The sequence below is a fragment of the Streptomyces sp. NPDC052107 genome (genome assembly GCF_040680215.1).
Taxonomy (GTDB): Bacteria; Actinomycetota; Actinomycetes; order Streptomycetales; family Streptomycetaceae; genus Streptomyces.
In genome coordinates this window covers 1-57671 of the sequence record NZ_JBFAWG010000028.1, presented here as the reverse complement: position 1 = coordinate 57671, position 57671 = coordinate 1, and the positions used below count along the sequence as shown (strand labels likewise).

Sequence of the window (57671 nt, the reverse complement as noted above, 5' to 3'; positions counted from 1 at the left end):
CCGGAAGCTGCGCGGCGCCCTCCACGTCGTACGCGCCAAGGGTTCCCGGCTCACCGTCCAGCTGGACTCGGGCCGCCGCCTCGACCTCGTCGACGGGCTGTGCGGTGCGGGTCTCGGCGTGGCCGGGCACAACCCCGTCGACGCACTCACCGATGTCGTCCGCACACACGACACAGAGCGCGACTACGTCGCCGAACTCCAGCGCGTCCTCGCCCGGGACACCGGGCTGCCCCACACCTTTCCCGCCGTCAGCGGCGCCTCCGCGGTGGAGAGTGCGCTCATCCTGGCCCGGCTGGCCCGCCCCGAGCGGCGTCGGATGGTGGTCTTCAAGCACAACTACGGCGGTAAGACCCTGGTGTCCCTGCTGGCTACCGCGGCCGAGCGCACCCGGGCCCCGTTCGGGCCGCTGTACGAGGACGTCCGCTACATCGACCCCTACACCCCGCACGCCGCCGAGGAGTTCCGGAAGGAGGCGGCGACCGGAGAGGTCGGCCTGGTCTGGATCGAACTCGTCCACGGCAGCTCCGACTCCTACGGGGCCATCCCCTCCCCGCTGCTCGACGCCGTCTCCGAGGGCCGCGAGCGGCACGGGTACCTGGTCGGCGTCGACGAGGTCCTCACCTCCTACTACCGCTGCGGTACCCGGTTCGCGCACCAGGGCAGGCTGCCCGAGATCGACCTGATGAGCCTGTCGAAGGCGCTCAGCTACGGCTGCTTCCCCACCGGAGCCGCCCTGGTGTCCGACGCCGTCCACGAGGCCGCCCGCCGCACGGGCCCGCAACTCGTCGAGGAGCTACGCACCCAGCACGCCCACCAGCTCGGCGCCCATTTCTCGCTGCAGGCCGTCGCCCAGGTCGACGCGCTGCAGCTGGACCGGCGGGTGGCGGCCCTGACCGCCGTGGTGGACGAGGGGATCGCCGCGATGGACACCGTCCCCGCCGGCGTCGTCGGGCGCCGCTTCGCCGAGGGCCTGCTGGGCCGCTTCGAACCCCGTGTGCCCGGACCGCTGCGCCGCATCGTCGAGCCCGAGGGCGAGTGGATGACCTTCGCCCTGATCATCTGGTGGATCACCCGGGCCAGGGCCTTCGTCGTCTACGACGTCTTCCTGCTGCCGCTCGTCGCCACCGAGGACGAGATCCGCCAGGTGATGCGCGCGGCCCGGGAACTCTCGCGCACCTCCCCGTACCGCCTCCTCGCCCAGGTGGGCCGCTTCCACCTCGCAGAGCGGGCACGCGCCTTCGCGCGCACCCTGACCACCGCAAGGAGCACCGCATGAGCCAGCAGAACGTCGACGTCGTCCGCCGTTTCTTCCAGCTCTTCGACGAGGGACGGCTGGCGGACATCGAGGCCCTCCTCACCGACGACTTCGAGTGGGTCTACCACGGCCCGAAGTCCCTGCCCTGGGCGGGCACCTACCGGGGCGTCGAGGGATTCCGGCAGTTCTTCGCCGTCGTCCGCGATCTCATCCAGGTGCAGGAGTGCGTGCCCTACGACTACTTGGACGCGGGCGACCGGGTCGTCGTCCTGGGGGTCAGCCGCACCCGCGTACTGGCCAACGACCGCCGCTACGAAGCCCAGTGGATGAACGTCTTCACCGTTCGCGACGGTCTGCTCTCCCGCTACCTGGACCTGTACGACACCGCCAGCGTGGTCGAGGCCCTCGGCCGGGAGAGCTGAACCAAAGTACATGAACGCACCCATGGCCCACACCCTCGGCGACGCCTTCGCCGACGTCGTACGCACCCGCCCTGAGCACACCGCGCTCGTCCACGGCGACCTGCACCTGACCTACCGCCGGCTGGCCGGCTGGGCCGCGTCCGTCGCGGCCCGGCTCGGGCGTGCCGGAGCGGCCGGCGAACCGGTCGGTATCCGCGCCCCGCGGTCCGCGGGGACTGTCGCCACGGTTCTCGGCGCGGTCCTCGCCGGATGCGCCTACGTGCCCCTCGACCCGGAGGCTCCCGATGCCCGGCTGTGCGCCCTGGTGGAGGACTTCGGCCTGCGCACCCTGTGCGTGGCGCGCAACGAGACCGAGCGGCTGCGCACACTGCTGCCGGGGGTGCGGATCCTCACCGTCGACGAGGAGATGCCGGACCTCGAACCGCTCGCCGTCGCGCCGGGCGGCCCGGACACGCTCGCCTATGTCATCGCCACCTCGGGCACCACGGGGCGACCCAAGGGCGTGCAGGTGGAACACCGTTCCGTCCTCACGCTCGCCCGGGCCCCGGAGGCGGGATTCCGGCCCGACGACGCGGTGCTCCAGCTCGCCCCCCTCCATGTGGATCCGTCCGTCTTCGAGATCTGGGGCGCCCTGCTGAGCGGGGCCACACTCGTCCTGCCCGAAGCCGCCCGGCCCGGCGTCCACGACATCGGCCGGGAGGTGCGTCGGCACCGGGTGAGCGTCCTGCGGCTCGCCGCGCCGCTGTTCGGCCTCGTCATGGAGCACATCACCGACGCGCTGCGCGGACTGCGGCTGTGCGTGTCGGGCGGTGACCGGGCCTCGGCCGAGGCCGTGCGCACGGCACTGCGCGAGCTGCCCGGCTGCCGGATCGTCAACGGCTACGGCCCCACGGAGACCACCGTCTACGCCTGCTGGCTGGTACTCGACGCGGAGCACTCCTACGCCGACGACTGGCCGGACGTGCCGATCGGCCGTCCCTTCGCCGACGCCACCGTCCACGTGGTCGGCCCCGACCGGCGCCCCGTCGCCCCCGGCGAGGAGGGCGAACTCTGCGTCGGCGGGCCGGGTGTGGCCCGCGGCTACCTGGGCCGGCCCGACCTCACCGCCGACCGCTTCATCCCCGAGCCCGGCCGTCCCGGCCGCACGGCCTACCTCACCGGCGACCGGGTCCGGCTGCTGCCGGACGGCAACCTCGCTTTCCTCGGCCGCACCGACGACCAGGCGAAGATCCGGGGCCACCGGGTCGAACCGGTCGAGACGGAACGGGCCCTGCTCCTCCACCCCGCGGTCCGGGAGGCCGCCGTGGTGGCCCACGGCACCGGGGAACGGCGCAGGCTCGCCGCGTTCGTCGTCCTCCGGGAACCCGCCGCCGAGCCGGACCTCGTCGCCCACCTGGCGACGCTCCTGCCATCGCCGCAGGTCCCGGCTACCGTGACGCCGCTCGCGCAGCTGCCGGTCACCCCGAACGGCAAGACCGACCGCCCCGCCCTATCGCGACGCGCCGGGCAGGCGGACGGCACGGCCGGGCGCAGCCTCCCGGACACCCCCGCCGAGCGTCTCGTGGCGGACCTGTGGCAGGACGCGCTCGGCGCCCCCGTCGGCACCGACACCGACTTCCTCGCCGCGGGCGGCGACTCGCTCACCGCCATGGTCGTACTGGCCCGGCTGGAGAGCATGACCGGCGTGACGCTGTCGGTGGGGGACGTGTTCCGGGCGGCCACGGTGCGCGGGCTCGCCGCACTCCTCGATGCCGCCGCTCCGGCCGGGACCGGCACGTCACCCGCCGCGGAGCGGCAGCCCGACGGCACCCGCACGGCACCGGCCGCCGAGCGGCAGCCGGACACCCCCGCCCGTGTTCCGCTGCTGCCCGGGCAGGAGGGAATCTGGTTCGAGCAGCAGGCCGCGCCCGGGAAGCGGTACGTCATCTCCCGCACCTTCCTGGTGCGGGGGCAGGTCGACGTACCCCGGCTGCGCCGCGCGCTCACCCGGCTCGGGCAGCGCCAGACGGCCCTGCGCACCGTCGTCCGGCAGGACGCCGACGGCTGGTGGCAGACACCGGACGCGGATCCCGGCGCCGCCGTGGACCACCACGACATGACCCGGATGCCGCCGGCGGAGCAGCAACACCGGATCCGCGCGCTCGTCGCCGCCGGAGCGGCCGCCGAAGAGGCGTCCCCGCTCGCCCGCACCCTGGTGGTCACCCTCGGTGTGTCCGCCGTCGTCGTCCACTTCGACATTCACCACGTCATCGCCGACGACTGGTCCCTCGACCTCTTCTTCACCGAACTGTCGGCTCTCTACGACGACCCGGACGCGCACCTTCCGCCGCTGCGGCTGACGTTCGCCGACCATGTGCGCGAGACCCTGGACCGGCTCCCGGAACGCGAACACGCCGCCCTGGAGTTCTGGCAGGGCGCCCTGGAGGGCGGCGCGGCCGCCCTCGATCTGGTCACCGACCATCCCCGGCCGGCCGTACTCAGCGGGGCCGGTGACCGGGTCCGGCTGCGGATCAACGCCGCCGAGAGCGCCCGGTACGCCGAGGCCGCCCGCCGTCACGGCGTCAGCCGCTTCATGTTCTGCCTGGCCGGGGTGTACATCGTCCTCGCCGCGCACGCAGAACGCGACACCCTGTGCCTCGGTAGCCTGGCGACAGGCCGCGGGCGGGCCGGCACCGAGGACCTCGTCGGCTACTTCGTCAACCTGCTGCCGATCCGGGTCGAGGCCACCGCGGACACACCGGTCGCCACGCTGTTCCGGCGGGTCCGGGAGGGCTGCACTGCCGCGTACGCCCACCACAACGTGCCCTTCCAGACGGTGTGCCGGGAACTCGGCGCCGCGGGGGTCTCCCGCGGGTCCAGCCCCTTCCGCGCTGTCGTCAACCACCAGCAGCACCCACCTCGCCCGCTCCGGCTGGGCCCCGCTCCGGCCGAGCCCTGGCCTCCGGCTGAGAACGGCACCGCCAAGTTCGAGCTGACCTTCACCTTCCAGGAGTCGCCGCAGGGACTCGGCCTGGAGGCGGAGTTCAGCACCGACCTCTACCGCCGGGACACCGTCGAACGACTCGCGGGCCAGCTCGTCGCCGTGCTGAGCCGGCTCGCCGACGCCGGTTCCGACACCGTCCTGCGCGACATCGAGCTGCTCGAACCCGGCGAGCGGGAACGGCTGCTGGCCGCACCGGACGCCGAGCGACCGCCGGCCCACCCGGATGCCACTCTCACCTCGCTGTTCGCCCGCACGGCGGCCGCCCACCCCGGCAAGACCGCCGTGGTGGGGGACGACACCGCCCTCACCTACCGCGAACTCGACCGGCTGTCCGACGACGTGGCCACCCGGCTCCTCGCCCAGGGGGCGCGCCCCGGTGAGCGTGTCGCCCTCTGTCTGGAGCGCACCCCCCTGCTGATCGTGGCCGCTCTCGGCGTGCTGAAGACCGGCGCGGCCTACGTCCCGCTCGATCCGGCGTATCCGGCCGAACGGCTGCGGTACGTTCTCGCGGACGCCCGGGCCCGGACGCTGGTGACCGCCAAGGACATCTCCGACCGGCTGTTCCTCCCCGGCATGGAAACCGACGGCCTGCCGCCCGTCCTGGACATCGACCGGCTCGTCCGCCCCTCGGACGAGACCGCACCCGTGCGACAGGCGGCCCGTGCCACCGACCCCGCCTACATCATCTACACGTCCGGCAGCACCGGCCGGCCGCGCGGCGTCGTCGTCTCTCATCGCTCGGTCGTCAACACCCTGCACGCCAGTCTGGCCCGCCACCCGTTCACGCCGGACGACGTCTGGCTGCAGCTCACCTCGCCCGGCTTCGACGTGGCGGCCTACGAACAGTTCATGCCCCTCGTCTCCGGAGGCACCCTGGTGTACTGCGGGGACGCCACCCGTGGTGACGCCGCCGCACTCGCCCGGGCCCTGCGCGAGAACGGGGTGACCGTGATGGTCATCGTCCCCTCGCTGCTGCGTGCGCTGGGCCGCCCGGACCTGGCCTCGGTACGGGTTCTGGTCGTGGCCGGCGAATCCGCCGACCCGCACGACACCCGCCACTACGCCCGGGGCCGCATCGTCATCAACGGCTACGGCCCCACCGAGGCGGCGATCCTCGCCACGACCCACGAGGCCGGTCCGGACGAGGAACGCGGCAGGATCCCGATCGGCCGGGCGCTGCCGGGAACCACCGCGCATGTGATCGACCGGCACGGCCGGCCGGCCGCCACGGGAGTACCGGGGGAACTCTGGCTCGGCGGCGCGGGAGTGGCCGTCGGCTACTGGAACAATCCCGAACGCACCCGCGATCTGTTCACCACGGTCCCCGTCCTCGGCGACGGGCGTCTGTACCGCACCGGGGACCGGGTACGCCGGCTGCCCGACGGGACCCTGGACTACCTGGGCCGGCTCGACGGGCAGATCAAGCTGCGCGGCTTCAGGATCGAACTCGGTGAGATCGAGGCCACGCTGACCGGCCATGAGCGGATCGGTGAGGCCATCGCGGTGCTGGTCGGCGAGGGAGCCGACGCCGACCTCGGCGTCGCCTACGTCGGTACCGCCGACGAGCAGGAGGCGCGCGCCCATCTCGTCCGCCGTCTGCCCGGCCACATGGTGCCCCGGTACGTCGTGCCGGTCGCACGGATCCCCACCAGCAGCCACGGCAAGGCCGACCGCACCGCGCTTGCCGCCCGCCTCGCCGCCCACGCGCGGGACCACGGCCCCGCCGAGGGGACCGGCCCCGCCCCGAGCCCGCTGGAGCAGGGGCTGCTGGCCCTGTGGCGGCAGGTCCTCGGCAGCGGACCGTCCATCGGGCCGTCGGACGATTTCTTCGCGCGCGGCGGGCACTCGCTGCGGCTCATCCGACTGCTCGGCGAGATCGAACGGCAGTACGGCACACGGATACCGGTCCGGGACTTCCTCGCCGAGCCGACAGTCAGGGCCACCGCACGCGCGCTCGCCCGCCCCGACGCCGGCACGAAGACGGCGACGGTACTCCCCGAGGATGTCGTGCTCGACCCCGGCATCACCTTCGCCGGCCCCGTCGCCGCCCCGCGCCGCACGGACTCCGTCCTGCTCACCGGCGCCACCGGGTTCGTCGGCATCCACGTCCTGCGCGAACTGCTGGACCGTACCGAGGGACCGGTGTTGTGCCTCGTCCGCGCCGCGACGCCCGAAGCGGCCCGCGCCCGGCTGGCGAAGGCAGCCCGCCGGCACGCGCTCGCCCTGGACGCCGCCGATTCCCGGATCGTGCCGATCCCCGGCGACCTCACCCTGCCCGGCCTCGGACTGACCGGAACCCCCGGGCAGGACGCGGCCCGTGCGGCGGCCACCGTCCTGCACCTGGGCGCGGAGGTCCACCACCTCTCCGGCTACCAGCACCTCGCCGCGGCGAACGTCGGCGGGACCCAGGAGCTGCTGAGGATCGCCGCCGAGGGCCAAGCCGCCCGCTTCCACCACGTCTCCACGCTCGCCGTGCTGCACGAGCACACCCCGGACGGCCGCCCGCGCACTCTGAGCGAGTCGACGCCGGCCGAGCACGAACGGCACCCCCGCGGACGCGGCTACGCCGCGGCGAAGTGGGCGGCCGAAGAGCTGGTCCGCCAGGCCGTCGCCCGGGGAGCCGACGCCCGGACGTACCGGCTGGGCCGCGCCGGCGGCAGCGTGACGACCGGTGCGCTCAGCCGTGACGACATGCTCACCCGGCTCCTGGTGAGTTCGGCCGCCCTCGGCTGCTACCCGGCCCACCCGGGCCTCGCCTCCGACGCCCTGCCCGTCGACGTCATGGCCCGCGCCCTGGTGGCGCTGGCCCTCGCCGACGCCCCGCCGGGAACCGTCCACCATCTGCACCACCCTCGCCGTACCGGGCTCGGCGTCTTCCTCGCCGGCCACGACCGGCGCACCGGCTCCCGCACCCGCCCCGTCGGCCTGCGCACCTGGCTCGGGCGGCTGGACGACGCGGTGGCCCAGGGAACCGAACTTCCCGCTCTGGCCTACCGGGAGCACCTGCGCGAGCTGTGCGACACACCCGGACCGGTGCAACCGGCCCACTACCGCAACGAAACCACTCTCGCCGCCCTGCGTACCCACGGCATCACCCCGCCCGACTGGGACGACGCCGTGATCGACCGCTGGTGGCAGTACCTCGCACCGACCGGAGAGACAAGCGAATGACGGAAGTGCTCTATCCGATGGCCCGCCAGTGCCCGTTCGCCCCGCCCGAGGAGGTCACCCGGCTGCGCGACGAGCCGGAGGTGCCCCGCGTCCCGATCTGGAACGAGGTGCGCCCCTGGCTGTTCACCCGCTACGAGGACGCCCGGGTGGTGCTGGGCGACCCCCGGTTCAGCGCCGACAAGAGCCGCCCCGGCTATCCGCTCTCCAGCGCCGTCGCCGCCGCCGAGACGGCCGTCGAACCGACGCTGCTCATCATGGACAACCCCGAGCACGACGCCCTGCGCCGCCTGGTGCTCGGTGAGTTCACCGTCCGGCGGGCCGAGTCCTGGCGCCCGGCGGTGCGCGCCGTCGTCGCGCGCTGCCTCGACCGCATGCTGGACGGGCCGCCCAGCGCCGACCTCGTGGCCGATCTCGCGCTGCCCGTCGCGCTCTCGGTGATCTGCGAGTTCCTCGGCGTGCCCCTGGAGGACCGGGAGCTGTTCCGCTCGCTCACCCACACCATGAACGCCGTCGCGGGCACCACCGACACCGCCGCCGCGGCCCGTCAGGAACTCCAGGACTACCTCGAATCCCTCGTGGCCGTACGGGAGCAGGACCCGGGGGACGACTTCATCGGACGCATGGTGGTCCGGCAGGTACGCACCGGGGCGATGAGCCGCCGCACCCTGAGCGCGATGGCCCTGCTGCTGCTCACGGCGGGGCACGACACCACGGCCAACATGATCTCCCTCGGCATCCTCACCCTGCTGCGCCACCCCGCCCACTTCGCCGCCCTGCGCACCCACGAGGACCCCCGGCAGCTCAGGGACACCGTGGAGGAGCTGCTGCGCCACCTCACCATCGTCCAGCGCGGCATCCGCCGGATCGCCACCGAGGACGTCGACGTCAACGGCCACCTCGTGAAGGCGGGAGAGGGCGTGATCGCGGCAATCAACGTGGCCAACCGGGACCCCTCGCGCTTCCCCTCCGGCGAGGACTTCCACCCCGGCGTACGCGCCCACGGCCACCTCGCCTTCGGCTACGGCCCCCACCAGTGCCTGGGCCAGTCCCTGGCGAAGGTCGAACTCCAGGAGACCTACCACGCCGTTGCCCGCCGCCTGCCGGAGTTGCGGGTCGCCGTGCCCGTCGAGGAGATCCGCTTCAAGTCGGACATGGCCGTCTACGGCATCCATGAACTGCCTGTGACGTGGTGAATCCCCCGCCCCGGGTCACCCGTCCGCCCTCTTGACAAGGAGCCAACCACCGTGAAGATCACCCTCGAACCAGAGCGATGCGTCGGAGCCGGGCACTGTGTCCTGTCGGCACCCGACGTCTTCGACCAGGACGAGACCGACGGCATCGTCGTGCTGATCGACACCGAGCCGGGCGCCGCGCTCGCCGACGCCGTCCACGAGGCGGCGGACCTCTGCCCGGCCCGCGCGATCCTCGTCGATGCCGAGGACGGCACCGCGTGAGTCTCATCGACCGACTGCGGGACGCAGTGGGCAGCGCTGCCGTGCTCACCGACCCGGACGCGACCGAGGGCTACGCCCGCGACATGATGCCTCTGGCCCCGGCGGGCCGCCCCCGCGCCGTGGTGCTGCCCGCCGGCACTGCCGAGGTGCAGGCCTGCGTCCGCGCCTGCGCCGAGGCCGGCGTGCCCGTCGTCCCGCGCGGTGCGGGCAGCGGTCTGACCGGCGGCGCCAACGCGGTGGACGGCTGCGTCGTCCTGGTCACCACCCGGATGGACCGGATCCTCCAGCTCGACGCGGACAACCGGCTGGCCGTCGTCCAACCCGGAGTGATCAACCGGATGCTCCGGGACGCCGCCGCCGAACACGGCCTCTTCTACCCGCCCGACCCCTCCAGCCTCGAATGGTGCACGCTCGGCGGCAACCTCGCCACGGACGCCGGCGGCCTGTGCTGCGGAAAGTACGGCGTGACCAGCGACGCCGTCCTGGGCCTCGAAGTCGTCCTGGCCGACGGCTCGTTGCTCACCACGGGCCGCAGGACCGTCAAGGGTGTGGCCGGTTACGACCTGACCCGGCTGTTCGTCGGCAGCGAGGGCACGCTCGGGATCATCACCGGGGCGACGCTGAAGCTGCGTCCGCTGCCCGCCGCGCCGGGCACGATCGTCGCCGCCTTCGACTCCGTGGAGCGGGCCGGGGACGCCGTCAACCGCGTGGTCCGGGCCGGCCTGGTGCCCTCCCTGATGGAGATCATGGACGCCACCTCCCTGCGGGCCTCCGCCGACTACCTGCGAGCGGACCTCGGCGCGGGCGACGGCAGCGCCCTGCTGCTGTGCCAGTCGGATGCGGGCGGCGAGTCGGCCGCCGCCGAACTGGACGCCATGGACCGGGTCTTCAAGGAGACGGGCGCGGAGTGGACGCATGCCACCGGAGACCCGGCCGAGGGCGGTCTGCTGCTCAGGGCCCGCCGGGTGTCCCTCCCCGCCCTGGAGGCGCGGGGAGCCTGCATGACCGAGGACGTGGCGGTGCCCCGCACCCGGATCGCCGAACTCATGGCCGGCTGCGAGAAGATCGGGGCGGAGGCGGAGCTGACCGTGGCCGTCGTCGGCCACGCGGGTGACGGCAATATGCACCCCACCGTCCTGTACGACGGGGCGTCGGCGGCACAGTACGCCCGTGCCCGTCACGCCTTCGACGCCATCCTCGCCCTCACCCTGTCCCTCGGCGGCACCGTCACCGGCGAGCACGGCATCGGCAAGCTCAAGACGGAGTGGCTGGAGAGGGAACTGGGCCCCGTCTCGATGCGGGTCCACCGGCAGCTGAAGGACGCCCTCGACCCCGCGGGCCTGTTCAATCCGGGTGCGTTGTTCGCCCGGCGCCCGGCGGGCGGGCGCGCCCCGTGATCACCCGTACCGTCCGCACCGTCGCGGGGCTCCCCGCGCCGCTGCGCACTCTGTTCTGCACCACCCTGATCTTCCGTACGGGCACCATGGCCTACCCGTTCCTCGCCGCCCACCTGCTGGTGCACGAGGGGCTCGGCAAGGGCATGGCCGGCACCGTCCTCGCCTGCTTCGGCGTGGGGGCCCTCGCCGCCGACCTGGCGGCGAGCGTCCTGCTCGGCAGGGTCACCGCCCGTGCGCTGATGCTGGGCGGTCTGAGTCTCAACGCCGTGGTCCTGGCCGTGTTCCCCTTCCTGCACGGCGTGGTGCCGCTGGTCGCCTCCGTCCTGGTGTGGGGGTTCGCATACGAGATCGTCACGCCGGCCGCGTACTCGGCGACCGTCGCCTGCGCGGGCCCCGAGGAACGGAAAGTCGCGTTCTCCTGCTACCGGCTCGCCATCAACCTCGGCATGGCCGCAGGACCCGTCGCCGGCGGGCTGCTCTTCGCCGTCGACGCACGGCTGGTGTTCTGGGCGAACGCCGGCTGCGCCCTGGCTGCGGCCGGACACCTCGCGGCACGCTCCCGCGGGGCGCCGGCGGCGGACCGGCCGCCGCGGACCGCCCCGAGGACTGGCGCCGTCCGCCGGACCCCCTACGAAGGAACCCGGTTCTGGACGATCTTCGGCCTCTCGCTGCCCGTCCAGCTCGCCTACTCGCTGCCGTCCGTCTTCGTCTCCACCTACGTCATCGTCGGACTGGGGCTGCCCGGGTACTGGGCGGGTGTCGTCTTCGCCGTCAACGCGGCGGGCATCGTCCTGTTCGAGGTCCCCCTCAACGTGCTGATGGCCAGGACGGGACACCTGCTCACCCTGCTCCTCGGCTACGGCCTCGCGGGCACTGGCTTCCTGCTGATGGCGCTGTCGGGATCGGGCCCGTCGCTCGTCCTGTCCACACTCGTGTGGACCGCCGGGGAGATCGTCGTGTTCCCGGGGCTCCTCGGCTACGTCAGCGAGTTGTCCACCGAGGCCTCCGCGGACCGCAACCTCAGCCTCTACTCCACCGGCGTCAACATCGCCTGCATCCTGGCGCCCCACCTCGCCCTGCTGCTCGCCCGGCCGTCCGCCCCCGGCATTCCCTGGGCCGTCGCAGGCGGCGCCCTGTGCACCGCCTGGCTCCTGCTGACGGTGGTCCGCAGCAGTCCCTACACCTGGCACAAGGAGGAACCCTCATGCACCGACGCGATCTGACCCCGTTCATCGGCGTCGAGTACACCGGAGTCACCCACGAGGACCTGCGGAACGAGGAGCTGTACGCGGACGTCGCCGACTCCGTCCACCAGCGGGACCTGGTGGTGCTGCGCGGCATCCGGCTGACTCCCGGGCAGCACATCGGGCTCGCCGCCCGCCTCGGCACCCCCGTTCCCTTCCTGCTGAGCGACTGGCGCCACCCGGAGTTCGCCGAGATCCTCGTCTCCTCCAACGAGCGCCGGAAGAACAAGCCCGTCGGCGTCCCCCGGGTCGGGAACTTCTGGCACCAGGACTCGTCGTACAACGCGCGTCCGGCCGAATACACGGTGCTGCACGGAGTGAACGTGCCCGAGGAGCACGGCCACACCCTCTTCGCCTCCGCCGCCGACGTCTACGACCGGCTGCCCGAGGAGTGGAAGACCCGGCTGGAGGGCCTCACCGGACTGCACACCCTGACCAGGCAGCAGCGCATCGAGCCCCGCCACGTGGGCCTGTCCATCGCCGAAATGCGGGCCCTGGTCGCCCACGAGTACCCGGCGGTCGAGCACCCCGTCGTCCGCCGCGACCCCTTCACCGGTCGGCGCTTCCTGTACGCCGCCCGCGAGTACATGGACTCGGTCGCCGGTCTCGACGCCAACGGCAACGAGGAGTTCTTCGACCTGGTCGACTCCCTGGTGCAGGACCCCGCCCACGTCTACGAGCACCGCTGGACGCCCGACGACCTCCTGATCTGGAAGACCGCCACCACCTACCACCGCGCGACCGACCTTCCCGAGGGCGTCGGCCGGACCGTGCACCGCATCAGCGTCGCCGCCTGACCGGCAGCGCACGGAAGGACCAGACCTCCCATGAGCCACCTCGCCCCGAGCCGTCCGGTCGGCGTCATCGTCGACGGGTACTCGATCGGCAAGTTCCTGCCCGCTGCCTTCAAGAGGCTCGGCGCCGACGTCGTCCACCTGCAGTCCACCCCGGAGTTCCTCGCCTCCGTCCCACCCCCGGACCTCGGGCCCTACGTCGCCAACGTGGTGCACAGCACCGGCGACTGGGACCGGACCGCCAGAGAACTCGCCGCCTACGCCCCCGTCGGCGTCCTGCCCGGGCAGGAGACCGGCGTCCCCCCGGCCGACGCCGTCGCCGAGCGGCTGGGCCTGCCCGGCAACCCGGCCGCGACCTCCGCCGTGCGCCGCGACAAGTACCGGATGATCGAGGCGCTGCGGGCCGCCGGGCTCCGCTGCGCCCGGCAGGTGAAGTCCGCGGACGCCGCCGAGATCGTCGCCTGGGCCGAGCGCGAGGCCGGCTACCCCGTGGTGGTCAAGCCGCTCAGCTCGGCCTCCACTGACGGCGTCTCCATCTGCCGCGGTGCCGAGGAGATCCGCAGCGCCGTGGCCGCCGTCCTCGGCACGTACGACATCTTCGAGCGCCGGAACAGCGAGGTCCTCGCGCAGTCCTTCCTGCTGGGCCCCGAGTACATCGTGGACGTCGTCCGGGGCCCCGGCGGCGGGCGCCACGTGTGCGGGGTGTGGCGGTACGAGAAGACCGAGACCGGCACCAAGCGCATCTACGACAAGGACATCCTGCTCGATCCGGACAGCCTCGAGGTACCCGTCCTCGTCGACTACGTGGACCGCGTCCTCGACGCCCTCGGCATCCGCTTCGGCGCCGCCCACGCCGAGGTCGTGCTGACCCCAGAGGGGCCCGCACTGGTCGAGGTCGGGGCCCGGCTCAACGGAGACATGGTGCCCGCCGTCCACGACACCTGCATGGACGGCAACCAGGCGGACCTGCTTGCCCTTGCCTGCGTACGGCCCGAGGAGTTCCGGCACCGGTACGCGGGGCGCACGATGTACCGCAAGCACCGGGAAGCCCTCGTCGTGCACGGGCGGACCACCCGGGAGGGGATCGTCGAGGAGATCGACGAGGACGTCCTCGCCCGGATCGCCGCCCTGCGCACGGTCCGGCTGGTCGTGCCCCGGCTCCGCCCCGGCGACCGGATGCGCCCGACCACCGATCTGCTCTCCAGCCCGCTGCGGGTCTCCCTGGTCGGGGACCGCTACGAGGACCTGCTCGCCGACCACCGGCGGATACAGGGCCTGCAGGACGGAGTCTTCCGGCTCGCCGCGCCGGGCCGGGCGACGCGCTGAACCGGCCTATCGCTGCACTCCCCACGGACGAAAGGAAGCTGCCCCCATGGGTGTGCCCACCCGAGCCGATCTGGCCGGCATCCCCGACTACATCATTCCCGGCCGGCTGCCGGGCGCGATCCTGCTCAACTCCAACGAGGGCTCCCTGCCACCGCTGCCCTCGGTCGTCGAGGCGGTCGCCCGGGCCGCCGCCGAAGGAAACCGGTACCCGCAGTGGTTCTCCGAGGACCTGGTGGCACGACTGGCCGCCGAACTTCGCGTCCCGGAGTCCTCGCTCGCGATCGGCTGCGGTTCGGTGAGTCTGTGCCAGCAACTCGTCCAGGCCTACTGCGCGCCGGGCGATGAAGTGCTGTGCGCCTGGCGTTCGTTCGAGGCATACCCCGTTTTCGCGCGGGTCGCCGGGGTCCACGCCCGTACTGTCCCGTTGGACGCCGAACACCGTCATGACCTCGCCGCGATGGGGGACGCCCTCTCGCCGGCGACCCGCGTGGTCTTCGTCTGCAACCCCAACAACCCGACCGGCACCGCAGTAAGCGCCACAGAGTTGCGCGGTTTCGTGGAACGGGTCCCCGACAATGTGCTCGTGGTCCTGGATGAGGCGTACCGGGAATTCGTGACTGACCCGGACGTACTCGACGGTGTCCTACTCACCCGTGAGCACGAGAACGTGGTCGTTCTGCGTACCTTCTCCAAGGCCTATGGGCTGGCCGGCCTCCGGGTCGGGTACTGCGTCGGGTCGCCCGCCGTCGTATCGGCGGTGAACAAGGTGGCGGTGCCCTTCGCGGTCAGTCGGCCGGCGCAGGCGGCGGCGGTGGCCGCGCTGGCGCACACCGCCGAGGTGGGCGACCGCTGCCGGACCGTGACGGCGGAGCGGGAACGAGTGCGGGACAGGCTGCTGAGGGCGGGCTTGCGTGTCCCGGCGTCCCAGGCGAACTTTCTCTGGCTTCCCCTGGGCGACAGATCGAAGGACTTCGCTGAGTTCTGCGCTCGACGCGACGTGGTGGTTCGGCTCTTCAGGCGCGAGGGGGTACGGGTGACGGTCGGGCTGCGGCAGGAGAACGAGGTCTTCGTACAGGCGGCGGAGGAGTTCGCGGCGATCGTACTGGGCGGCTGAGTTGACTCGTTGGTCATGCCTGTACCGACTCATCCTCGCCGGAACTGGGGGCCACACTCAGGCGCGAGAGGCGTAGCCGGTCGGCTCCACTCTGGATCGGTCAGAACATATCGAGTCATCGTGACTGGAAAGTGACCACAATCGGGCACTATCATGACACCCCTAGTTTGTTACGCGTGTCAGAACGGGACCCATCGGTCACTACGGCCACTCGATCTCTTCTGTCACACTGCCCGTGGATGTCGCCTCACCCTCGACGTCATCACCGGGCAGGCGGCTGTGACGTCCAGAGCGCCGATTCGATGAACGGATGGTTGTGAGAGGTGCAGTCACTGTCGCTCCTTGATGGAAGGTAGAATCTGCAACGATGCAACCTAGGCAGCCAGAATTCGGTCGGCGCCTCAAGCAGTTGCGTCTTGCGGCGGGCTTGAAACAGATCGATCTGACCAGTGCGTCCGTGTCCCCGAGTTACATCTCCAAGCTGGAGAGTGGTGCACGGCTCCCCTCCCCCGACGTGGTCGGATACTTGGCCGCAAGATTGAACATTCCCGTGGAGCACCTCCTGCAGGAGGAACCGCCGGGACGGGCGGACGCCCATGAGATTGTTCAAGCCGAGGCGGCGATCGCACTGAAGGCCGGGGACTTCGAGCGGGTTGCCGAGCTACTCCAGCCGATGGAAGAGGCCGCCACGACAATGGCCGACTGGCAACTTCTCTGGATGTTGTCGATCGCATATGAGTCGTTGGGGCGCTTGGAGGAGCAGGCGGACTGCCTCCGTCGACTCGCGGATGTTGCCGACACCGCGGCGGCGGATCACGTACGGGCCAGCGCGCTCACCGAACTGGCTGGGGTCCAACGAGTGTTGGGAAACCTCACGGAATCGCTGGCAACAGCTCAACAGGCCGTCGCACTCGTTCGGCAGTCACCTGCGAGCCTGCCTCAGCTCAAGTTGCGTTCGGTGATGGCTTTGATGGCTTCCGAAACCGAGGCGGGATTGGTTTCGCAGGCGGGCGGACGCGTTCCGGGTCTGCTGGCCCAAGTCGGCGATGTTTCCGGCCAACTGCAGGCGAAGGCCCTCTGGGCCTCAGCAAGCGTTCGTGTCCGGCAGGGCATGGCCGCTGAAGGCATGCAGCTCATGCGCCACGCGCTGGCCACACTGAACAGCCGCGACGACTTGCTCTCCTGGGCCCGGCTTCGCGTGGCCGCAGCTTCGCTCCAGCTCCGCGTCACGGGCAGCCCGACCGAAGAAGTACGCGGGTGGCTTGACGAGGCGGCACCTGCGCTGTGTCTCGTGGGCCACGACATACACGCTGCGGAACTCAGAGCGGTCTGGGCTCGCATCCACTTCCTCGACGAGGACTTCGCGGAGGCGGTGGAGCAGGCCGAAGAAGCACTCAAACGCGACGCGTTGGCGTACCAGGACCGCGCGCGAACGCGGTTGCTGTTGGCTGCCGCCATGGTCGGTCTGGGCGACAGGGGCCCGGGTCTCGAATTGATGGAGCGGGTCGCGCGTGAGGCGGAGTCCGCTGGATTCCTGGACGTGGCCGCTGAAGCGTGGAAGGCGCTCGCGACATCCAGCCGCAACCACCCCCGGGACTGAACGCAGCACGTTCCTTGGGCTCGTCGCACGACAACCCCGAGTCCGAGCAACACTCCTGGCCCACCTCGCGACATTCTCGATTCCCCCGTCTGTCACCTGCTGGTCACCGAGCTGGAATCTATCGCGACATCCAGACGGGTGGCGAGTGACAACACGGCTTGTTCGCAGTGTCGAACATCACAAATGTTCAGGTGAACGAGATCGGTGATTGTTACGCCTAACAGAAGGCGTTGATCGTGTGTGTGTCGGCTGGGCTGGTCTGCTCGCGGTGATCGAGTCCTCTTATGCCCAACATGCTGTTCGCGGACCCAGCTACGACCACAGGAGGTGCCGGCGGCTGTTGGGGAAGCCAACTCCTGGCTCCGAGGCGTCCATCGTTTACGCATCAGCCGGGAACGACGAGATGAGATCCACGAAGGTTCAAAGCCGCGTCGAACGCACGGCCAGCGTCGATAGCATGGTGCTCCCCTCATGCACCCGCATGGCGACGGTGTTGCTGGCGGCGAGGGCATCCTCTAGTCGGGGTCGGTACAACGGGTGCAGTATGCACAAGGCGTCAGGCACGTAGCTCCAGCGAGCTTCGCGGGTTTCCTGGGTGGGTTGAGGGGCTGCTCCCTCGATTGCCGTCGCGATGAACACGGCGGCAAGGATTCGTCGACTGGGATGCTGATACAAGCCCACCAGGCCGCAGACATTCACACGGACCGTGGTTTCTTCGAACGTCTCGCGAGCAGCGGCATCGCTCAAGCTTTCCCCGGGGTCGACCAGCCCCCCTGGCAGTTCCCAACGGTCCGGGCTTTGTCGTCGAGCGATGAGGACCTGTCCTGACGTGTTGAAAGCCACGCACGTCGCACCGAGCTTGTAAGAGTCGGGCAGGGCGTTGTGCTCCAATGCGGTTGGTCTCCCCTTCACCGGAGGTGTAACCGAGCCGCCCTCACTTCGGTGGCCGAACACCTACAGGGTTTCGGCTCCGTCTTCGGCGGCGAACGTCAACATCCTGATGGTGCATCCCCGAACCCGATTCGCGCCGTTCTTACCTGGACTAGCTAGGGGTTGCAGTGTGAAAAGAGTACCCGACGCTGCCGTAAGTGGCACGGACCGGGCAGCCACACCAAACGCCTTCATGAACGGTGTGCACCCCGCCGTGTGCACGCCGCCGTGTGCACGCCGCCGTTCTCGTCACCGCTGTTCTGTGCCTCGTGGGTGCCCTCCTCGCCGCCGTGGGCTTGTGCCGCGACACCGGCTCCCCCGCAACCGACGGCTGACGGCGGGTCGGGCGGAGAGGTGGGCCGAGGCCGTGCGCACGACCCCGCCTGCCGCGCCCCGGTGTGCGGCAGACGGGGCCGTGCGCGTCGATCGTCCCGGTGACGTCCTGAAGTCGCTGAAGCTCAGGGGCGAAGGACGCTGGGGGCGGATTCCGCTCGGGCGTCGCTTCCGGGAGCCGGCGGTGCGGACACCTCGTCCTCGGGAGAGTGGCGGTGGACTCCGATCATGCCGAAGGCAGTCAGAGCCGCAACGACGGCGGCCGCCACGCCGCACACCAGGAACTCGGTGCTGAAGCCGCTGCCCAGGGCGTCAAGGGCCAGGCCGTGCGCCGCTGATCCCGGGGCGCCGGGCGGCAGGCTGTTCACGGCGATGGGCCCTCCGGCCCCGGCGATCTCCCGTGCCGCCGCCGCCTGACCGGCCGCAGGTCCGCGCCGGCCAGGTGCGTCGCGAACGCCGACCCCGCGTCGCCGAGGGCGACCGCGCCGACGACGGGACCCAGGACGAAGCCGAGGTCGCGCAGCATGTTGGTGGTGGCGCTGGCCATGCCTCGGGTCGTCCCGGAGTACCTCCAGTGCCACCGGCAAGACATAGGTAAAGCCCACGTCCTGCCTGCCCAGCAGGCGCAGGTCCTCGACGGTCAGCTCGCCGATCGGCTTACGCCGAAGCGTGTGCACGGTCGCGATAAGACGGGTCACATCGCCCGACGCGGCCGGCCAACGATCGCGCTCAAGCTCCTCAAGGCAGCGGCCACGGTTTACGAGTCGGGTCACCGAGGGATCGTCCCATGCCAGAGATCTCGAACGCGGTCTGAATGCCCGCTGGCATTGTCCAGTCGGTACACGCGCTGCGCGTTGCCGCCGAAGATCTGAGCGATCTCGTCAGGGCTCGTTGGCATCAGCGTGGCGGTCAAGGCCGCGATGACCTCCTCGTAGGTGCCGGCAAGCAGGCAGACCGGCCAGTCCGAGCCGAACATGAGGCGGTCCGGTCCGAACCAATTCACGACGCGGTCGACAAACGGGCGCAGATCGTCAGGGGTCCAGGAGGCCCAGTTTGCCTCGGTGACCATGCCGGACAGTTTGACCGACACGTTCGGCTGTGCCGCGAGCGCTGGCATGCGCTGCATCCATGGATCGTCCTGGCCGTCGTCAATGCGTGGTTTCGCGATGTGATCGAGTACGAACTGCAGCTCGGGGAATCGTCGGACCGTTTCGGTTGCCGCTGGGAGCTCTCGGGCCCGAACCAAGAGGTCGAAGGCGAGGCCGCGTCGCTGCACCGCAGCGAGGCCGCGCTGCACGTCGTTGCGACCGAGCCAGCCCGGGTCCGGTTAGGCGTCCCGGCGCTCCGCCCGGGACGCCGGCCCTCACTGCACGTGATGTCTCCTTTCTCACTGCTCAACCTTCACGAGGAGTTTCTGTCATGTCCCTCGCCCGTAACAGCCGTAAGATGAGAATCGTCGCAGCCATTCCGCTGGTTGCCGCACTCATCAGCGCCAAAAACGCCATGGCATCCTCTGATTCCGACTCCAAGGCGTCAGCCGATCAGAAGCATTCTTCTGTGGTGCTGGAGCAGGGTGCGCAGGTGTTCGCTGACGCGGCTGCCAAGCAGCCGCCCATCTACACCCTCTCCTACCAGGACGCCCGTAAGGCACTGGACAGCGCTCAGGCGGTTCCGGTGGACAAGCTGCCGGCTGTCATTTCGCACCGCACGCTCCCCGTCGGCCCCACCGGCAGGGTAACCATCAGGATCGTCCGCCCCGCGGGAGCGCATGGCAAACTCCCCGTGGTGATGTACTTCCACGGCGGGGGCTGGGTCCTGGGTGACGAAAGCACTCATGACCGGCTGGTGCGCCAGATCGCCAACGGTGCCCGCGCCGCAGTGGTCTTCGTGGACTACACGCCCTCCCCTGAGGCACACTTCCCGGTCCCGATCGAGCAGGCCTACGCCGCCACCAAGTGGGTTGCCGAACACGGCAGTGAGATCAATGTCGACGGCTCCCGAATCGCTGTCGTCGGCGATTCAGTCGGCGGCAACATGACCGCTGCTGTCACGCTCTTGGCGAAGCAGCAGCGCGGGCCCAAGCTGCGGGGGCAGCTGCTGTTCTACCCCGTCACCAACGCCGCCTTCAACGACGCTTCCTACCAGCAGTTCGCCGACGGCCCGTGGCTGACCCGCAAGGGCATGCAGTGGTTCTGGAACGCCTATGCTCCCGATCTCAAGGACCGCAAGAACATCCTCGCCTCTCCGCTGCGCGCCAGCCTCAATCAACTCAAGGGGCTGCCCAAGGCGCTGGTCATCACTGACGAGGCGGACGTGCTGCGGGACGAGGGCGAAGCCTATGCAGCCAAGCTCCGCGCGGCGGGCACCGACGTCACTGCGGTGCGCTATGAGGGCATCATTCACGACTTCGTGATGCTCAACGCGCTCCGAAACACCAATGCCGCCAAGGCCGCTGTCGACCAGGCCAACGCGTTCCTCAACTCCGGCCTTCACGACTGACTCTGGATTCACCGGGCGGATTCTGATGACCGTTTCCGGTTGATTGCGGAGCGGGTTTCCGCTGGCGGGTGCGGGTGATCGCCGGGTGGCCGTCCCGGTGGCGGGGTCTCCGAGATCCTTGGTCGTGGGCGGGCAGGGCGGCGAGGGTCAGGTCCGCAGGCGGCAGCCGACGGCCGACGGCCGTCCACAACGTCTCGAAGGCGTCTTGCCAGGGCCAGCGTTCGGGCAGGTGGAAGGTCAGGGTGCGTCCGCGGGCGGCCAGCCTTGCCGGGACCGCGATCAGGTGGCGGCGGATGGTGCCGGTGCGGGCGTTGGCGTGGAACGCGGAGGCCAGGGCGCCCAGGGCGCGGGTGAGGTTGTGGGCAAGCGCGGCCAGGGTGAGTCAGGCCGCGTTCGCGGTGAACTTCCCCGACGGCAGGTGCCCGAGCGCCGAGTCCTCAAGATCGGCGATGACCTGCTCCACGATCGCGTGCGTGCGGTGACACTTCTCGGCCTCAACCAGTTCGAAGGGGCCGTCGGTGAACACCGCGGGGAAGCGCCAGATCTTGAACAACTCACCCTGGTCGTCCGGACCATGGGTGTCCTTCAGGCGCTTGACGCGGCGGATGAGCAGCCGGGCAGTCGTGTGGTACTTCTTGGCCTTGCCGGTGAACGCGGTGTACTCCACCTCGGCGACCTCCGCGTCCGAGATCCAGCCTTGCTCGTCGGCGTCCCAGATCGCCTTGGGGTACTTGCCCGGCGTCCAGGCGTCCTCGGGGATCGCGGCGATGGCCTGGCGGACCTTCTTGCGTTGCGCAACCGCCAGGGAGAACCGCACCTGCGCGCGGCGGCAGACGGCCACGACCTTGTGGGAGAGGAACGCCGAGTCGGCACGGACGACGATCATGCCGGTGGCGCCCATCGCCCGCACCTGGGTGATGGCTGCTGGTCGCCGGCACACGCCGGTCAGGCGAGCCGGTGCTCGGGTGTCGCGGTCCGCCGGGCGCGGGCGACCATGCGGGCGGCCGCGACAAGGCCGGCGGCGCCGGCCAGACCGCGCTCGAGCACTTCGGAGGGGTCGCCTCCGCCTGCGGCGTGCACGGCGTCGGCGAAGTGGTGGATGTCCTTCTTCATGAGGAGGTGGACGTGCTCGGCCAGCTCCGGGGTGATGTCGCGCCCGAGGGAACGCAGTGCCGCGCTGCCGCCGCTGCTGGTGTCGATCACGTCGATCAGCGCGGGGAGGTTCAGGCCTACCTGCGATGCCAGACCGAGGACGTCCTCGGCGTTCTTCATGTTGGTGATGGTCAGCGCGTTGTTGAAGAGCTTGGTGAACTGCCCCGCGCCGACCGGGCCCATCAGCATGACGGTGTCGCTGAACGTGTCGAACACCGGGCGGGCCTTCTCGAACGCGTCTGGGGATCCTCCGGTGAAGGTGGTGAGGGTGCGGGCGCGGGCGCCGGGGCTGCCGCCGCTGACGGGCCCGTCGAGGTAGACACCGCCCGCCTGCGCCACGTGTTCGGCGATGCGGGCCGCCTCGGTGGGGCCGCCGGTGCCGTGGTTGACGATGATCGTTCCGGGTGCGATGGCGGCCAGTAGTCCTTGATCATCCAAAATGTCCCAGATATCCACGTCGTCGCGGAGACACAGTCCGATGAGTTCGGCGGACGCCGCCAGGTCCGCCACGGTGCCGTGCACGGTGTGCGGGACCCTCTCCACGGCCGAGAGCGAAGCCGGGTGTCGCGCCCAGACGTGCAGGTCGAAGCCGTGCTCGCCGATGGCTTCTGCCATGGGGCCGCCCTGGTCGCCGAGACCGATGAAACCGACCCTGGTTATCGTCGCTGCCATTGCCATGATCTTTCGTTGGTTCGGGTGAGGAACGGGAGACGAGAAATTTCCGCCGTTCAGCGGACGGTGTCGCTCGCCAGCTCCCACAGCCGCTGGGCGTTGTCCGGGTCCAGCGCGTAGGGGGCCACGCCGGGGACGCCGAATTCGGTGGGTCGGGCGTGGACGAGAGGCGCCTCGTTGACGTCCTCGAAGTAGCGGCCGCCGATGCCTTCGACCCCCGGGTGAGCGGCGAGGAACACGCTGGTCGCGGCTCCCTGCTCGATCGTCTTGCGGAAGGGCTCCGGCGTCCGCAGGCCTCCGGTGTGCCGCTGGAGGTTGGTGGCGATCGCACCGGGGTGCAGGGAGTTCGCCGTGATGCCGTCGCCGGACCAGCGGTGCTGCGCCTCGACGGCCAGGAGGATGTCGGCGGTCTTGGACTGGCCGTAGGCGGCGAGCGCGTCGTACGGGCGGAAGCGGAAGTCGATGTCGTCGAAGACGACGGGGGAGTAGAGGTGGCCGCTGGAGGAGACCGAGACCAGGCGCGCGCCGTCGGCCGCGGCGAGGGCGCGGTGCAGCCCCAGGGCCAGGGCGAAGTGTCCCAGGTAGTTGGTGGCGAACTGCTGCTCATGGCTGGCGATGCCGCGCTCGAGGTCCGGCGGCATCATGATGCCGGCGTTGTTGATCAGCATGTGCAGGGGACCGTGCCAGGCGGCAGTGAACGCCCGCACCGAGTCCAGGTCGCCCACGTCCAGGCGGGCGACGTGGATCGCCTCGTTCCCGGTGGCCTTGCGCAGCTCGGCCGCGACCTGCGCACCGGCTTCCGGACGGCGGACGGCAAGCGTGACCTCGGCGCCGTGGGCCGCCAGAGTGCGGGCGGTCTCGACGCCGATGCCCGAGTTGGCCCCCGTGACGACCGCCCGCCTGCCCGACAGGTCGACGCCTTCGATCACCTCCGAGGCGGTGCTTTCGCGGCCGAAACGGGTGGTGAAGAGCTGGGACATGTGAGGCATTCCTCCGGTCGTGCTGACAGTGCCGTCATCCTGCGTCGGGCGCTGCGGGGCGCACCAGGACGGGTGGAGACTGGGACTGACAGGGCCACCCATGTGCCCGGGATGCGTCCGTACGCTGGAAACGTGACAGCCACTGGAGATGCCAACGCTCTGGGCCGATATCTGCGCGCCCGCAGGGAACTGATCCAGCCCGATGAAGCCTGGGATCAGGGCAGCCGGCGCGTCCCGGGGCTGCGCCGCGAGGAGGTCGCCTTTCTCGCGGGAATCAGCTCCGACTACTACAACCGGCTGGAGCAGGGCCGCGACAGGAACCCCTCTGAGCAGGTCCTGCGCAGCATTGCCCGCGCCCTGCAACTGGACGAGGAGGCGACGGCCTACCTGGTGGGACTCGCCGCACCGAAGAGTCCGCGGCGCAAAGGGCCCCGCAAGCCGGAGAGGGTCGGCGACGGCATCCGCACGCTCATCGGCTCCTGGCCGCTCACCCCGGCGTACGTCCACGGCAAGTACATGGACGTCCTGGCCGCCAACCGCCTCGCCGTCGCGCTCTCACCGTTCAACGCGCCGGGACGCAACGGCATACTCGCGGCGTTCCTCGAGCCGGAGATGCAAGAGCTCCATCAGGACTGGGAGGACATGACCGCCCGGGTCGTCCCCTACCTGCGCTCGATCGCCGGTGCGGACATCGAGGACCCGCGCCTCGTCGAGATCGTCGGAGAGCTCTCCCTGCGCAGCGAACGCTTCCGCGCTCTCTGGGCCCGGCAGGATGTCAAGCACAAGTCCACCGGCACCAGCCTGCTCCATCACCCCCAGGCCGGACCCCTGGAACTGCACTACGAAAAACTGCTGGTCCCGGGCACCGACGGGCAAACGCTGGTCACCTACCACGCACAGCCGGGCAGCGCCTCCGAAGAACGCCTACGCCTGCTCGCCAGCATGAACGCCCCCGACAGCGTCGGAGGTAGACAGGCCGCGGCCGGCCGGTCCCGAACTCGCGGACGTTCCGTCCCTTGACACGCCTCCGAGATCCGCTGCCTCTCCGGGGTTATGACGCGCAACAGGCGAGCAGGCGCCACCAGAAGGTCAACCGACTCGCTGACCGCCTCCCCCGCCCGGCCCTCCTGGCCCGACCTGCCCAGGCACCCGGACTACCCTCGCATCCTCGCCGATTCAACGAGGCCACCGACCCGCTGCGGGCCCGCGATGTCTGCGAAGCCAGAACATCGAAGGCACCCGCGCCAAGCTGAAACGCATCGTCAAGCTTCGATGTCTTCACCGAGGTCGGCACCGGCGGCTTCACCAGGAGGCAGTAGTCGACCGGAGCCCCGCGACCAGCAGCCGTACCCCAATGGAAGACGATGGGCCTTGCCGTCGCCGAACTAGGGCAAAAAGGGCAGTTTAGAGAGATTTAAGGCTCCCGTGGCTTGGGTCAATCGGTCGTCGACAGCTGCTGAGGGGCGATTGCGGTCGTTGGGGTTGCTGTACTTCCTTGCTGTACAACTTGAGCTGCGCAGCGGGCGTTAGCGAGGTCATTGCGGCTGGTCCGGGTATCGGAATGATCACCGCCGAGCACCTGCTGGCGCTGGGCGAGAGTGGCCGGGATGGGGCGGCCGGCGTCGGCGCTGACAACGTCCATGTAGAGGTGCGGGACCCGCCGATCGGAGCGGGCGCCTCGGGTGCCATCGTCGATGGCCGGGGTCCGCAAACTCGACGCCGTCAGCGGCGACGCTGAGGGCGCCCCTACCTGCGCTGGCGTCCCTCTGCGCCACAGCCGGGTGCCTGCAGGACCGTGGAGCCGAGGTATTCCACGGCGAGCAATGCGACCTCAAGGTCGGTATGTCCCACCTGGACCGAGTGACCCATGACCTTCTCAGCCTTGCGGACGCGGTAATGCACAGTGTTCTTGTGCAGGTTTTGGTTGCTCGCCGCAGCGGTGTAACTGCATCCGGTCGTCAGGAAGGCATGCAAGGTGTCTCGCAACTGTGCGCTCTGCTCGTCGTCGACGGCCAGCGGGCCGAGGACGCTCCCCACCCAGGCGCGCAGATCCGGGAGGTTCTTGCACATCAACGCCACTGGGGCGACCTGGGAGTACGCAGTCAGCCGGGGGCCGGGACTCGCCGCCGTGGCAAGCTCCTGTGCGCGCAGCGCCTCCCTGTTCGTGCTGCGGAACCCCCCGATGTCGCGCTGCACGCTTCCGGCGCACACCTGCACGGAGGGTTCGCCGCTTTCGACCACACTGGACAACCGTTCCCAGGAGACCTCGCTGTGTGAACCCATAGGCAGCCAAGCCCAGGCCAGTCCTTCGTCTCGGGGTATGAACAGTGGTCTGGCGGGACAGTCGAGTTCTTTTGCGATCTCGTGGGTGAGCCGGTCGAGCCGGGCCAGTCCGGCGCCGCCACGCGACAGCGCGGGCAGCCAGGCCGCCAAACCGAGGTGATTCTGTCGCAGGCGGTAGCCGAGAGCGGCTTCCGCCGAGTCGAGGTCTACCTCATTCTCGGCGAGGATGTCCCGTACACGCGCGGCACGCATGGCGGTCTGGCCCATCAGCCAGCGTTCTCGCTCCAGGTGGTACACCTCGATGACGTGCTCGGTGATGCTGTCGATGTAACCGAAGCTCACCCTCAGCATGCGCCGGTTGACGGCGGCGGAGACAACGTCGTCGGCGCCCCGACGAGCAAGCTCATCCAGGCACCATTGCAGGAAACGCCAGTGCCCGATCCTGTAGGCGCGGATCAATGCTCTGACAGGAATATCCCTCTGAGCCAATCTCCTGGCATACTCGTTGACCGCGGCGGGCCCCTCAAGATTCTCCAGAGGAATGTCATGCTCAAAGATGTGCAGCAAAGTAGCGACATTTTCCTCGACGCTCGCCAGCAAGATTCTTTCGACGGCGTCGTCCCCCCTGATCTGCGGGATTTCAGCGAGCAGGTGTTCCCATACGTCGCTGCAGACCTCCGTGAGACGTGACTCTACGTTTGCCGCACTCACGGACAGTTCCCGTGCAGGCTCCGGACTTTCCACGCCCATGCTCTAAAGGCTACAAGGCAGGTATCACCTGCTTGGGAATCAGTGGTACGGGAGACACAGATTGGATCCACTTCCACACCTTGGCGATAGGGCCAGTGTCATGCAGTCACCAGCCTGGCTCCGCCGTACTGCGGCACCGCCAAGCGGGTGAGCGATTTGTTTCTTTGTCACCAACTACAACCAGAAGTTGGTGCGCTGCGCCTGGCATCTGTCCCGCTTTCCACTCCTACCCTCGTTCTTACTGTCGCGATCCGGAGGACACGGCCTCGATCCCCGCGGACGGCGAGGAGCGGCAGCATCCCGCATCAGCCAAGAGCCGCCGGATCGCCTGGAACTAACCGCCGGGAGGACGCCCAACCGTGGGGCGGTGCGACGATCGCCCTGCCGTCTCCGGCCCGATTTCGAGAAATCCATGTGATGGGAGAAATCCGGTGACCAAGATGCTTCAAGGCAGCCTCTGTGAGCGACTGGACCCCCAGGAGACGCCCGACGCCGCAATCGCGATGATCGACGCCGAGGGGACGGTGGTGGGGTGGACGACCACCGCGGAGCGGCTCGTCGGCTACCCAGCCGCGGAAGTGGTGGGCCGGCCGGTCTCCACCGTCCTGCCTCTCACGCGCCGAACGCTGAGGGACTGGTCGTCGACGGAACAGTGCCTTGCGCGGGGCGGCTGGTCCGGCACCTCGACCGTTCGCCACCGCGACGGCCATACCCTCAAGGCGAGCTTGAGGATCTCGCTGTTGTGGGGCCAGGACGGGGAAATCCATTGGCTCGTCTCCGGCACCGACATTGCCTCGCTCTCCCCGGTGGCGACCACCGGATGGGTGCGGGACTCACTTCTCACCCGCTCACCGATCGGCATCGTCGTGTGGGACCGGGATCTGCGTTGCGCCTGGGCCAATGACGCGATGGAGCAGCAGGACGGCGTCTCTTGCGATCAGCGGCTGGGACGCCGTCTGGCGGCTGCGCTGCCCAGCGTCGAGGCCGAAAGGCTCGAGGGGGTGATGCGGCAGGTGCTGGACAGCGGCGTCACCACGGTTTATGAGTACTGGGCGTGGCCGCCGGCGGATCCGCGCCGTGAGCATGCGATCGCGGCCTCGTACTTCTGCCTCCAGGACGCCGGCGGCCGGGCCATGGGGGTGTGCTGCATGAGTGTGGACGTCACCGCCGGACAGCGGGCGCGCGAGCGCCTGGCCATCCTCAGCGAGGCCAGCACACGTATAGGCAACAGCCTGGACGTGATGCAGATCGGTCAGGAGCTGGCCGACATCGCGGTGCCCCTCCTGGCCGACTACGTCAACGTCGACCTGGCCGAGTCGATCCACTTCGGCGAAGCACCCTTCGCCCGCATCGGCCCGCTGGACGACCGCCGCCCCGTCCTGCGGCGCGCGGGCCTGGCCTCGATCCACCCCGGGGTCCCCGAGTCCCCGTGGGCGCGCGGTGAGCTTGTCGCCGTGCCACCGAACTCGCCCTTCACCAAGGTCCTTTCTTCCGGCCGCTCCCATCTGGAACCGGTCCTGGACTGCTCTCCCGGCACCTGGTTCGACCGAGACCCCGACCGAGCACGGACCATGCGCGAGAACGGCATGCACTCCCTGTTGGTCGTCCCGATCCGTACGCAGCGCGCCTTCCTGGGTACGGCAGTGTTCATCCGCACCGAGGAACCCGCGCCATTCCAGGAGAATGACCTGCTCCTCGCCGAGGAACTCGTCACCCGGACGGCGCTTTCCCTGGACAACGCTCGCCAATACGCACGGGAACGCAGCGCGGCACTCACCCTCCAACGCAACCTGCTCCCCCCGCGTTTGATGCAGGGCACGGCAATCGAGACGGCCTCGCGCTATCTGCCGGCCGATGCGGACAACGGCGTCGGGGGCGACTGGTTCGACGTCATCCCCCTGTCCGGCGCCCGGACAGCGCTCGTCGTGGGCGATGTGGTGGGCCATGGCATCAACGCCGCAGCGACCATGGGCCGGCTCCGCACCGCAGTCCACACGCTCGCGGACCTCGACCTGCCCCCCGACGAGCTGCTGACCCACCTCGACGACACGGTCCGGCGGATGGCCGAGGAAGACGCCGACTCCCGCGACCCGACCCGCGTCACCGGCGCGACCTGCCTGTACGCCGTCTACGACCCCGTCACCCAAAAGTGCACCATGGCACGAGCCGGGCACCCCCCGCCCGCGATCATCGACCCCCACGGCACGGTCACCTTCCCCGACCTGCCCACCGGAACACCGCTCGGCGTGGGGTTGGGGGTCCCCTTCGAAGCCGTCGAGTTGGAACTGCCCGAAGGGAGTCGGCTCGCCCTGTACACCGACGGCCTGATCGAGAACCGGGACCACGACATCGACGCCGGCATCAAGCACCTGGGCAGCGCCCTGGCACATCCCGGCCGGTCCCTGGAAGACCTCTGTTCCTCGGTGATCGAGACAGTGCCGACGCAGTCACCGTGCGACGACGTCACCCTGCTCGTCGCGCGGACCCATTCGCTCAGCCCGAGCCAGACCACGTGCTGGGAACTGCCCAGCGACCCGGCCGTCGTCCGCGGCGCACGCACCTTGGTCGCCCGACAACTCACCCAGTGGGGACTGGATCGGCTGGAGGCATCCACCCAGTTGATCGTCAGCGAACTGGTCACCAACGCCGTCCGCCACGCGTCAGGCCCGATCCTCCTCCGCCTGATCCGGCACCAGGTCCTGACCTGCGAAGTCTCCGACACCAGCGACACCCTCCCCCGGCTGCGCCACGCCTGCCCCGCCGACGAAGGCGGGCGCGGCCTCTACATCGTCGCCCAGCTCTGCCGGCGCCACGGAGCCAGGTGCCCGACGCGCGGTGGCAAAACCGTGTGGGCCGAACAAGAACTCGACCCCGGCATCTGAGACGGGAAGCGCGACGAAGAAGGCCGGAGCATCGGGGCTGGCGGCAGGACCAGGATGACACCCAGGCCGCTGTCGATGTCCACGCCCTCGGCCCTCGCAGCGAGGTAGGCCAGACGCAGCAGCGCGACAGATCATGATGCCGTCGGCGTCTGTGTAAATGAAGACAACAGAGTTGTCGGCGAGCGCGGCCTGAGGGGTCAGTCGATCAAGGCCTCCACCTGGGCGGACGACTTATCGGCACCCGCACCCCCCTTTCAGGTTTCAGGGACGGGCCGAACACCGACGGGACCTGGGTCCACGTGCAGCCCATGGTCGCCACGAAGACGATCGCGGCCAGCACCTCACGATCTCCGTACCGGCGCCGGCCACCGCCCTGCGGGCGGGTCGGCGCCTCCGGAACCACCCGCTGGAACAACTCCCACAACCCGTCCGGCACCAGACGTTCGACCATCAACAACACCTTCGCCTGGACAAAACGGTCTTTCATCAGAGCGCGTATGACGAGCGCCGTGAATACCTCGTGCGTCCTCAGGCCCCCGCCGCCGTGAGCATGCACCGGACGCTCCGATGACCCATGGCGTCACATTGGGGGGTGCAGGCTGGTGAGCAAGCTGCAGCGAGCGGAGTCGACGTGTTCTTCGGCGCGCCGGGCGAGCGTCTGGCGGTCGTCTGAACGCAAGAGCGTCACCAGATCGCGGTGCTCGTCCACAACGCGAGCACGGTAGTGCTCATAACCGAGGGCGATACGGCGGAGCTGGAACAGGTAGACCTGCGAGCGCACGGCGCGCCATGCATCAAGGAGCCTGCGGTTGTTCGCGGCGGCGTAGATCCGGTCGTGGAAGGCGACGTCCAGTGCGAGCAACCTCGCCCCGGACGCCTCGCCGCCGATCTCTTCCGACATCTCGCCGACGAGGGTGTCAAGTTCGGTCAGCTGGTCGGCAGTCACCCTCCTTTGCGCGCTGGTCGCCGCGAGCCGGTCCAGCGCGGCGCGCAAGGTGTAGACCTCCTCGACGTCCTGAGCCGTGACGTCGATGACGGTGGTGCCGCGGTGCCAGACGCTGCGGACGAGCCCCTCGCGTCCGAGGTGCGCGAGTCCTTCGCGTACCGATCCGCGGCTGACTCCCAGCGAGGCAGCGAGTTCGACTTCCCGCAGCTGCGATCCGGGTGGGAAGTGGCCGGCGAAGATCGCCTCCCGTATGAGATCGGCAGCCTCTTGCGCCAGGCCGCGGCGACTGGCTTGGGGGAGCGGTGCGGCAGTCATGTCCTAATGTTGACATTCGACATTTGGCTGTTGCAAGGTCGGAGCGCACCGAGCCGAAGGAGTGTTCACATGCCTGTGCGCCCCGCCTTCCATCTGGCCATACCGGTCGATGACCTTGACATCGCACGCCAGTTCTACGGGGATGTCCTCGGGCTGAGCGTAGGACGGTCCACCGGCCACTGGATCGACTGGAACCTGCATGGCCACCAGTTGGTGACTCATGTGGTCCCCGGTGGCCCTGTGCCCGCTGGGAACAGTGAGGTCGATGGGCATGCGGTGCCCGTCCCGCACTTCGGGCTGTTGCTGTCGACCGAGGACTTCCACGCGCTCGCCGCGCGACTCCGTGCGGCGGGTACCGAGTTCGTCATCGAGCCTTACCTCCGCTTTTCCGGCGAGCCGGCGGAGCAGTGGACGATGTTCCTCCACGATCCGGCCGGCAACGCGTTGGAGTTCAAGGCGTTCCGCGACGAGTCCCAGGTCTTCACGCGATGAGGCGGGTGCTGGTCACAGGGGCGTCGCGCGGGATCGGCCGGGCGGTGGCCCTCGCGTTCGCTGAGCGCGGGGACCGCGTGGGAGTGCACTACGCGGCCAACCGCGCGGACGCCGAGGAAACGCTGCGGCGACTGCCCGGTTCCGGTCACGCCCTACTCGCGGGCGATCTTGGCGATCCGCAGGCGGCGCGGGAGATCGTCGACGGTGCCGTGGAGAGGCTGGGCGGGGTCGACGTGCTGGTCAACAACGCCGCCGCCGCACCGTCCCACAGCACCCGGCACTCCGTGGCCGACGTGTCCTATCAGGACTGGCAGCTTGCCTGGCACCGCATGGTCGACGTCAATCTGCTCGGCGCGGCGAACGTGACCTACTGCGTCGCCCGGCACCTCATCGACCGCGCCGGTACAGGCAGCATCGTCAACATCGGTTCGCGCGGTGCTTTCCGGGGCGAGCCCGACTTTCCCGCGTACGGTGCGAGCAAGGCTGCACTGCACGCCTTCGGGCAGTCGATGGCCATCGCGCTGGCACCGCACGGCATCGCGGTGACGTCCGTGGCGCCAGGCTTCATCGCGACCGAACGACAGGCCCCGAAGATGGCGGGCCGAGGCGGCGAGACCTTGCGCGGCCAGAGCCCGTTCGGACGGGTTGGGACGTCCGAGGAGGTCGCGGCCGCGGTGCTCTACCTGGCCTCACCGGAAGCCGCCTGGTCGTCCGGAACGGTACTCGACCTCAATGGCGCCTCCTACCTTCGGACCTGAGGACTCGCGGACACACCGGCACTGGCTCGCGAGTCATCCTGACCACCGCGCACGTTGCGGAATGCTCCCGCGTCCGCTGGTCAGTGCCCTGTAGCGCACATGATCACGGCGATGCCGACGAGGCCGACCAAGGCGCCGATGATGTCGAAGCGGTCGACGGCCACAGCATTCTCAAAGCGCGCGCAGGCCACGGTCGGCGAAGGTGATCAGCCACTCGAAGCTCTCGTCGATGTCGGCGCTCCACTGGAAGCCGCCTGCCGCCTGCAACGTGGCGAAGCCGTGGCAGAGGCTGCGGACCATGCGCAGGGCGTGGTCCCAGTCGGACTCTGCGGTCCCGTAGCCGCGCAGGACCGCCGTGAACGCGTCGAGCAGGCGCTGCCCCGCGGTCGCCAGCGGAGCGTCCGGGCCGGAGGGTTCCGCGCCGAAACCTGGAACAACACGTGGCGCGCACCGTCGAAGGCGTCGCCGTACACGTGGCCCAGCGCGTCCTGGCACTCGCCGCCGCGGTCTGGAACAACTTCCAGACCGGCCAGGCGGTAAGCCGCTCACCGACCGCCTACGACCATTGAACGTATTCGGACAGACTCGTCTAGTGTGGATGGCAGGGGCTGGCAACGACTGCCGGGCATCCCGGCGCCGGGATGCCCGGTTGCTGCCCCAGAGGGTCAGCCGCTGTGCACGGCGCTGACGAGGTCGGGCAGGAGCTTCGCCGCGTTCGGTGTGCCCAGTCCGGTGACGGGGTCCCATCCTGTGGTGGCCGAGTAGCCCGGGACCGAGGTTTCGGCGGTGTTGTTGCCCACGGTGACGTCGTTGAAGTCCGCCGCGTATGTGGTCGGGTTCGACGCGAGCTTGTACAGAGCAGGGTTGATCAGTCCGAGTCCACCGCCGTTGATCTGGTCGGCGAGGGAGACCAGGCCCGCCCACTGAGGACACGCCAACGACGTGCCGCCGATGTCGTACCAGCCCGTGCTGCACGGTGTGCTGCCGCACTTCAGCCCGCTCTGGCCGTCTGGCGGGAGGGACAGGTACACCAGCGCTCCCGTGGACGGGCTCGCTTGCAGGGAGACGTCCGGAACGCCGCGCGTCGCACCGATGGAGGTGCTGCCGGCCGGCATCGCGCCCGACTGGTAGTCCGGCTTGGCGAAGACGCTGCTGTAGCCGCCGCCGGAGCCGATCCAGCCGATCTCCGACTGGCCGGGGGCCTTCTGGCAGGCCCCTGGCGGGGAGACGCTGTCGACGACCCTGCCGTTGGTAGCACCCGGGTCGGTGCACAGGTCTGTGCCGCCGACTCCGGTGACCAGCGGGTCGGACGCGGGCCACTCGACGGCGGGACCGGCGAGCGTCGACCCGCCTTGGCCCACAGGCGTCTTGGCCGAACCGGCGCTTCCATCGTCACCCGACGAGCCGAGAACAGTGACGCCGTTCTGTGCCGCCGACTTGTAGGCGTAGCGCAGGTTCTCCAGCGACCGGGCGCTGCCGAAGGCGCCCTCCGCAGAGGCAAAAGACTGGGAGATGACAGTCGCGAGGTGGTGCTCGACGACGTACTGCTCGGCAGCCATCATCTGAGGGAATCCCTGCACCCCGAGGGTCTCGGCGGTGGGGGTGGTGACCAGCAGGATGTTGGCGCCGGGTGCCATGGCGTGGGCGGTCTCGACGTCGAGAGCCACCTCCAGCGCCCATGCGCTCTTGTCCTCCTGCCCGGGGGAATTGCTTGTGGACGGCGGCGCCTTGGTGGCGGGCGAGCCCTGCAGATGAAGCTCGCTGAAGGTCGGCATGCCGGGACCACAGCTGACGTTCTCTTCCCCGCACATGGATGCGAGGCCGAATGCCTGGTCGAAGACGTGGAGGTCGTGAGCCATGGTGTCGCTGCCGTAGGAGTCGACGATCGCGATCGTCTGACCGCGGCCATCGTCTCCGGCTGAGTGCAGCGCGCCTACGTTGTACGCCGCCTGGATGGCCTGGGGGGTGAAGCAGCGGCGTCCCACTGACGCGCACTGAACTTGCGTTGGTGGAATCTGACTTGTCGTCAACTGAGTGTAGTCGGCGACAGTTGGCCGTACTTGCGGATAGGTTGCCTGGTGGGCAGCGCTCGTCGCGGGCACGGCGCCCGCCGCTGCGAGGCTGAGTGTGCCCACCCCCGCGAGCAGCCACCGTCTGATGGTGCGTGCCATCAGAGTCCTCTCTTGAGACCGAAAGGGGACTTGCGCGTCCGCCCCTCAGGTGGGGGGTGGTGGCACAGGGGGTTGCGGACGGGGCGAGGCTACTCTCGCGGTTGTTGGGCCGATAGACTTGTCCTGTCAACAATGACCAAAGAAAGTTACTGCTGGACAAGTTGAGCGGTGGCGCTTGAGCGTTCGGCCGCTTGCGTTTGCCTCGACGCGGCTGCCGAACTGTTTGGGGCCCGACTGTCCCGCGTGAACATCCGGATTCGGGCGATTGACCAGGTTGTTCGCTTCACTTGGTCAGGTGGTCCCGTCGATACTCGTCGATGAGGCGGCCGAGTACCCGGGTGCCGTGGATGCGGCCTCCCAATGTGATGAGGGGTGAGGTGCCGCAGGCGACCACGTACGTGTCCCCCGTCAGCCACTCGCGCCGCCCTGCAACGACCACCTCTGCGCCCACGACCTTGACGTCGTCCAGCACCTGCGTGCCGATTATTACGTCCGAGCTGGTCAGACCGCATGTGTGTACTCGTGGAAGAGGCCGCCGACCTTCACATCGGAATCGCGTCCCTGCTCCGCCCGGAGGCCGATGACCTCACCATGAACGTCCTACGGCGCCTCGCCACCTCCCGCGTGGGAGCGAGCCCGGCCTTCGCCTCGCTCGACGGCACCGGCCAGGCCCTGCGGTACGCCCGCCTCGCCGTGAGCAGCCAGCCAGCCAGCCGGCCGGGACGGCCGAAGCGGTCCGCGTCCAGGACGACCCGCTCACCGTGGTCATGGCCGCGGTTCCCGAAGCCGCCGCCGACATCGCCCGCGAGGTCATGGGACCGGTTCTGGCCCTCGACAGCGACGCACGCACCCTGCTGCTCGACATGTTTCAGTGCTGGATCGACGTCGCCGGAAGTGCCACCGCGACGGCACAGGCCCTGCACTGCCACTCCACCACCGTCCGTTACCGGCTGCGCAAGCTCGAAGACCTCACCGGCCGTTCGCTCCAGACTCCCGGCGACACCGCCGAGCTCGTCGCGGCGTTGCGCGCCGTTGGGGATCTTGTGATGTGGCCGGTTGAGCTGGTGCTGACTTCTGCTGGGCAGGGTGGCGTCGGGAGACCAAGGTGCGAGGCTGCTTCCGGCTGGCCTCTCCAAGTGCATAGCGAATGATATGCACACACCAAGCGAGGCATCTATTGAGGCATACCGGATGATATGCCCAAGTCGAATGCTCTCTTGGGTGGGAGGGCCATCACAACTCGGCAACAGCCTGTTTGATGATCGTCTCTGCCTGAAAAGATGGCGCCCTAAACGGAATGTCAGAAGGGCGCAGAACATGGGCTTCTCCTACCGTAAGAGCTTCAAGGCGGGCCCGTTTCGCGTCACGGCCTCCAAATCGGGGATCAGCTACTCCGCTGGCGTGAAGGGCTTCCGCGTAACCAAGCGGGCCAACGGGCGTGTGCAGACCACCATCTCCGCTCCCGGGACCGGCCTGCGCTATACCGCTAGCGGCAACAGGCGGCAGGGCGCGGCGACCTCGGCCACGGCGGTCAACGGCGCGATGATCGCCGACCCGGCGGCTCGCCACGAACGCAGAAGGCAGCGTCCCGGCGCGTGGTACTTCGCGATCGTGCTTCTATCGGCCGGCCTCTTCAGCGCGATTCCGTTCGCTCACGCGGCGGCCCGACTGAGCCGTAAGGACCTCCGGCTTCGGGCGGGAATCTATGCCGCCGTCGCAGCCGTGCTGGGTGTATTCGTCTCAATCACTCCACAGGACGCGCACGGGAACCCGGTCGGTACAGCTGGCCACGCACTGAGCACGATCTTCGCAGTTCTGGCACTGGCCCTGATGGCGACGGCCTGCTTCCAGTTGGTCCCGCTCCGCCGCGAGGTCTACGGCCTTGAGGCGGAGCTGACATTGCCTACTCATGCCGCAGCAGCCGATCCGGTCGTCGCAGCGCACCTTGCCGCCCGCGCTCGCCGGGACGAAGCTCGCGCCCTCGCGCAGAGCGACCCGGTTCTCGCCCACGACCTTCGCATTGGCCGGCCGGACCTGCCGCGCCAGTACGACGATGGTGGCCTGATCGATCTGAACAGCGCGCCGGCAGATGCCATCGCCACGGCCTGCTCTATCGAGCCGTCTTTGGCTGAACGGATCGTGGCGACTCGTCAAGACCTCGGTTCTTTCAGCTCGCTGGACGAGGTGTTCGTCTACGCCCAGGTCGAGGAGGGCGCCGCTGCACGGATCCGCGACTACGCGCTGCTCCTGCCGAGGTAGGTAGTGAGATGTACGGGCTGACCTTCGTCAAGGACGACACCAAGTGCGCGGGTGAGCTGCCATTTCCTGGAGGCCTCAGGGTCTTGGAGGTCTTCGGTGGAACAGCGTCCGGCGAAGGCGAAACGCATCACGTGCGGTGAGACCTCCGTGTGCGGGGCGGGGAGTGTGTTGCGGGTGTTGTGCGGCGATCTGTCATACCTCGCACAGGGGAAGAGAGCCAGCGGCCGTCGGCGCCCCGTGGCTGTCTCCGGCCACGGGTTACGGCTGGCTCGGATCGGCAGCCAGGACGCGAAGAAGGCACAGGAGTGCAGCAGCGACGGGCTCGGTCACCTCGGGTGGCTCCTCGGGGCGTCGCACCTCGAACCTCGAGGGGGTGTCCGGACTCGAGTGCTGCGGGCATGGGGACCGTGGCTTACTCTGCGGGACGCCGTGCTCTGGAGGACTCGTTGGTGCTGGCACACCCCCTATAGGGATGTCGCAGGCCAGATTCGTCGTCTTCCGGTAACGGGAGGCACGCGGGCGCCTTCGTGCAGGGGCAGGCCCGTCTCCCTCCGTGACAGGTCTGCCCCTGCTCGCAAGAGTCCGGCCTGGGCGCGTTTCGCCCTCACTGCCAGACTGCACGACGCGGTGGATGCGGTGGCCCGGCACCCGGTGGGCCCATCTCAGCCATGGATCTGGGATTTATCCGCTACAACATGGTGACCGTCCCGACCTGCTTCTTTCGGCTCACGCGCCTGACGCGGGCTACGACCTGGTGTTCGCCGGGGACTGCGATGGCGCGAGCGCGCTCGCCGACCGGCGGGGCGTTTGATGACCCCGCCGAGGACGCGGGTGCGCAGGAGCCTGCGGGGCACGCGATCGTGCGATACCGCTGGCTGTCCCCGGGCTTCGGGTGGTCGTTGGTCTCGTGATCGGTGTGGCCGATGCGTGTCGTAGTGCTCCAGGTACTCGGCGAGGACCTGGTGGAGTGAACTTGGCCCTGGGCGTGCCGAGTTGTCGTCGCAGGACGGTGAGTTGGTGGCGGAGGGCGAGGATCTCGGCGTCCTTGGCGTGGTCGCTCATCGGTAGCAGACGGAGGGCGGCGAAGGCGTTCGTGACGGCAACGTAGGCCAGGCGTAGCAGACGAGCGATCATCATGCCACTTGTCGTCTCCGGGCTCTCCAGTCGGGCTGACCAGCGCGGATGGAATTTCCGGCAAGTGCACCGTTTGCGGCCGGCCACATCACCGGCTTCACGGGGCGTCAGCACCGATGGCTCAGTGTGCGACCAGCCGCTCGCTCATCCACTGCAGCATCGGCGGGATCTCCCGCTTCCAGGTGTTGAAGTTGTGCCCGCCGCTCGGAAGGATGATCGACGAAATCCTGGTCACCTTCGTGTCCTGCACGCTCTTGATGAACTTGAGCGTGTCCTTGTAATTGTGCTCACCGACCTTGCTGCTGGTGACGAGCAGCGACGTCTCGGGCGCGGGCAGATGCTTGAGCGCCCAGAAGAGGTCGGCACGGTTCTGCAGGTTCTTGTCGCCGTGGAAGAGGTCCCCGGTGGTGGGGTCGATCGGCGCCTTGTAGTACGGCGACAGGCCCGCGGCGGCCGCGTACGAACCCGGGTGGTGCATGGCCACCTTCAGCGCGCAGTAACCGCCGGTCGAGTCGCCGACGATGCCCCAGCTGGCGGGCGTCTTGTCGACCCGGTAGTGGGCCATCACCGAGTCGCGCAGGTCCTTTGCGAAGAAGGTCTCGGTCTGCGGGCCGCCGGGAACGTCGACGCACTCGGTGTCCCGCGGCGGCGCCACGGTCGGCCGCAGCATCACCAGGATCATCGGCTGCATCTTCCCCTGCTTGGCCACCTGCTGTGCCGTACTCGGGTAGTGCAGCTTGTCCACCAGTGCCTGGGCCGTGCCGGGGTAACCCGTGAGGACGACGGACGCCGGGAACTTGCGCGCGCGGTTCTGTGGCTGGAAGTACTCCGGGGGCAGGTACACGAACGCCGGCGTGGCGAGATGGGTCGTACGGCCGATGATGTCGACCTTCTGGACCTGCCCGGCCATCTGCGGCAGCGTGCTGCTCGCACCGATGACACGGGAGGCGGAGACCACTTGGACGGGACTGCTGCCGCCCTCCGCCATATGGTCGACGACCACTCCCTGGCCGGTCTCCTGGCCGAACAGGTCGGCCCAGCTGGCGTAGAAGCCGAACGCCTGGTTGGTGGCGAGTCCCACCGTGGCGAAGAGCGCCAGCTGGGTGCCGAGCAGCAGCCCGACCCGTCCGCTGACGGCCCGCCAGTTCCGCCGGGCCAGTCCCGGCCACAGCCAGACCGTGCCGAGGAACAGTGCGACGGCGATGACGATCGCCAGCATCAGCACTTTGTTGCTCGTGAGACCCATGGGCTGTTACCTGCCTGCGCTCTCCGCCCGGTCTCCGCCCACGCTTCGTTGCGAGGGCATGCCCGGGGCTTTCCTTGGCCTTTGATTCGACGGGTTCAAGGTCTCTCGCGGAACTACGAGAGACGATGTTTGTCAGGATAGATGAGCAAATGTCGGGCTAGGTTCCGACTCGATCAGCCGACCGCGGCGCATACTGCGTGGCCCGCGCCCCGAGGCCGAAAGAGTGCAACGGCTGCGAAGCACACTGATTTCTGGTCGGTTCAGTGTCCGGCCGGCGGCTGGATGTAGTCCTCCAGGCGAGCTACGGCGAAGCCCTGTTCCCGGATGCGCTCGAGCAGATTCGCGAACATCTCCGTCATGGTGGCGCCCTTGAGCTCCGCAGGCCCGCGGAAATGGGCGAGGATGATGTCGCCGGGACGCAGCTTCTTGCCTGGCTCCTGGTACTGCATATTGCGCACCTGCATGGTCTCGCGCCACCAGACGATCGCTCGCGGCCCGCACTCTCCCACCGCGATCTTGGTGTTGTTGTCGTACGCCCCGTAGGGCGGCCGGAAGAGGAACGGGGCGGTGCCGAACTGCTGGGTGAGGATCTTCTGGTCGCCGCACACCTCTTGCTTCTGGCGGACCAGTGGGATGGTGTTCATCGCGGGATGGTGCAGGGTGTGGTTCTGGATGTGGTCGCCCATCGCCTGCAGTGCCTTGAAGTACCCGTAGTCCGACTTGATGGCGTCGTTCATCAGGAACATCGTGATCGGGATCTTCAGGTCCCGCATCATCTCGATGAACTTGGGGTCCTTCTCCAGTCCGTCGTCGACGGTGATGAAGACGACCTTCTGGGATGTCGGTACGTGGGCGAAGACCGGGACCGGGCCGGTCGCGGACAGCTTGATGGGTTTGTCCGCCGGGGGCTCGGGAGCCGCGGGCAGCGGTGTCAGGCCCCACTTGTGCCAGGCGGCAGGCTCAGCCGTGATGTGCGACGCGGTCCCGGGCGTGCCGCCGACGGAGGCGGACGCCGACGAGGTGGCCGCCGGACCGGTTGCGTCGCCACCGCTCGTGCCGCAGCCGCCGACGGACAGGGCCAGGAGCACGCTCGCCAGCGGGGCGTAGAACCTGCCGCCTGTGTTGCGTCGCTTCACCGTACCGGTCTCCTGACTGCAAAGCTGACCTTGACTCTGCTGGGAAGGTAACCGCGGCATGAAAGGCGAAGTTCAGCGACATGAAAGGCGAAGTTCAGCAGAGGGTGAGAATATGACCAAGGTCGACACCACCCCCGGCGCCATGCGGGTCATCACAGCCGACGCCCGGCAGGAGGCGGCCGGTGCGGCGGGTGAAGGAGTCGCGCAGCTGCTTGGCGCCCGAGGTCTTCTGCCGCGCTCGCTGTCGGAGCCGTGTAGACCGGCTTGAGTACGCGGGAGATCTCGTCCCAGTTCCGGCGGCCCGCGTAGCGGAACGACGCCCGGATGACGTGGGTGAAGCATCCATGAATACGACGGTCGCCGCTCTCAGGGCTGCCGATACGCCCCTGGGAGGCGTTTCACTCGCCCCGGCCCGCCTTCCGGGAAGTTCTCGTTCCCCCGACGGAACCGTTCCAGACCGCTGACCGCACGGCCGACCTCGCGGCGGACTCCACCCGTCCACTTCCGCGCCCGGTTTCCGACATCCGGGGGCAAGGTCGCGGCATCAGGGTCTACAGGTAGATGTATCACCTACCTAAAGGTTCTGGGCCATGTCCGCAGTATCCAGAAGAAACTTCCTCGGCACCGCCGCCACCGTCGCTGGTGCGGCCGCCATCGGTGCCGCTCTGCCCGGCGTGAGCGCCGCCGCGACTCCCTCGCAGACCGACGCCGCCCCCCACGGGCAGGTGCACGGCGACATCCGCGACATCAAGCATGTCGTCGTGATCATGCAGGAGAACCGTAGTTTCGACCACTACTTCGGTGCCCTCAAGGGCGCGCGCGGGTTCGGCGACCGCTCGACGGTCCAGCTGCCGGGCGGCAAGTCCGTCTGGGAGCAGCCGAAGACGCCGACCGAAGGGGCCGAGACCCAGTACCCGTGGCGGCTGAGCGGGGCGAAGTCCTGGAACGGCCCGACCCCGCCGAGCGCCGAGCTCGGCGCCGCCAACTACGGTGGCACCGCCCACGGTTGGACCGACCAGCACGGTGCCTGGTACGGCGGCCTGATGAACGGCTGGTACTACGCCAAGGGCGGCCCGACCACCCTCGGCTACCTGGACCGCAAGGACCTGCCCTTCCACTACGCCCTCGCGGACGCCTACACGGTCGGCGACGCCTACCACTGCTCCGTGCTCAGCGCGACCGGCCCGAACCGCACCTTCCTGTGGGGCGGCACGATCAACGCCGACAAGAGGCACGGCAGCTACACCGCCACCGACGGCGGCGACGAGCGCCGCAAGTTCCTGCCGTGGGAGTCGTACGCCGAGACGCTCCAGAAGGCCGGCGTCAGCTGGCGGGTCTACCAGTGCGCCGACGACTACGGCGACAACGGGCTGGAGTACTTCGACACCTTCGCCAAGCTCGACCCCACCCAGGGCGGCACGGCCGCGCCGGGCAACGTCTACTACGACAACGGTGTCAAGAACGTCCCCGAGCCGGCCACCGGACTCGCGGGCAACGCCGACAACATCAACGCCGCGATCCGCGCCGACGTGCTGAACGGCACGCTCCCGCAGGTCACCTGGGTCGTCAACAACCAGTTCTTCTCCGAGCACCCGGTCACCTCGCCGAACAACGGTGCGTACTTCCTCCGCGGCGTCCTCGAGGCCCTCAACGCCGATCCGGACGTCTTCAACTCGACCCTGGTGATCATCAACTACGACGAGAACGACGGCCAGTTCGACCACGTCCCGCCGCCCGTGCCGGCGGCGGGCGAGGCGGACGAGTTCGTCTCCGGCACCATGAGCCAGTACGGCGTCACCGCGCCCGTCCCGGTCGGCCTCGGATTCCGTGTGCCGCTGCTCCTCATCTCGCCCTGGACCCGGGGCGGCTGGGTGACCTCCGAGGTCTCCGACCACACCTCGGTCATCCAGTTCATGGAGAAGTGGACCAGCGCGCTCGGCAAGCCGGCCATCTGCCCCAACATCAGCGACTGGCGCCGGAAGGTCTGCGGTGACCTCACGGGCGCCCTCGACTTCGCCTCGCCGGTCTACGGGCTGCCCGACCTGCCGGACACCGGGGATCTGATCCCCGAGACGCGGTACACCCCGCTGCCGGGCGACAACACGATGCCCACCCAGGAGAGCGGTACCAAGCCCGCCCGTCCGCTGCCGTACCAGCCCAACGCCAACCTGACCGGGTTCGCCCCGGGTGCGGCGAAGCTGGAGTTCAGCAACGAGGCCCCGTTCGTCACCAAGGCGAGCCACTTCGCCGTCTACAACAACCGGGGCGGCTTCCCGACGATGGCGCAGTACCCGGCCAGGTTCCCGGGCCAGTACACCGTCGCCGCCAAGGACACGGCCACCGGCGCCGGCCCCGTCGGCTCCTCGGACGGCGACACCGCCTACGACCTGACCGTCACCGGGCCGAACCGGTTCCTGCGCCGCTTCATCGGCGACGTCGCCACCGCCGGCAAGGACCTCGCCGTCGAAGCGAGCTACTACGACGGAAAGTCGACGGCACTTCCGAAGTTGAAGCTGTGGCTGCGGAACAGCGGGGACTCACCCGTGGAGTTCACCATCACGCACAACCAGTACATCTCCGGCGCCCCGCAGCGGGTCAAGGTCGCCGCGCACAGCAAGGAGGCGTGGGTGGTCAGCCCGCTGGAGGTCAGCGGCGGCTGGTACGACGTGACCGTCACGGCGGACCTCGACCACGCCTGGTCGCAGCGGTTCACCGGCCACCTCGAGACCGGCCAGGCCAGCATCACCGGCTGACCCCGGCCCGCACCGACGGCCGGCCCTTCCCGCCGGGCCCGGAACGCGAGTACATCGCGTTCCATTGCGGTGGGGAGGGCTGTGCCGGACTGAACGGACCGTGTTCCAGGACGTGTCGTCCAGATCCAGCATGGCAACGAAGGAGTACGGCCGGCCGGGCATGAACCACAAGGCGGTCCCGACCGGTCGGCGTCCTGCGATGGAACAACTTCCGGGGCCGCGCCCCAGAATGCGATGGCACTGAAGTGCTGCTGCTGCCCGAACGTCAGGTGCTGAACGGTCAGGTGCAGTCCTTGCCCGGCGCGACGTCAGCCGTCTGCGGAGCCGTGGGTATGGACTTGTGCGGGGAGTGCCGCAACGTCGCCGAACGTGCAGGCAACAGCGTCGAGGTCCTGCTGAGGCGCCACGCCAAGTGCATCGACGGTCGACAGGAGACCGCAAATCGCAAGACGGATGAGTTGTTGCGCGAGTACGAGTGACCGCGCCCGGCGCTGGAAGGAGTTCGCGCCGAAGACGGTCGCGCCGAGCGATGCGGCCCTCAACGACGCCGGATGGACCGTGATCGGGAGGCGTCGTGGGGCGTGGGCCGGCGACCCTGCTGCTCGTCCCTGGTCCGGGCTGTCGGTCTCCGCGCCCCGCGGCCTGCGGTCCGCCGACGACGTCGGCGAACACCCGCCCGGTGTCGAGCAGACGGAGGTGCGCTCGTCACCGTGATCGCACGGTGGCTGGCTGGGGAGCGTCAGTCCAGCCCCAGCCGGGGTATCTCCCGTCCCGGGGAGCGGTCCATCACCATCAGCAGGCCGGCCTCGCGAGTCCTGTCGTAGGCGGCCTCGTCTATGACGCCCAGTTGGAACCAGACCGCCCTGGCGCCGATCGCCACGGCCTGGTCTGCGATGGCTCCGGCGAGGTCTGAGTTGACGAACACGTCCACCACGTCCACCGGGAATGGGATCTCCGCAAGGGATGCGTAGCCCTGTTCACCGTGCACCGTCTCGGCCTTTGGGTGCACGGGCACCACCTTCTTGCCGATGCGTTGCAGCTTCTCAGCCACGCGGTAAGCGGCCCGTTCGGGGTTGTCGGACAGGCCCACCACGGCCCAGGTGTCTCCGGCAGCGGTGAGAATCTGCCCTATCGTCGCGTCATCGCCATAAATCGTCATGCTCGGCGCCCCCGTGGGGTGTTGAGTTCTGCACCAGTTGCCGCCAACCGCATGATCACGGAGGGTGCCAGGTCTGTGGACTTCGTCAGCCGCATGAGCAAACGTTAGCGAGTCTTGAATACTGTATGCAATAGGATCGTGCTCGAAGGGGCGGCGGGATGCGCCACTGTGGCGGTCCACTTGGATGGCGCGCCCCCTCGCCGAGCACCGTCTGAGAGGGCATTTGATCTAGGTGGATTGCCCCCTATGCTCTAGTAGGTGCCTCGGCCGTGATCCCGCTTGGCGCGTCGGTCGCGACCATGGACGCTCGGAAGCGGGCATGTAGTCGAGCGTCGGTCGGCCGATGGGTGACGACGGCCGTATCCACGGCACCACCTCCTCCGGCATCAACACCAGCGAACGATCCGACGAAAGCTCGCGGAGCCCGAGTTGTGGCTCCTGGCCGGCCCGAGAGCGCCTCCAACGATTACGACGACCTGTCAACACGGACGAATCACAACCCCAGTCCCACTGGTGTGGTCCCAGTAGTGCCCAGTCGCAGAGACACGACGCCTGCGCCCTGCCCGCGGCTCGGCCAACGGTTGGTCTGCTGCTGGTACAGAGTTATACATTTGACCAGTCGAAAATGGCTGGCGTCGCGATCAGGAGTGGACCGAGTGGCCCGGGAATGGCCCGGATCTTGGTTCGGAACTGATCCGAGGGGTGAACGCCGCCCACCTGTTGCGCATGGCGACGATGCCCCCTGTCGTATGCCTCCGGAGGTGACGACGGCCCGTTCGGAAAGCGGATGGCGTCTGCTCGGAAACCGTGACTCGGGGGGAGGGAGGCGAGCCGTCCGGCCGCGCCGGAGCGGGACGGACGGCCGTCAGCTCACACCACCAGTTCTGCTGCTCCGGGCGGGTCCGCGCCTTCACGCGCGCACATTAGCGCGGCTGCCTGGGCGGCCACCGTCAGCGCCTCGCCGGGAACCGCGGGCAATCGATCGATCGGCGCCACCCGCGTGGGACACGACCACTTCGGCAGCCTGGTGCGAAAGCACCTTGGGGGCAGTGGGGTTGAGCTGTCACAGGGATCCGAGGTCCACGCCGCCACCTCCACGGCGACCGCCGTACTCGATGCCGCGGGCGCCGCGGCCGGGTGCTGTTGTGTCCCCTCTGCCGATCAGGGCCGCGGGCGCCGGCTCGATGCGGGCCCGGCCGTGTCCGTGTTCGGTACCTCTGGTCACGGCAGTACCTGGATCTTCCGGCCCTTCCCGGCCTGGAACTGCCGCAGGGCCTCGGCGTAGTCCGCCAGCGGCAGCCGGTCGCTGATGAAGATCTCCGGGTCGAGCACTCCACCGGCGAACAGTTCGGCGGCGCGCTCGTAGCTGTGCAGGACCGCCATCGAGCCGGTGATGGTGATCTCCTCGTTGTAGATCCGGTACGGGTCGATGGTGGCCCGGGTCGCGTAGTCGGCGACGCCGAACTGGAGGTACGTGCCACCCTTGCCGACCCGGCCGAGGGCGTCCTGGATGGCGTGGGCGTTGCCGGTGGCGTCGATGACGACGTCCCAGCCGCGCGGGCGCTCGAGCGCGTCGGCGGTGGTTACGGCGTTGCTGCAGCCGAGCGTGCGGGCGGTGGCGAGCCGGTCCTCGTTGATGTCGACCATGTCGACCGTGGCCGCCCCGGTGCGCTTGGCGAGTTCCAGCATCATCAGGCCCATGGTGCCCGAGCCGTAGATGAGTACATTGCTGGCGAGCGTGCTGCGCAGGATGTCGTAGCCGCGTACCGCGCAGGACAGCGGCTCGATGAGGGCGGCGTCCTCGGTGCGGACGTGCTCGGGGAGCTTCACGCAGTTGGCGGCGGGGGCGGCCGTGTACTGTGCCGCGCCGCCGGGGACGGTGACACCGATGGCGTTCCAGCGCTCGCACATGTTGCCGCGCCCGATACGGCAGTAGTGGCACTCGTGGCAGTACAGAGAGGGGTCGACGGCGACCCGGTCGCCGACGGCGAGGTCGCGTACCCCGGATCCCAGGGCGACGACCTCGCCGGCGAACTCGTGACCGGGAATAATGGGCAGGGTGGGCGCGAACTCGCCCTGCAGGATGTGGAGATCGGTGCCGCACAGGCCGCAGGCGGAGACCTCGATCACCACCTGCCCGGGCCCGGGTGTGGGGTCGTCGACGGTCTCGACGCTGACCTGGCCGGGCGAGCTGATGACGGCGGCTTTCACTTGACTGCTCCAAGAGACAGGCCCTGGACCAGCTTGTCCTGGGCGGCGAATCCGGCGATGAGAACCGGCAGGGAGATGCAGACGGCGGCAGCGCACACCTTGGCCAGGAAGAGGCCCTGACTCGTGACGAAGCCGGTGAGGAACACGGGTGCGGTGCCGGCGACGACGCCGGTGAGCACACGAGCGAAGAGCAGTTCGTTCCAGCTGAAGATGAAGCAGATCAGCGAGGTGGCGGCGATGCCGGGCGCGACGACCGGCGCGACGATCCGGGCGAGGACGGTGGGCAGTGCGGCGCCGTCGATGGAGGCCGCCTCCAGGATCTCGACGGGGACCTCGGCGAGGAACGAACGCATCATCCATACCGCGATGGGCAGGTTCATCGAGGTGTAGAGGATGATCAGCAGCGCGACGTTGTCGAGCAGGCCGCTGTTCTTGGCGATCAGGTAGATCGGCAGCAGTCCGGCCACCGCGGGCAGCATCTTGGTGGACAGGAAGAAGAACATCGCGTCCGACCACTTGCGCACCGGCTTGATGGACAGCGCGTAAGCGGCCGGGATGGACAGCACCAGCACCAGGAGCGTCGACATGAGGCTCGCGGAGAAGGAGTTGATCAGCGGCGGCCAGGGGGAGACGCCTGTGCTCGCGCCGAAGAACTCCCGGTAGCCGTGGAGGGTCAGCGGTGCCCCCAGGCTCGGTGGGTTGGTCGCGGCGTCGGACTCGCCGTGCAGCGAGGTGAGCACCATCCAGGCGACCGGAAGGAAGAACACGACTCCGCAGAGCCAGGCCAGCAAGCCGAGTGCGCCGTGTCGGCGTCGGGCCACGCGGCCTGGGCTGCCCGTGGGGCGGGTGGCGTTGGTCGCGGCCATCAGCGGGTCTCCTCTCGGAGCAGGGACGAGACCGTCCTGAGCGCGAAGCTGCCCACGAGGAGGGAGCAGAGGACGACGATGACGCCTTCCGCGGAGGCTTGCCCGTAGTCATGCGCCTGGTAGAAGGTCTCGTAGACGGTGTAGGGCAGGTTGGCGGTGCCCAGGCCGCCGCCGGTGAGCGTGAAGACGGCGTCGAAGTTCTGCACCACGTAGATGCTGCCGAGCAGTGCGGCCAACTCGAGATAGCGGCGCAGGTGCGGGAAGGTGAGGTAGCGGAAGACCTGCCAGGTGGTCGCACCGTCCACGCGGGCCGCCTCGACGGCGTCCATGGGGCGGCTCTGCAGTCCGGCCAGCAGGATCAGCATCATGAAGGGCGTCCACTGCCAGATCAGCGAAGCCTCCACGGACATCAGTGGTAGCGAGGACAACCAGTCGGGCTGCGGCGCGTTGTCGCTGCCGAACAGGCTCCACAGCCAGGTCAGCGATCCGTTGATCAGCCCGTAGGTGGCGTTGTACAGCGCGTGCTTCCACAGCAGCGCGGAGGCCACGGGCACGACGAGGAAGGGTGTGATCAGCATGGTGCGGACAATGCCGCGGCCGCGGAACCGGCGGTCGAGGAGCAAGGCCAGGCCCAGACCCAGTACCAGGCTGACCAGAACCACGGTGGCCGTCAGCGTGATGGTCGTCAACAGGGAGGAACGCAGCTGCGGGTCGGTGACGGCGTCCTTGTAGTTCTGCAGGCCCGCGAAGGCCCGGTTGCCAGGGTCGAGGGCGTTCCAGCGCATGAACGAGATTGCCACGGTGCCGACGAACGGCAGCTGGGTGACCACGATCATGAAGATCAGGGCCGGGAGCAGCGGGGCACGCCGGGCCCATGCCCCGCGAGATCGCCGTGGGGGTGCCGCCTGTTCTGGGGTCTGCGGCGCTCGGGCACGCCTGGTGAGCGAGTGAGTGAGGGTCATCGGTGTGTCTCCGCTGTGCTCCCGTCCCCCGGTCCCGCGGGGGCGGGACCGGGAGGCCGGGAACGTCGGGTGGATCGGGGAGGGATCACTTGTCCGCGTACTTGGCGGCGACCTTCTCTGCGAGCGCCTGGCTGGACTTCAGTGCTTGCTCGACACTGGTCTTGCCGGCGATGGCGGAGCTGATCTGCTGGGAGACCTGCGTGCCCAGGTCGGTGAACTCGGGGATGCCGACGAATTGGATACCGGGGGCGGGCCGGGACTGCACGCCGGGGTTGTTCGGGTCGGCGGACTTCAGCGCGTTCGCGGTGGCGCCTGCGAAGGCCGACGCCGCGGCGACGTACTGCGGGTTGGTGTAGGTGGAGTTCCGCTTGCCCGCCGGGACCCGGGACCAGCCGAGCTTCATGCCCACCAGGTCCTCGTACTGCTTGCTGGACGCCCAGGAGATGAACTTCCAGGCGTCGTCCTGGTGCTTGCTCGCCTTCTGCAGGCCCCAGGCCCAGGTGTAGAGCCAGCCCGAGCTCTTGGTCTGGTCGACCGGCGCGGGCGCGTAGCCCATCTTCCCGGCCACCGGCGACCCACTGGCTTCGAGCGACCCGGCCGCGGAGGTCGCGTCGTACCACATGGCGACCTTGCCCTGTTCCACGTCGTTGAGGCACTCGGCGAACCCGGACTGCGGGGCGCCCGCCTCACCGTGGGCTCGCACGAGATCGACGTAGAACTTGGTCGCCTTGGTGAAGGCGGGGCTGTCGACCCGGGCCTTCCAGTCCTTGTCGAACCAGGTGCCGCCCATGGTGTTGACCACTGTGGTCAGAGGAGCCATCACCTCGCCCCATCCCGGGAGGCCGCGCAGGCAGATGCCCTTCATCCCGGGCTTGGCGCCGTCGGCCTTGGCGGCCAGGGCGGCCACCTGCTGCCAGCTGGGGTTGGCCGGCATGGTCAGCCCCTTCTCCTTGAAGACGTCCTTGCGGTACATCAGGAAGGACGACTCGCCGTAGAACGGCTCGGCGTATATCTGGCCGGATGCCGTCAGGGACTGCTGCATGGCGGGCAGGATGTCGCTCTGGTCGAAGGCGGTGTCCTTCTTCGCGTACGAGGTCAGCGGGGCGAGCCAGCCGTTCTTGGCGTAGATCGGCGTCTCGTAGTTGCTGATCGTCGCCACGTCGTACTGGCCGGCCTGGCTGGAGAAGTCCTGGGTGATCTTGTCGCGGACGTCGTTCTCGGGCAGCACTGTGAAGTTGACCTTGATGCCGGTCTCCTTGGTGAAGTTGGCCGCCGTGAGCTTCTGCAGGTCCGCCATCTGCGGGTTGTTCACCATCAGCACGTTGATGGAGTGCGAGCCGGAGCCACCCCCGGCGCCACCGGCGCCCGCACACGCCGTGAGCAGTGCGCCGCACATGGCCAGCGCGCCCAGCGGCACAGCGCGCCGCAGAACAGTCGGTCTTGAGATCATGATCGTCCCTTTCATGAAATGTCGGGTGTAGGCAGCGAAGGGCAGGGGGGATGAGGGATCGGGCAGACGGCGGCGTTCGGCTGTGCAGGCAAGGAGGTGCCTCGGCGCGGCTCCGGCGGAGTCGTCTCTGGCGGTAGGGGGCGGGCTGAGCGGGTCAGACCCGGTGGACGCGGGGTCCCATCAGTGAGTAGCGGTGCGCCTCGGCGGTGGACAGTCCGGTGTCGGTGACGATGGCCTCGAAGTCACCCACCCCGGCGAAGCGGCAGAAGCTGCTCGCGCCGAACTTGCTGTGGTGCCCCATGAACACACGTCGTCGCGACACGGCCAGCGCCTTGGCCTTGACGTCGGCCACCACCGGATCGGGGGTGGTCAGGCCGAGCTCCCGGGAGATCCCGTTCGACCCGAGGAAGGCCAGGTCGATCACGAATCGCTCGAGCATGGCGCAGGCCCATGAGCCCACCGTGGCCAGGGTCCGCGCCCGGACTCGGCCTCCGAGGAGCAACACGGTGACCTGCGCAGAGTCCACGATCGCGGCTGCGGTGGACAGTGAGGCGGTGACCACGGTCAGGGGCCGGTCACCGGGGAGGATCGCGGCGAGGAGCTGGGGGGTGTAGCCCTCGTCCACGAACACGGTCTCCGCGTCACCGAGGAGCTTGACCGCCTCCGCGGCGATCCGGCGCTTGTCCTTGACGTACAGGGTCTCTCGCTCGGGGAGGCCCGTCTCGAAGCCCGCGCCCTCGACGGGATAGGCACCGCCGTAGGTGCGGCGGAGCAGGCCCCTGCGCTCCAGAACGCTGAGGTCGCGACGGATGGTCTCCGGCGCGACAGCCAGATCGAGGGCCGTGGTGGTGACCTCGACACGTCCCTGGTGCCGAGCGAGCGCGAGAATCCGGCTCTGACGCTCTTCGGCGTTCATCGCACTCACCTCGCCTTCCGTACCCGGTCCGGGCGCGGCGTGCCCGGTCTTGCCGCACATTTATACCAATCACCTTTTCGCGCAAACTGGCCCACAGCGAGCCTGAAACTGCCCGATGATGCCTGAAGTGGTTGACTAAAGCCCCAGGTCACAGCCGTGCCGCGTGTTTTGTCCCATTTACCGGTGCCCGTGTGGACCGACTTCAGTGCCTGGCTCGGGCGGACGGCGAGCTGTGACCGACCCCATCACTGCTCGTGCACGGCCACGGCTGGAAAGTCAGGGGCGGCACGATTCGGCATGTCTGATCGGTCCGCTGAACGGCGTCGGACCGGAGGCTGTGCCTTCAACTGCTCTGGCTGACTGACTGTTGTCAACATGCAGGAGCACTGATCGGCCTTCGCCTGTCCTTCAACCCGGCGGCTCACGTCGAGTTGGAGGCGGGCAAGCGACCCGAGGCGCTGGTGTGGACCGAGGAGCGCATCCTCCACTGGAAGCGCACCGGCGAGAAGCCTTCGCGAGTGATGGTCTGGACGCCTGAGCACACCGGCCCCTTCCTCGACCACGTCGCGGAGGACCGCCTGTACGCGCTGTTCCACCTGATCGCCTTCCGCGGACTGCGACGAGGCGAAGCGTGCGGACAGAAGTGGACCGACACCCGCCTGGACGCCGGTCTCATCACCCTTGCCAAGCAACTCGTCGTGGACGGCTGGGAGGGTGAACGAGGACGATCCCCGGACGGATGCCGACGCGCGCACCATCGCGCTGGACTCCGACACGGCCAGGCCCTCAAGCGGCACCGCGACAAGGACCGCAAGGGGGGAGCACCCGGGTGGAGACCGGACGCGTCTTGAGCGCGGCGGCCGTCGGAGGGCGGCCGGTGCGGCGTCGGTCGGCGTAGTCCCATTTCTTGGCGATCAGGCTGCGGTGCCAGGCCGGCAGCGTCCCCGGCGTGGCCGGGAAGACACAGCTCCAGCGCCGGCGCGGTATCGGCGACGACGACGCGGCCGGCCAGAACCGGTCTGCGGGCTCGTAGCGGACCGGACCGGCGAATTGCCGTCGCAGCACCGCGTTCTGGTGCCGCAGCACCGGCAGTTCGGCGTCCTTGGCCGTGTCCCGACGCAGCAGCGCGCAGGCACGGACAGCAACGCCCGGGTGGCCCGGTACAGCAGCGAGATGATCGCAGGGTGCAGCGTCCCAGCCACCACCGAGGGCCTTGCACGTGGGCTGCCACCAGCAGCGACGACTTTACGAGCCCCACAGGATGCGCTGACGGTCGCGGAGGCGACGATGTCGCGGGCCTCCGCCACCGATATCGCTTCCTCGAGGACGCCTCGCTGACCAGCGCTGGGTGTGCGGGGCGGGTGGAGATGATCCAGTCGGTGGGGGTGCTCCAGCGCATGACCTCACGGTGGCCGAGGTGGTGTTGGCGGGGTCGAGGAGATCGTGGTCGGTGCGCCGGCGGTTCCAGACCTGCCGACCGGTGTAGCGGGGATCGGCTTCCTGCTCAGCGGCATCACGCGCTCGTACGGCCTCACGGAGGGCCTTCTCGCCCCGGCCCTTGGCGTGCAGGGCGGCACGTTCACCGAGCCGGGCATCCTCGGCTGCGTCCTCGGCGGCCGTCCGGGCCTTTCGGTCGGTCCGGTTCGGCGACGGCCTCGGCGGCCTCCACGGCGCTGTTGGCCTGCTGGACTTCCAGCAGGGCCTGTGCTGCCTCGTTCTTGGCCTCGGCCGGCGACTGGTTGGCCGGCGACACGTTCTTGGCGGCTGCGGCCCGGGCGGCCGCCAGCCGGGCCTCCATAGCCTCCGGTCTCGCGACGCCCGTCAGATCGCGCCACAGATCATGGTGACTTGCTCCAAACGGATCGTCAGTTCCTCGGCCCCGATGATCCGGCGGGCAGCCCCGGAGCGTTACCTTCCACGGCCCGGGCGGCCTTGGCCTGGTTCTGGCAGCCCTTCGAGCAGTACTCCGGCGGACGGCCGGCGCCCGACGGCTTGTCCCGCGGAATCAGGTTGCCGGACGTGCCGCACGGCTCCGGCCAGTGGCCGTAAGCCGCCTCCTTCTCGACGTTGTACGCGGACCCGCCCGCAGGCCTGCCGTCGGCCTCGGCGGCGGTCTCGATGCCGGTCGACCGGCCCCCGTCCACGGTCAGTCGCGGGCGCGGTGGCCGGCGTCACCTGGCGCTCGGGGCGTCGACCACCAGCCTGACGTTTTCGTCCAGGACCTCCCCGAAGTCCTCGACCGCGTCGTCGGCCACTACCGGGACGCCGACGCGCACGCCGGCAGGCCGACGACGTGTCGTCATGCTGCCTTCACCGCTGGAACCGTGGCGGCCGCCACAGCGCGGCTACTCCACCGCCGAGCATTCAAGGCTAAAGGTCAGTCCGTTAGGCCTCCTATTGGTCGTCTCCCATTTCGCGAAGGTTCGACCGGCTGTCGCTGCGAAACGTTGTGTGCTGCACCTAAGTTTCCTGTGGCTTTCGGAAGAAGGGACTCATGGACACACTCCTCGCGGTCCGGGCTCGTGGGATCACCAAGTGTTTTGGCGATGTCGTCGCACTCGACGGTGTCGATCTGGATGTGACGCAGGGCCAGATCCACGGTCTGGTCGGTCCGAACGGTGCCGGAAAGACGACTTTGCTCGGTCTCCTGCTGGGCCTGGCCGTTGCCGACAGCGGCCGACTCGAGATCCTGGGTGCGCCGGTCGGGCGGACGTTCGCCGCTCCCGACGGTGTCGCCGGCTTCGTGGACGGTCCCGGTCTCTACCCCTCGCTCACCGCCAGGCAGAACCTCGCCGCGCTGGCCGCTCTCCGCGGCCACGATGCGCGGACGGCGGGGATCGACGACGTGCTCGACCAGGTCGGGCTCACCGATGTCGCCGACGACCGGGCCCGGGGTTTCTCCCTCGGCATGCGTCAGCGGCTCGGGCTCGCCGCCGCCCTGCTCACCAAGCCCCGGCTGCTCGTGCTCGACGAGCCTTCCAACGGCCTTGATCCGGCGGGCAAGCAGCAGGTGCACGGTGTCCTCAACAGGCTCGCAACCGACGGGACCGCCGTCGTCCTCTCGAGCCACAACATGGACGACCTCGAGGCGCTGTGCTCCGAGGTGACCATCGTCGCCACCGGACGGGTCGTCTTCTCCGGCCCGCTGAGCAAGCTGGCCACCGACAATCGTGAACTCGACTACCGGCTGCTCGTCTCCGACCCGCAGGCCGCCCGCCGGGTGGCCGACGACGCGCCCGGGGTCCGGGTCGTCGACGACGCCGCGGTACGGCAGGACGCCGAACTGCTCGTCGTACGCGCCCTCGTGCCCGCCCTCGACGACCTCGTGGTGCGGCTCGTGGAGGAGGGCGTCGCGCTGCGCGAACTCACTCCCGTGGTGTCGCCGCTCGAAGCCGCGTTCCTCGCCCTCACCGAGCAGCAGGAGGCCGGCCGATGACCGCGACCCTCGCCCAGAGCCCGGAACAGGAACACCAGCCGGTGACCCGGGGCCGTCGCGTCTCCGTCATCCGCGCCTGCCGCTTCGAGCTCGTCAAACTCGTCTCCCAGTGGCGGATCCGCCTGCTGGTCCTCGCCTGTTGGATTGTTCCTGCACTCTTCGTCGCCGGCGTGAGCCAGCAGAGCACGCTCCCCGTCGACACCCTCTTCGGGCGCTGGATGCATGCCTCCGGGTGGGCCGGGCCGCTGGTGATGCTCGGTTTCGCGGGGACCTGGGCGCTCCCGCTGCTGACCTCGGTCGTGGCCGGTGACGTGTTCGCCTCCGAGGACCGGCTCGGCACCTGGCGCCAGTTGCTGGTGGCGGTCCGCTCACCTCGGCGGATCTTCGTGGCGAAGGTGGTCGCCAGCCTCACCGTTCTACTGCTGCTCGTGGCCGGGCTCGCGGTCTCCAGCACGGTCGGCGGCCTCCTCGCGGTCGGCGACCAGCCGCTGGTCGGCCTCGACGGCCACCTCCTGGCACCGTCGGACGCCGCCGTTCAGGTCCTGCTCTCCTGGATCTGCGTCCTCGCTCCGACCCTGGCGCTCGCCGCACTCGGCTTCCTCGGGTCGGTCACGCTGGGACGGTCCCCGATGGGGCTGCTGGTGCCCGTGCTCGTCTCGCTCGCGATGGCGGTCGCCCAGATGCTGCCGCTCCCCGTGGCCGTCCGGGTCGCCCTGCCCAGCTACGCCTTCATCTCCTGGAACGGACTGTTCACCAGCCCGCAGCAGCTCGCCCCGCTGCTGATCGGCGTCGTCGTCAGCCTCGTGTGGGCCGCGGTCGCCACGGCGCTGGCCTATGTGCTCTTCGTACGGCGCGAATTCACCAACCTGAGCCACGACGGTTCCGGCCGCCGCGCCATCACCGTCGGAGTCCTGCCGCTCGTCGGGGTGGCCGCCGCGTCGTTCGCCGTCGTCGCCGCGACGACCTCGGCAACGGGCTCCGGGATCGAGCAGGACAAGGTGCAGCGTTCGGTCGCCACGGCGTTCGCGCACCTGTACCGCATGCAGACCCAAGAACTCAACCGACCCGCCGTCACCGAGGCCCAGTTGAAGGCCACGGCGGCGTGCAGCAAGGGCCACGTCCAGGACCGCGCAGAGGGGCCGGGCAACGACTGGCGCTGCGTCATCTCCTGGCGTCTCCCCGACGTCCAGACCACAGGCCAGGCCATCTACCAGCTGGACGTCACCTCAGACGGGCGGTTCGTCGCCGACGGCGACGGACCGAAGGAAGTGAACGGCTACTTCCTGGTGCGGACCCCCGAAGGGGACGCACCGAACCCGATGTGGCAGTTCGACGGGAACGTCGATCTGCTGTCAACCACCCCGAAGGGATAGCTCAATGCAGGTCTCACGCCGCAGGCGTGTCGAGAAGGACCAGTCCGGCCTTCTCGGTAACCGCATCCGCAGAATTCCCCTGGTAACGGCGGGTATCACCGCTCTTGCCGTCACCGCGGCCGGCACCGCTTACGCGTCGACCCACCAGTTCGGCACCTCCCAGGTCGGCCAGACCACCGACAACGGCCAGGTCGTTTCCAGCGACCAGTACATCGCCCCGTACGGTGACCGCATGGTCATCAACGACGGCAAGATCATGTCGTCCACGGTGAGCCCCGACCACGCCTTCATGGCGGCCTCGGTCACCGACGGCGACGCGGCGCTGGTCATCGTGGACCTGAAGTCCTCGAAGGTGGTCCAGCGCATCGGCACCAACGCGGCCGACCAGCTGAGAATCAGCGGCAACGACGTGGGCCAGGAAGGCCCCGTGTACTCGCCCGACGGCAAGTCGCTCTGGCTGGGCCGGGGCAACGGCTACACCAAGTTCACCGTGAACGCGGACGGCACGTTGTCCAACCCGCAGAACATCACGATCGCGAAGAGCGGCTCCCAGCAGGCGCTGTCGGCCGCGGCCGTCTTCTCGGCCGACGGCTCCACCGTGTACGCCGCCGTCAACGGCCAGAACCGCGTGGTCGCCCTCGACGCCGCGACCGGTGCCATCAAGCAGAGCTGGACCACGGGCACCGCCCCGCGCGGCATGGTCCAGGTCGGCAACAAGCTGTACGTCAGCAACGAGGGCGGCCGTCCGGCGAAGCCGGGCGACACCACGATCAACTCGTACGGCACCCAGGTGCCGGCCAACCCGGACACCGGTGCGTCCACCACGGGTACGGTCAGCGTCATCGACCTGTCGAACTCCTCCGCCGCCGTCGACAGCATCGACGTCGGTCTGCACCCGACCTCCGTGTACGCCAAGAACGGCGTGGTGTTCGTCACCAACACCGCCGACAACAACGTGTCGGTCATCGACACCAAGCAGGACAAGGTCGTCCAGACCATCGCCACTCAGCCGTGGCCGGAGGCGTCGGTGGGCTACGAGCCCAACGCGGTGACGCTGACCGACGACGGTCGCCTGCTGGTGACGCTCGGCCGCGCCAACGCGGTCGCCGTCTACAAGTACACCTCGGCCCAGGAGCCGGCCTCCTACGTGGGCATGCTCCCGACGGACTACTTCCCGGCGGAGATCGCCACCGTCGGCGACAAGATCGTCGTCTCCAACACCCGTGGTATCGACGCCCGCCGCAAGAGCTCCAACCACGGCACCCACGACACCACGTCGAGCCTGACCTCGTTCACGCTGCCGTCCGACGACGTCATCAAGAGCCAGACGCCCAAGGTCTTCCAGCAGAACGGCTGGACCGCCAACTCGGTCAAGCGGGCCGACAACAACGGCCAGGTGCCGCCGGTGGCGGTCCCCGCCCGGCTCGGCGACCCCTCGACGATCAAGCACGTCTTCATGATCGTCAAGGAGAACCGGACCTACGACCAGGTCTTCGGTGACATGCCGCAGGGCAACGGCGACTCGTCGCTGACGACGTTCGGCAAGAACGTGACGCCGAACCAGCACGCGCTGGCGGAGCAGTTCGGGCTGTACGACAACACGTACGACGTCGGCACGAACTCCGCCGAGGGCCACAACTGGCTGACGCAGGCCGACGACCCGGAGTACACCGAGTCCTCGGCCGGTGAGTACACGCGCAGCTACGACACCGAGGACGACGTTCTGGGCCACCAGAAGTCCGGCTTCATATGGACCGGTGCGAAGGCCGCCGGCAAGAGCGTCAAGGACTTCGGCGAGTTCCAGTCCGCCGAGACCAAGCCGTCCGGCTCGTCCTGGCAGAACCTGTACTGCGACACCAAGAACATGCAGGCGACCGGCGCGCAGACCGCCTACCCCATCAAGGTGGGTTCGGCGATCCCGTCGCTCAACGACGTGTCGGTGCAGGGCTTCCCGAAGTTCGACACCAGCGTGCCGGACATCTACAAGGAGCAGATCTGGAAGCAGGACTTCGAGAAGAACGGTCCTGCCGACTTCAACATGTTCTGGCTGTCCAACGACCACACCGGTGGTCCGGCGAACTCGGCCGCTCAGGTCGCGGACAACGACCTCGCGGTCGGCCGGATGGTTGACGAGATCTCGCACAGCAAGTACTGGAAGGACTCGGCGATCTTCGTCGTCGAGGACGACTCCCAGGCGGGTTCCGACCACGTCGACGGCCACCGTGCCCCGGTCCAGATCATCAGCCCCTGGGCCCAGCACGGCGCGGTCGACAGCCACTACTACTCGCAGATCACGATGGTCCGCACCATCGAGCAGATCCTCGGGATCAACCCGATGAACCAGAAGGACTCCGCGGCCACCCCGATGACCACGGCGTTCACCAACAAGCCGGACTACACCCCGTTCACCGCGGTGCCCAACCGCACCTCGCTGACCGCGGGTCTGGCGACCATGCCGTCCTGTGGCCCGGACGTCCCGGCCCCGGCTGACCCGGCCGCGGCGCCCGCGCCCACCGGCAAGGTCCCGGCGTCGGAGCAGACGGTCGCGGCGAAGTGGGACAACTGGAAGTCGAAGCAGCGGCTGACCGGCCCCAACGCCGTGCCGGACTACGCCAACCCCGAGCAGATGAACCGCTTCACTTGGTACGAGGCCCACGACTGGGCCAAGCCGTACCCGGGCGACACCAAGATCTACGCGCCCAACGAGGTACCGGGCGCCTACATCCCGTCGTCGGAGAACGACGGCTGACGTAGGCTCACCAGTTGGATTAGCGAAGCGTAGTGAACCTGTGGCAGAGTGCTACGCGCACGCCCGGCGCCCAGGCGACGTCGGGCACCCTCCTCGGT

The 57671-nt window shown here is 69.1% G+C and carries 46 protein-coding genes and 7 pseudogenes (1 of these 53 running past the window's edge); 27 read left to right on the top strand and 26 right to left on the bottom strand.

Annotated features, from left to right (window positions below; translation table 11 throughout):
- The 11 genes from AB0M27_RS26635 to AB0M27_RS26585 all read left to right on the top strand — a co-directional run.
- Positions 1-1276, top strand: partial view of an aminotransferase class III-fold pyridoxal phosphate-dependent enzyme gene (locus AB0M27_RS26635; protein ID WP_365724791.1) — the 3' portion only. The gene continues 908 nt to the left of window position 1, outside the view; the window shows 1276 of its 2184 coding nt (coding positions 909-2184); the start codon falls outside the window, past its left edge; the stop codon is at positions 1274-1276.
- Positions 1273-1677 carry a nuclear transport factor 2 family protein gene (locus tag AB0M27_RS26630; protein WP_365724789.1) on the top strand — a complete coding sequence of 135 codons (405 nt, stop codon included), beginning with the start codon at positions 1273-1275 and terminating at the stop codon, positions 1675-1677. The genes AB0M27_RS26635 and AB0M27_RS26630 overlap by 4 nt, the downstream gene beginning before the upstream one ends.
- 10 nt (positions 1678-1687) lie before the next feature.
- Positions 1688-7831, top strand: a complete 6144-nt coding sequence (locus AB0M27_RS26625; RefSeq protein WP_365724788.1) for an amino acid adenylation domain-containing protein — start codon at positions 1688-1690, stop codon at positions 7829-7831.
- The gene (locus AB0M27_RS26620) at positions 7828-9024 is read left to right on the top strand and encodes a cytochrome P450 (RefSeq protein WP_365724787.1); all 1197 of its coding nucleotides are present in this window, start codon (positions 7828-7830) and stop codon (positions 9022-9024) included. Before AB0M27_RS26625 ends, AB0M27_RS26620 begins: the two co-directional genes overlap by 4 nt.
- A 51-nt stretch (positions 9025-9075) precedes the next feature.
- A complete protein-coding gene (locus AB0M27_RS26615; RefSeq protein WP_365724785.1) occupies positions 9076-9285 on the top strand; it encodes a ferredoxin in 210 nt (69 codons plus the stop codon).
- A complete protein-coding gene (locus AB0M27_RS26610) occupies positions 9282-10682 on the top strand; it encodes an FAD-linked oxidase C-terminal domain-containing protein (protein WP_365724784.1) in 1401 nt (466 codons plus the stop codon). Before AB0M27_RS26615 ends, AB0M27_RS26610 begins: the two co-directional genes overlap by 4 nt.
- Positions 10679-11905 (top strand): MFS transporter, encoded by a 1227-nt coding sequence (locus AB0M27_RS26605; protein ID WP_365724782.1) that lies wholly within the window; start codon positions 10679-10681, stop codon positions 11903-11905. Before AB0M27_RS26610 ends, AB0M27_RS26605 begins: the two co-directional genes overlap by 4 nt.
- A complete protein-coding gene (locus AB0M27_RS26600; protein ID WP_365724780.1) occupies positions 11887-12723 on the top strand; it encodes a TauD/TfdA family dioxygenase in 837 nt (278 codons plus the stop codon). Before AB0M27_RS26605 ends, AB0M27_RS26600 begins: the two co-directional genes overlap by 19 nt.
- Positions 12724-12753: 30 nt before the next feature.
- On the top strand, positions 12754-14046 hold the full coding sequence (locus tag AB0M27_RS26595) for an ATP-grasp domain-containing protein (protein WP_365724778.1): 1293 nt from the start codon (positions 12754-12756) through the stop codon (positions 14044-14046).
- A gap of 46 nt (positions 14047-14092) precedes the next feature.
- Entirely contained in the window at positions 14093-15160 is a 1068-nt protein-coding gene (hisC, locus tag AB0M27_RS26590; protein ID WP_365724777.1) for a histidinol-phosphate transaminase, read from the top strand.
- A 367-nt stretch (positions 15161-15527) separates the two neighbouring features.
- Positions 15528-16760 carry a helix-turn-helix transcriptional regulator gene (locus tag AB0M27_RS26585; protein ID WP_365724776.1) on the top strand — a complete coding sequence of 411 codons (1233 nt, stop codon included), beginning with the start codon at positions 15528-15530 and terminating at the stop codon, positions 16758-16760.
- Positions 16761-17180: 420 nt separating this feature from the next.
- Here AB0M27_RS26585 and AB0M27_RS26580 read toward each other — a convergent pair whose 3' ends face one another.
- Positions 17181-17651: an NUDIX hydrolase gene (locus tag AB0M27_RS26580; protein WP_365724774.1), complete on the bottom strand. Its 471-nt coding sequence runs from the start codon at positions 17649-17651 to the stop codon at positions 17181-17183.
- 587 nt (positions 17652-18238) lie between these two features.
- Between AB0M27_RS26580 and AB0M27_RS26575 the strand changes: the two genes are divergently transcribed.
- Entirely contained in the window at positions 18239-18361 is a 123-nt protein-coding gene (locus tag AB0M27_RS26575; RefSeq protein ID WP_365724846.1) for a hypothetical protein, read from the top strand.
- A 26-nt stretch (positions 18362-18387) separates the two neighbouring features.
- Here AB0M27_RS26575 and AB0M27_RS26570 read toward each other — a convergent pair whose 3' ends face one another.
- From AB0M27_RS26570 to AB0M27_RS26560, 3 genes and pseudogenes are all read right to left on the bottom strand, one after another.
- On the bottom strand, positions 18388-18570 hold the full coding sequence (locus AB0M27_RS26570) for a hypothetical protein (RefSeq protein WP_365724844.1): 183 nt from the start codon (positions 18568-18570) through the stop codon (positions 18388-18390).
- Between the two features lie 64 nt (positions 18571-18634).
- A pseudogene (locus AB0M27_RS26565) lies at positions 18635-18700 on the bottom strand (hypothetical protein); the annotation flags it as partial.
- Positions 18701-18792: 92 nt separating this feature from the next.
- Positions 18793-19329: pseudogene (locus AB0M27_RS26560) on the bottom strand (amidohydrolase family protein); the annotation flags it as partial.
- A gap of 113 nt (positions 19330-19442) precedes the next feature.
- On the opposite strand from AB0M27_RS26560, the gene AB0M27_RS26555 reads away from it, so the two are divergent.
- The gene (locus tag AB0M27_RS26555; protein ID WP_365724772.1) at positions 19443-20522 is read left to right on the top strand and encodes an alpha/beta hydrolase; all 1080 of its coding nucleotides are present in this window, start codon (positions 19443-19445) and stop codon (positions 20520-20522) included.
- 382 nt (positions 20523-20904) lie between these two features.
- On the opposite strand, the gene AB0M27_RS26550 is transcribed toward AB0M27_RS26555, so the two are convergent.
- From AB0M27_RS26550 to AB0M27_RS26540, 3 genes are read right to left on the bottom strand one after another with little or no spacing between them, the layout of a single operon-like run.
- Entirely contained in the window at positions 20905-21432 is a 528-nt protein-coding gene (locus AB0M27_RS26550) for a transposase (protein ID WP_365724837.1), read from the bottom strand.
- A gap of 35 nt (positions 21433-21467) precedes the next feature.
- The gene (locus AB0M27_RS26545) at positions 21468-22346 is read right to left on the bottom strand and encodes an NAD(P)-dependent oxidoreductase (protein ID WP_365724771.1); all 879 of its coding nucleotides are present in this window, start codon (positions 22344-22346) and stop codon (positions 21468-21470) included.
- Positions 22347-22402: 56 nt separating this feature from the next.
- The gene (locus tag AB0M27_RS26540) at positions 22403-23326 is read right to left on the bottom strand and encodes an SDR family NAD(P)-dependent oxidoreductase (protein ID WP_365724769.1); all 924 of its coding nucleotides are present in this window, start codon (positions 23324-23326) and stop codon (positions 22403-22405) included.
- 132 nt (positions 23327-23458) lie between these two features.
- On the opposite strand from AB0M27_RS26540, the gene AB0M27_RS26535 reads away from it, so the two are divergent.
- The gene (locus AB0M27_RS26535) at positions 23459-24346 is read left to right on the top strand and encodes a helix-turn-helix transcriptional regulator (protein ID WP_365724767.1); all 888 of its coding nucleotides are present in this window, start codon (positions 23459-23461) and stop codon (positions 24344-24346) included.
- Positions 24347-25072: 726 nt separating this feature from the next.
- On the opposite strand, the gene AB0M27_RS26530 is transcribed toward AB0M27_RS26535, so the two are convergent.
- A complete protein-coding gene (locus AB0M27_RS26530) occupies positions 25073-26359 on the bottom strand; it encodes a helix-turn-helix domain-containing protein (protein ID WP_365724765.1) in 1287 nt (428 codons plus the stop codon).
- A 440-nt stretch (positions 26360-26799) separates the two neighbouring features.
- Between AB0M27_RS26530 and AB0M27_RS26525 the strand changes: the two genes are divergently transcribed.
- Entirely contained in the window at positions 26800-29241 is a 2442-nt protein-coding gene (locus tag AB0M27_RS26525; protein WP_365724836.1) for a SpoIIE family protein phosphatase, read from the top strand.
- Positions 29242-29506: 265 nt separating this feature from the next.
- On the opposite strand, the pseudogene AB0M27_RS26520 reads toward AB0M27_RS26525, so the two are convergent.
- Positions 29507-29692: pseudogene (locus AB0M27_RS26520) on the bottom strand (transposase); the annotation flags it as partial.
- A gap of 129 nt (positions 29693-29821) precedes the next feature.
- Positions 29822-30502, bottom strand: coding sequence for a GntR family transcriptional regulator (locus AB0M27_RS26515; RefSeq protein WP_365724763.1), 681 nt, complete (start codon positions 30500-30502; stop codon positions 29822-29824).
- A gap of 69 nt (positions 30503-30571) precedes the next feature.
- On the opposite strand from AB0M27_RS26515, the gene AB0M27_RS26510 reads away from it, so the two are divergent.
- The gene (locus AB0M27_RS26510) at positions 30572-30994 is read left to right on the top strand and encodes a VOC family protein (RefSeq protein ID WP_365724761.1); all 423 of its coding nucleotides are present in this window, start codon (positions 30572-30574) and stop codon (positions 30992-30994) included.
- Positions 30991-31752, top strand: a complete 762-nt coding sequence (locus AB0M27_RS26505) for an SDR family oxidoreductase (protein WP_365724759.1) — start codon at positions 30991-30993, stop codon at positions 31750-31752. Before AB0M27_RS26510 ends, AB0M27_RS26505 begins: the two co-directional genes overlap by 4 nt.
- A gap of 171 nt (positions 31753-31923) precedes the next feature.
- On the opposite strand, the pseudogene AB0M27_RS26500 reads toward AB0M27_RS26505, so the two are convergent.
- Positions 31924-32175 (bottom strand): annotated as a pseudogene (locus tag AB0M27_RS26500) (TetR-like C-terminal domain-containing protein); the annotation flags it as partial.
- 5 nt (positions 32176-32180) lie between these two features.
- Between AB0M27_RS26500 and AB0M27_RS26495 the strand changes: the two are divergent.
- Positions 32181-32321 (top strand): annotated as a pseudogene (locus tag AB0M27_RS26495) (IS982 family transposase); the annotation flags it as partial.
- 96 nt (positions 32322-32417) lie between these two features.
- Here AB0M27_RS26495 and AB0M27_RS26490 read toward each other — a convergent pair.
- The gene (locus AB0M27_RS26490; protein WP_365724757.1) at positions 32418-33737 is read right to left on the bottom strand and encodes a S53 family peptidase; all 1320 of its coding nucleotides are present in this window, start codon (positions 33735-33737) and stop codon (positions 32418-32420) included.
- 469 nt (positions 33738-34206) lie between these two features.
- Complete coding sequence (locus tag AB0M27_RS26485) at positions 34207-34395, bottom strand: hypothetical protein (protein ID WP_365724755.1); 189 nt, start codon at positions 34393-34395, stop codon at positions 34207-34209.
- Between the two features lie 295 nt (positions 34396-34690).
- On the opposite strand from AB0M27_RS26485, the gene AB0M27_RS26480 reads away from it, so the two are divergent.
- Both AB0M27_RS26480 and AB0M27_RS26475 read left to right on the top strand, forming a co-directional pair.
- Positions 34691-35074 (top strand): helix-turn-helix domain-containing protein, encoded by a 384-nt coding sequence (locus AB0M27_RS26480; RefSeq protein WP_365724834.1) that lies wholly within the window; start codon positions 34691-34693, stop codon positions 35072-35074.
- 166 nt (positions 35075-35240) lie between these two features.
- Complete coding sequence (locus AB0M27_RS26475) at positions 35241-36182, top strand: DUF4236 domain-containing protein (protein WP_365724753.1); 942 nt, start codon at positions 35241-35243, stop codon at positions 36180-36182.
- Between the two features lie 981 nt (positions 36183-37163).
- Here AB0M27_RS26475 and AB0M27_RS26470 read toward each other — a convergent pair.
- From AB0M27_RS26470 to AB0M27_RS26460, 3 genes and pseudogenes are all read right to left on the bottom strand, one after another.
- Positions 37164-37316: pseudogene (locus AB0M27_RS26470) on the bottom strand (integrase); the annotation flags it as partial.
- A 121-nt stretch (positions 37317-37437) separates the two neighbouring features.
- Positions 37438-38562: an alpha/beta hydrolase-fold protein gene (locus AB0M27_RS26465; RefSeq protein ID WP_365724751.1), complete on the bottom strand. Its 1125-nt coding sequence runs from the start codon at positions 38560-38562 to the stop codon at positions 37438-37440.
- A gap of 260 nt (positions 38563-38822) precedes the next feature.
- Positions 38823-39698, bottom strand: a complete 876-nt coding sequence (locus tag AB0M27_RS26460; protein WP_365724749.1) for a polysaccharide deacetylase family protein — start codon at positions 39696-39698, stop codon at positions 38823-38825.
- 112 nt (positions 39699-39810) lie between these two features.
- Here AB0M27_RS26460 and AB0M27_RS26455 point away from each other — a divergent pair, with 112 nt between their 5' ends.
- From AB0M27_RS26455 to AB0M27_RS26445, 3 genes are all read left to right on the top strand, one after another.
- Complete coding sequence (locus AB0M27_RS26455) at positions 39811-39966, top strand: hypothetical protein (RefSeq protein ID WP_365724747.1); 156 nt, start codon at positions 39811-39813, stop codon at positions 39964-39966.
- Between the two features lie 322 nt (positions 39967-40288).
- Positions 40289-42451, top strand: a complete 2163-nt coding sequence (locus AB0M27_RS26450; RefSeq protein WP_365724745.1) for a phosphocholine-specific phospholipase C — start codon at positions 40289-40291, stop codon at positions 42449-42451.
- Positions 42452-42696: 245 nt separating this feature from the next.
- Positions 42697-42930 (top strand): hypothetical protein, encoded by a 234-nt coding sequence (locus AB0M27_RS26445; RefSeq protein ID WP_365724843.1) that lies wholly within the window; start codon positions 42697-42699, stop codon positions 42928-42930.
- 260 nt (positions 42931-43190) lie between these two features.
- Here AB0M27_RS26445 and AB0M27_RS26440 read toward each other — a convergent pair whose 3' ends face one another.
- From AB0M27_RS26440 to AB0M27_RS26410, 7 genes are all read right to left on the bottom strand, one after another.
- A complete protein-coding gene (locus AB0M27_RS26440; RefSeq protein WP_365724832.1) occupies positions 43191-43604 on the bottom strand; it encodes a CoA-binding protein in 414 nt (137 codons plus the stop codon).
- 1069 nt (positions 43605-44673) lie between these two features.
- Entirely contained in the window at positions 44674-44835 is a 162-nt protein-coding gene (locus AB0M27_RS26435) for a hypothetical protein (RefSeq protein ID WP_365724743.1), read from the bottom strand.
- Positions 44832-45821, bottom strand: a complete 990-nt coding sequence (locus AB0M27_RS26430; protein ID WP_365724741.1) for a zinc-dependent alcohol dehydrogenase family protein — start codon at positions 45819-45821, stop codon at positions 44832-44834. Before AB0M27_RS26430 ends, AB0M27_RS26435 begins: the two co-directional genes overlap by 4 nt.
- Complete coding sequence (locus tag AB0M27_RS26425; protein ID WP_365724739.1) at positions 45818-46687, bottom strand: carbohydrate ABC transporter permease; 870 nt, start codon at positions 46685-46687, stop codon at positions 45818-45820. Before AB0M27_RS26425 ends, AB0M27_RS26430 begins: the two co-directional genes overlap by 4 nt.
- Complete coding sequence (locus AB0M27_RS26420) at positions 46687-47649, bottom strand: sugar ABC transporter permease (RefSeq protein WP_365724737.1); 963 nt, start codon at positions 47647-47649, stop codon at positions 46687-46689. Before AB0M27_RS26420 ends, AB0M27_RS26425 begins: the two co-directional genes overlap by 1 nt.
- An 85-nt stretch (positions 47650-47734) precedes the next feature.
- Positions 47735-49045 carry a sugar ABC transporter substrate-binding protein gene (locus AB0M27_RS26415; protein WP_365724830.1) on the bottom strand — a complete coding sequence of 437 codons (1311 nt, stop codon included), beginning with the start codon at positions 49043-49045 and terminating at the stop codon, positions 47735-47737.
- 208 nt (positions 49046-49253) lie between these two features.
- Positions 49254-50015, bottom strand: a complete 762-nt coding sequence (locus tag AB0M27_RS26410) for a DeoR/GlpR family DNA-binding transcription regulator (protein WP_365724735.1) — start codon at positions 50013-50015, stop codon at positions 49254-49256.
- A 401-nt stretch (positions 50016-50416) separates the two neighbouring features.
- On the opposite strand from AB0M27_RS26410, the pseudogene AB0M27_RS26405 reads away from it, so the two are divergent.
- Positions 50417-50830 (top strand): annotated as a pseudogene (locus AB0M27_RS26405) (site-specific integrase); the annotation flags it as partial.
- Positions 50831-51594: 764 nt separating this feature from the next.
- Here AB0M27_RS26405 and AB0M27_RS26400 read toward each other — a convergent pair.
- The 3 genes from AB0M27_RS26400 to AB0M27_RS26390 form a co-directional block, all read right to left on the bottom strand.
- Positions 51595-51813 carry a hypothetical protein gene (locus tag AB0M27_RS26400; protein WP_365724733.1) on the bottom strand — a complete coding sequence of 73 codons (219 nt, stop codon included), beginning with the start codon at positions 51811-51813 and terminating at the stop codon, positions 51595-51597.
- 67 nt (positions 51814-51880) lie between these two features.
- On the bottom strand, positions 51881-52159 hold the full coding sequence (locus AB0M27_RS26395) for a hypothetical protein (protein WP_365724731.1): 279 nt from the start codon (positions 52157-52159) through the stop codon (positions 51881-51883).
- 27 nt (positions 52160-52186) lie between these two features.
- Entirely contained in the window at positions 52187-52318 is a 132-nt protein-coding gene (locus AB0M27_RS26390; RefSeq protein ID WP_365724729.1) for a hypothetical protein, read from the bottom strand.
- Between the two features lie 191 nt (positions 52319-52509).
- On the opposite strand from AB0M27_RS26390, the gene AB0M27_RS26385 reads away from it, so the two are divergent.
- The 3 genes from AB0M27_RS26385 to AB0M27_RS26375 are packed head-to-tail and all read left to right on the top strand — an operon-like array spanning position 52510 to position 57573.
- On the top strand, positions 52510-53451 hold the full coding sequence (locus AB0M27_RS26385; protein ID WP_365724728.1) for an ABC transporter ATP-binding protein: 942 nt from the start codon (positions 52510-52512) through the stop codon (positions 53449-53451).
- Positions 53448-54824, top strand: coding sequence for an ABC transporter permease (locus AB0M27_RS26380; protein ID WP_365724726.1), 1377 nt, complete (start codon positions 53448-53450; stop codon positions 54822-54824). The genes AB0M27_RS26385 and AB0M27_RS26380 overlap by 4 nt, the downstream gene beginning before the upstream one ends.
- Positions 54825-54828: 4 nt before the next feature.
- A complete protein-coding gene (locus AB0M27_RS26375; protein WP_365724724.1) occupies positions 54829-57573 on the top strand; it encodes a phosphoesterase in 2745 nt (914 codons plus the stop codon).
- Positions 57574-57671: the final 98 nt, after the last annotated feature.

What these genes read in the sequence shown, in the direction of transcription:
- AB0M27_RS26630 (WP_365724789.1), top strand. Translation starts at nt 1,273, where the DNA reads ATGAGCCAGCAGAACGTCGACGTCGTCCGCCGTTTCTTCCAGCTCTTC.
- AB0M27_RS26420 (WP_365724737.1), bottom strand. Translation starts at nt 47,649, where the DNA reads ATGACCCTCACTCACTCGCTCACCAGGCGTGCCCGAGCGCCGCAGACC.
- AB0M27_RS26380 (WP_365724726.1), top strand. Translation starts at nt 53,448, where the DNA reads ATGACCGCGACCCTCGCCCAGAGCCCGGAACAGGAACACCAGCCGGTG.
- AB0M27_RS26400 (WP_365724733.1), bottom strand. Translation starts at nt 51,813, where the DNA reads ATGGAGGCCCGGCTGGCGGCCGCCCGGGCCGCAGCCGCCAAGAACGTG.
- AB0M27_RS26625 (WP_365724788.1), top strand. Translation starts at nt 1,688, where the DNA reads ATGAACGCACCCATGGCCCACACCCTCGGCGACGCCTTCGCCGACGTC.
- AB0M27_RS26465 (WP_365724751.1), bottom strand. Translation starts at nt 38,562, where the DNA reads ATGGGTCTCACGAGCAACAAAGTGCTGATGCTGGCGATCGTCATCGCC.
- AB0M27_RS26570 (WP_365724844.1), bottom strand. Translation starts at nt 18,570, where the DNA reads ATGGCCAGCGCCACCACCAACATGCTGCGCGACCTCGGCTTCGTCCTG.
- AB0M27_RS26515 (WP_365724763.1), bottom strand. Translation starts at nt 30,502, where the DNA reads ATGACTGCCGCACCGCTCCCCCAAGCCAGTCGCCGCGGCCTGGCGCAA.
- AB0M27_RS26390 (WP_365724729.1), bottom strand. Translation starts at nt 52,318, where the DNA reads ATGACGACACGTCGTCGGCCTGCCGGCGTGCGCGTCGGCGTCCCGGTA.
- AB0M27_RS26555 (WP_365724772.1), top strand. Translation starts at nt 19,443, where the DNA reads ATGTCCCTCGCCCGTAACAGCCGTAAGATGAGAATCGTCGCAGCCATT.
- AB0M27_RS26410 (WP_365724735.1), bottom strand. Translation starts at nt 50,015, where the DNA reads ATGAACGCCGAAGAGCGTCAGAGCCGGATTCTCGCGCTCGCTCGGCAC.
- AB0M27_RS26475 (WP_365724753.1), top strand. Translation starts at nt 35,241, where the DNA reads ATGGGCTTCTCCTACCGTAAGAGCTTCAAGGCGGGCCCGTTTCGCGTC.
- AB0M27_RS26415 (WP_365724830.1), bottom strand. Translation starts at nt 49,045, where the DNA reads ATGTGCGGCGCACTGCTCACGGCGTGTGCGGGCGCCGGTGGCGCCGGG.
- AB0M27_RS26525 (WP_365724836.1), top strand. Translation starts at nt 26,800, where the DNA reads ATGCTTCAAGGCAGCCTCTGTGAGCGACTGGACCCCCAGGAGACGCCC.
- AB0M27_RS26620 (WP_365724787.1), top strand. Translation starts at nt 7,828, where the DNA reads ATGACGGAAGTGCTCTATCCGATGGCCCGCCAGTGCCCGTTCGCCCCG.
- AB0M27_RS26530 (WP_365724765.1), bottom strand. Translation starts at nt 26,359, where the DNA reads ATGGGCGTGGAAAGTCCGGAGCCTGCACGGGAACTGTCCGTGAGTGCG.
- AB0M27_RS26600 (WP_365724780.1), top strand. Translation starts at nt 11,887, where the DNA reads ATGCACCGACGCGATCTGACCCCGTTCATCGGCGTCGAGTACACCGGA.
- AB0M27_RS26540 (WP_365724769.1), bottom strand. Translation starts at nt 23,326, where the DNA reads ATGTCCCAGCTCTTCACCACCCGTTTCGGCCGCGAAAGCACCGCCTCG.
- AB0M27_RS26585 (WP_365724776.1), top strand. Translation starts at nt 15,528, where the DNA reads ATGCAACCTAGGCAGCCAGAATTCGGTCGGCGCCTCAAGCAGTTGCGT.
- AB0M27_RS26455 (WP_365724747.1), top strand. Translation starts at nt 39,811, where the DNA reads ATGACCAAGGTCGACACCACCCCCGGCGCCATGCGGGTCATCACAGCC.
- hisC (WP_365724777.1), top strand. Translation starts at nt 14,093, where the DNA reads ATGGGTGTGCCCACCCGAGCCGATCTGGCCGGCATCCCCGACTACATC.
- AB0M27_RS26425 (WP_365724739.1), bottom strand. Translation starts at nt 46,687, where the DNA reads ATGGCCGCGACCAACGCCACCCGCCCCACGGGCAGCCCAGGCCGCGTG.
- AB0M27_RS26480 (WP_365724834.1), top strand. Translation starts at nt 34,691, where the DNA reads ATGGCCGCGGTTCCCGAAGCCGCCGCCGACATCGCCCGCGAGGTCATG.
- AB0M27_RS26505 (WP_365724759.1), top strand. Translation starts at nt 30,991, where the DNA reads ATGAGGCGGGTGCTGGTCACAGGGGCGTCGCGCGGGATCGGCCGGGCG.
- AB0M27_RS26385 (WP_365724728.1), top strand. Translation starts at nt 52,510, where the DNA reads ATGGACACACTCCTCGCGGTCCGGGCTCGTGGGATCACCAAGTGTTTT.
- AB0M27_RS26510 (WP_365724761.1), top strand. Translation starts at nt 30,572, where the DNA reads ATGCCTGTGCGCCCCGCCTTCCATCTGGCCATACCGGTCGATGACCTT.
- AB0M27_RS26450 (WP_365724745.1), top strand. Translation starts at nt 40,289, where the DNA reads ATGTCCGCAGTATCCAGAAGAAACTTCCTCGGCACCGCCGCCACCGTC.
- AB0M27_RS26545 (WP_365724771.1), bottom strand. Translation starts at nt 22,346, where the DNA reads ATGGCAGCGACGATAACCAGGGTCGGTTTCATCGGTCTCGGCGACCAG.
- AB0M27_RS26595 (WP_365724778.1), top strand. Translation starts at nt 12,754, where the DNA reads ATGAGCCACCTCGCCCCGAGCCGTCCGGTCGGCGTCATCGTCGACGGG.
- AB0M27_RS26375 (WP_365724724.1), top strand. Translation starts at nt 54,829, where the DNA reads ATGCAGGTCTCACGCCGCAGGCGTGTCGAGAAGGACCAGTCCGGCCTT.